55 protein-coding genes, 2 tRNA genes and 2 pseudogenes (2 of these 59 cut by a window edge) are annotated in these 57671 nt (G+C 51.0%); 31 read left to right on the top strand and 28 right to left on the bottom strand.

Going from position 1 to position 57671, the window contains the following annotated elements:
* On the top strand, nt 1-303 hold the end of the coding sequence (locus IPK30_01125) for a phosphomannomutase (GenBank protein ID MBK8101935.1). Its footprint begins 1053 nt before the window's first position; the window shows 303 of its 1356 coding nt (coding positions 1054-1356); its start codon lies beyond the left edge, outside the window; its stop codon occupies nt 301-303.
* A gap of 147 nt (nt 304-450) precedes the next feature.
* Entirely contained in the window at nt 451-666 is a 216-nt protein-coding gene (locus tag IPK30_01120) for a hypothetical protein (GenBank protein MBK8101934.1), read from the top strand.
* Here the strand turns inward: IPK30_01120 and IPK30_01115 are convergent.
* The 3 genes from IPK30_01115 to IPK30_01105 all read right to left on the bottom strand — a co-directional run bounded on the left by IPK30_01115 (nt 663) and on the right by IPK30_01105 (nt 3814).
* On the bottom strand, nt 663-1088 hold the full coding sequence (locus IPK30_01115; protein MBK8101933.1) for a hypothetical protein: 426 nt from the start codon (nt 1086-1088) through the stop codon (nt 663-665). The two genes, IPK30_01120 and IPK30_01115, sit on opposite strands and share 4 nt — an antisense overlap.
* Before the next feature lie 96 nt (nt 1089-1184).
* Nucleotides 1185-2810, bottom strand: coding sequence for a glucose-6-phosphate isomerase (gene pgi, locus IPK30_01110; protein MBK8101932.1), 1626 nt, complete (start codon nt 2808-2810; stop codon nt 1185-1187).
* Between the two features lie 41 nt (nt 2811-2851).
* Nucleotides 2852-3814 carry a polyprenyl synthetase family protein gene (locus tag IPK30_01105; GenBank protein MBK8101931.1) on the bottom strand — a complete coding sequence of 321 codons (963 nt, stop codon included), beginning with the start codon at nt 3812-3814 and terminating at the stop codon, nt 2852-2854.
* A 163-nt stretch (nt 3815-3977) separates the two neighbouring features.
* On the opposite strand from IPK30_01105, the gene ruvB reads away from it, so the two are divergent.
* From ruvB to IPK30_01045, 12 genes and pseudogenes are all read left to right on the top strand, one after another.
* Nucleotides 3978-5012 (top strand): Holliday junction branch migration DNA helicase RuvB, encoded by a 1035-nt coding sequence (gene ruvB / locus IPK30_01100; protein MBK8101930.1) that lies wholly within the window; start codon nt 3978-3980, stop codon nt 5010-5012.
* Nucleotides 5009-5413, top strand: a complete 405-nt coding sequence (gene ybgC / locus IPK30_01095; protein MBK8101929.1) for a tol-pal system-associated acyl-CoA thioesterase — start codon at nt 5009-5011, stop codon at nt 5411-5413. Before ruvB ends, ybgC begins: the two co-directional genes overlap by 4 nt.
* 99 nt (nt 5414-5512) lie before the next feature.
* A pseudogene (gene tolQ / locus IPK30_01090) lies at nt 5513-6156 on the top strand (protein TolQ).
* Entirely contained in the window at nt 6153-6587 is a 435-nt protein-coding gene (gene tolR, locus IPK30_01085; protein ID MBK8101928.1) for a protein TolR, read from the top strand. Before tolQ ends, tolR begins: the two are co-directional and overlap by 4 nt.
* 9 nt (nt 6588-6596) lie before the next feature.
* Nucleotides 6597-7028, top strand: a complete 432-nt coding sequence (locus IPK30_01080; protein MBK8101927.1) for a cell envelope integrity protein TolA — start codon at nt 6597-6599, stop codon at nt 7026-7028.
* Entirely contained in the window at nt 6916-7488 is a 573-nt protein-coding gene (gene tolA, locus IPK30_01075; GenBank protein ID MBK8101926.1) for a cell envelope integrity protein TolA, read from the top strand. The genes IPK30_01080 and tolA overlap by 113 nt, the downstream gene beginning before the upstream one ends.
* 14 nt (nt 7489-7502) lie before the next feature.
* Nucleotides 7503-8783: a Tol-Pal system beta propeller repeat protein TolB gene (gene tolB / locus IPK30_01070; GenBank protein MBK8101925.1), complete on the top strand. Its 1281-nt coding sequence runs from the start codon at nt 7503-7505 to the stop codon at nt 8781-8783.
* Nucleotides 8784-8880: 97 nt separating this feature from the next.
* Nucleotides 8881-9384 carry a peptidoglycan-associated lipoprotein Pal gene (pal, locus tag IPK30_01065; protein ID MBK8101924.1) on the top strand — a complete coding sequence of 168 codons (504 nt, stop codon included), beginning with the start codon at nt 8881-8883 and terminating at the stop codon, nt 9382-9384.
* Nucleotides 9385-9487: 103 nt separating this feature from the next.
* Nucleotides 9488-10300: a tetratricopeptide repeat protein gene (locus tag IPK30_01060; GenBank protein MBK8101923.1), complete on the top strand. Its 813-nt coding sequence runs from the start codon at nt 9488-9490 to the stop codon at nt 10298-10300.
* A gap of 37 nt (nt 10301-10337) precedes the next feature.
* Complete coding sequence (gene queE, locus IPK30_01055; GenBank protein MBK8101922.1) at nt 10338-10973, top strand: 7-carboxy-7-deazaguanine synthase QueE; 636 nt, start codon at nt 10338-10340, stop codon at nt 10971-10973.
* A complete protein-coding gene (queC, locus tag IPK30_01050) occupies nt 10957-11652 on the top strand; it encodes a 7-cyano-7-deazaguanine synthase QueC (GenBank protein ID MBK8101921.1) in 696 nt (231 codons plus the stop codon). The genes queE and queC overlap by 17 nt, the downstream gene beginning before the upstream one ends.
* A 65-nt stretch (nt 11653-11717) precedes the next feature.
* A tRNA-Lys gene (locus tag IPK30_01045) sits at nt 11718-11792 on the top strand.
* A gap of 126 nt (nt 11793-11918) precedes the next feature.
* Here IPK30_01045 and IPK30_01040 read toward each other — a convergent pair.
* From IPK30_01040 to nirB, 5 genes are all read right to left on the bottom strand, one after another.
* A complete protein-coding gene (locus IPK30_01040; GenBank protein ID MBK8101920.1) occupies nt 11919-12203 on the bottom strand; it encodes a type II toxin-antitoxin system RelE/ParE family toxin in 285 nt (94 codons plus the stop codon).
* Complete coding sequence (locus IPK30_01035) at nt 12193-12435, bottom strand: CopG family ribbon-helix-helix protein (GenBank protein ID MBK8101919.1); 243 nt, start codon at nt 12433-12435, stop codon at nt 12193-12195. Before IPK30_01035 ends, IPK30_01040 begins: the two co-directional genes overlap by 11 nt.
* Nucleotides 12436-12603: 168 nt before the next feature.
* Entirely contained in the window at nt 12604-13830 is a 1227-nt protein-coding gene (hmpA, locus tag IPK30_01030; GenBank protein MBK8101918.1) for an NO-inducible flavohemoprotein, read from the bottom strand.
* A gap of 85 nt (nt 13831-13915) precedes the next feature.
* Entirely contained in the window at nt 13916-14269 is a 354-nt protein-coding gene (nirD, locus tag IPK30_01025; GenBank protein ID MBK8101917.1) for a nitrite reductase small subunit NirD, read from the bottom strand.
* Nucleotides 14266-16803 carry a nitrite reductase large subunit gene (gene nirB, locus IPK30_01020; protein MBK8101916.1) on the bottom strand — a complete coding sequence of 846 codons (2538 nt, stop codon included), beginning with the start codon at nt 16801-16803 and terminating at the stop codon, nt 14266-14268. Before nirB ends, nirD begins: the two co-directional genes overlap by 4 nt.
* Before the next feature lie 346 nt (nt 16804-17149).
* Between nirB and IPK30_01015 the strand changes: the two genes are divergently transcribed.
* From IPK30_01015 to IPK30_01000, 4 genes are read left to right on the top strand one after another with little or no spacing between them, the layout of a single operon-like run.
* Nucleotides 17150-18355: a NarK/NasA family nitrate transporter gene (locus IPK30_01015; GenBank protein MBK8101915.1), complete on the top strand. Its 1206-nt coding sequence runs from the start codon at nt 17150-17152 to the stop codon at nt 18353-18355.
* Nucleotides 18356-18357: 2 nt separating this feature from the next.
* Nucleotides 18358-20046: a bifunctional protein-serine/threonine kinase/phosphatase gene (locus IPK30_01010; protein ID MBK8101914.1), complete on the top strand. Its 1689-nt coding sequence runs from the start codon at nt 18358-18360 to the stop codon at nt 20044-20046.
* A 22-nt stretch (nt 20047-20068) separates the two neighbouring features.
* On the top strand, nt 20069-22270 hold the full coding sequence (locus tag IPK30_01005; protein MBK8101913.1) for a nitrate reductase: 2202 nt from the start codon (nt 20069-20071) through the stop codon (nt 22268-22270).
* Between the two features lie 8 nt (nt 22271-22278).
* Complete coding sequence (locus IPK30_01000) at nt 22279-24297, top strand: dimethyl sulfoxide reductase anchor subunit (protein ID MBK8101912.1); 2019 nt, start codon at nt 22279-22281, stop codon at nt 24295-24297.
* 19 nt (nt 24298-24316) lie between these two features.
* Here IPK30_01000 and IPK30_00995 read toward each other — a convergent pair whose 3' ends face one another.
* The 3 genes from IPK30_00995 to IPK30_00985 all read right to left on the bottom strand — a co-directional run bounded on the left by IPK30_00995 (nt 24317) and on the right by IPK30_00985 (nt 28993).
* Entirely contained in the window at nt 24317-25720 is a 1404-nt protein-coding gene (locus IPK30_00995) for a methyl-accepting chemotaxis protein (protein ID MBK8101911.1), read from the bottom strand.
* Nucleotides 25721-25724: 4 nt separating this feature from the next.
* Complete coding sequence (locus IPK30_00990; GenBank protein ID MBK8101910.1) at nt 25725-26576, bottom strand: transporter substrate-binding domain-containing protein; 852 nt, start codon at nt 26574-26576, stop codon at nt 25725-25727.
* Nucleotides 26577-26641: 65 nt separating this feature from the next.
* On the bottom strand, nt 26642-28993 hold the full coding sequence (locus IPK30_00985; protein ID MBK8101909.1) for an arylsulfatase: 2352 nt from the start codon (nt 28991-28993) through the stop codon (nt 26642-26644).
* Between the two features lie 117 nt (nt 28994-29110).
* On the opposite strand from IPK30_00985, the gene IPK30_00980 reads away from it, so the two are divergent.
* Entirely contained in the window at nt 29111-30100 is a 990-nt protein-coding gene (locus IPK30_00980; protein MBK8101908.1) for a S49 family peptidase, read from the top strand.
* 21 nt (nt 30101-30121) lie between these two features.
* On the opposite strand, the gene lexA is transcribed toward IPK30_00980, so the two are convergent.
* Entirely contained in the window at nt 30122-30724 is a 603-nt protein-coding gene (gene lexA, locus IPK30_00975) for a repressor LexA (protein MBK8101907.1), read from the bottom strand.
* Nucleotides 30725-30846: 122 nt separating this feature from the next.
* Between lexA and IPK30_00970 the strand changes: the two genes are divergently transcribed.
* Genes IPK30_00970 through IPK30_00960 form a run of 3 tightly spaced genes read left to right on the top strand, consistent with a single transcriptional unit; the run spans nt 30847 to nt 33153 of the window.
* The gene (locus IPK30_00970; protein MBK8101906.1) at nt 30847-32013 is read left to right on the top strand and encodes a carboxylesterase family protein; all 1167 of its coding nucleotides are present in this window, start codon (nt 30847-30849) and stop codon (nt 32011-32013) included.
* Nucleotides 32014-32025: 12 nt separating this feature from the next.
* On the top strand, nt 32026-32460 hold the full coding sequence (locus IPK30_00965) for a carboxylesterase family protein (protein ID MBK8101905.1): 435 nt from the start codon (nt 32026-32028) through the stop codon (nt 32458-32460).
* A 33-nt stretch (nt 32461-32493) separates the two neighbouring features.
* Nucleotides 32494-33153, top strand: coding sequence for a TIGR00730 family Rossman fold protein (locus tag IPK30_00960; protein MBK8101904.1), 660 nt, complete (start codon nt 32494-32496; stop codon nt 33151-33153).
* Here the strand turns inward: IPK30_00960 and maf are convergent.
* On the bottom strand, nt 33150-33749 hold the full coding sequence (maf, locus tag IPK30_00955; GenBank protein ID MBK8101903.1) for a septum formation protein Maf: 600 nt from the start codon (nt 33747-33749) through the stop codon (nt 33150-33152). The genes IPK30_00960 and maf overlap by 4 nt on opposite strands.
* 16 nt (nt 33750-33765) lie before the next feature.
* Nucleotides 33766-35522, bottom strand: a pseudogene (aceK, locus tag IPK30_00950) (bifunctional isocitrate dehydrogenase kinase/phosphatase).
* Between the two features lie 127 nt (nt 35523-35649).
* Here aceK and IPK30_00945 point away from each other — a divergent pair.
* Nucleotides 35650-36309 carry a lytic transglycosylase domain-containing protein gene (locus tag IPK30_00945; GenBank protein MBK8101902.1) on the top strand — a complete coding sequence of 220 codons (660 nt, stop codon included), beginning with the start codon at nt 35650-35652 and terminating at the stop codon, nt 36307-36309.
* Nucleotides 36310-36323: 14 nt separating this feature from the next.
* On the opposite strand, the gene IPK30_00940 is transcribed toward IPK30_00945, so the two are convergent.
* From IPK30_00940 to rnr, 4 genes are all read right to left on the bottom strand, one after another.
* A complete protein-coding gene (locus IPK30_00940; protein ID MBK8101901.1) occupies nt 36324-37061 on the bottom strand; it encodes a hypothetical protein in 738 nt (245 codons plus the stop codon).
* 62 nt (nt 37062-37123) lie between these two features.
* Nucleotides 37124-37264 (bottom strand): hypothetical protein, encoded by a 141-nt coding sequence (locus tag IPK30_00935; protein MBK8101900.1) that lies wholly within the window; start codon nt 37262-37264, stop codon nt 37124-37126.
* A gap of 121 nt (nt 37265-37385) precedes the next feature.
* Nucleotides 37386-38126, bottom strand: coding sequence for a 23S rRNA (guanosine(2251)-2'-O)-methyltransferase RlmB (gene rlmB, locus IPK30_00930; protein MBK8101899.1), 741 nt, complete (start codon nt 38124-38126; stop codon nt 37386-37388).
* A complete protein-coding gene (gene rnr / locus IPK30_00925) occupies nt 38123-40450 on the bottom strand; it encodes a ribonuclease R (protein MBK8101898.1) in 2328 nt (775 codons plus the stop codon). The genes rlmB and rnr overlap by 4 nt, the downstream gene beginning before the upstream one ends.
* A 130-nt stretch (nt 40451-40580) precedes the next feature.
* On the opposite strand from rnr, the gene IPK30_00920 reads away from it, so the two are divergent.
* The 6 genes from IPK30_00920 (at nt 40581) to IPK30_00895 (ending at nt 49350) form a co-directional block, all read left to right on the top strand.
* Nucleotides 40581-40665 (top strand) — tRNA-Leu (locus IPK30_00920).
* 149 nt (nt 40666-40814) lie between these two features.
* Complete coding sequence (locus IPK30_00915; GenBank protein MBK8101897.1) at nt 40815-41285, top strand: CreA family protein; 471 nt, start codon at nt 40815-40817, stop codon at nt 41283-41285.
* A gap of 266 nt (nt 41286-41551) precedes the next feature.
* A complete protein-coding gene (locus IPK30_00910; protein MBK8101896.1) occupies nt 41552-42727 on the top strand; it encodes a phosphoglycerate dehydrogenase in 1176 nt (391 codons plus the stop codon).
* 162 nt (nt 42728-42889) lie between these two features.
* The gene (gene smc, locus IPK30_00905) at nt 42890-46393 is read left to right on the top strand and encodes a chromosome segregation protein SMC (GenBank protein MBK8101895.1); all 3504 of its coding nucleotides are present in this window, start codon (nt 42890-42892) and stop codon (nt 46391-46393) included.
* Nucleotides 46394-46405: 12 nt separating this feature from the next.
* A complete protein-coding gene (locus IPK30_00900; GenBank protein ID MBK8101894.1) occupies nt 46406-47827 on the top strand; it encodes a trypsin-like peptidase domain-containing protein in 1422 nt (473 codons plus the stop codon).
* Nucleotides 47828-47904: 77 nt separating this feature from the next.
* Entirely contained in the window at nt 47905-49350 is a 1446-nt protein-coding gene (locus tag IPK30_00895; protein MBK8101893.1) for a hypothetical protein, read from the top strand.
* Here IPK30_00895 and IPK30_00890 read toward each other — a convergent pair.
* Together IPK30_00890 and IPK30_00885 are read right to left on the bottom strand one after the other, a co-directional pair.
* A complete protein-coding gene (locus tag IPK30_00890; GenBank protein ID MBK8101892.1) occupies nt 49326-50513 on the bottom strand; it encodes an FAD-dependent oxidoreductase in 1188 nt (395 codons plus the stop codon). The genes IPK30_00895 and IPK30_00890 overlap by 25 nt on opposite strands.
* Complete coding sequence (locus IPK30_00885; GenBank protein MBK8101891.1) at nt 50506-51258, bottom strand: hypothetical protein; 753 nt, start codon at nt 51256-51258, stop codon at nt 50506-50508. The genes IPK30_00890 and IPK30_00885 overlap by 8 nt, the downstream gene beginning before the upstream one ends.
* 112 nt (nt 51259-51370) lie before the next feature.
* On the opposite strand from IPK30_00885, the gene IPK30_00880 reads away from it, so the two are divergent.
* Nucleotides 51371-52012, top strand: a complete 642-nt coding sequence (locus IPK30_00880) for an MBL fold metallo-hydrolase (GenBank protein ID MBK8101890.1) — start codon at nt 51371-51373, stop codon at nt 52010-52012.
* Between the two features lie 3 nt (nt 52013-52015).
* Here the strand turns inward: IPK30_00880 and IPK30_00875 are convergent, their stop codons facing one another.
* From IPK30_00875 to IPK30_00855, 5 genes are read right to left on the bottom strand one after another with little or no spacing between them, the layout of a single operon-like run.
* Nucleotides 52016-52501, bottom strand: a complete 486-nt coding sequence (locus tag IPK30_00875) for a peptidylprolyl isomerase (GenBank protein ID MBK8101889.1) — start codon at nt 52499-52501, stop codon at nt 52016-52018.
* A 36-nt stretch (nt 52502-52537) separates the two neighbouring features.
* Complete coding sequence (locus IPK30_00870; GenBank protein MBK8101888.1) at nt 52538-53305, bottom strand: pyridoxine 5'-phosphate synthase; 768 nt, start codon at nt 53303-53305, stop codon at nt 52538-52540.
* Between the two features lie 8 nt (nt 53306-53313).
* Nucleotides 53314-53883: a peptidyl-prolyl cis-trans isomerase gene (locus IPK30_00865; GenBank protein ID MBK8101887.1), complete on the bottom strand. Its 570-nt coding sequence runs from the start codon at nt 53881-53883 to the stop codon at nt 53314-53316.
* Nucleotides 53874-54458 (bottom strand): TIGR04211 family SH3 domain-containing protein, encoded by a 585-nt coding sequence (locus IPK30_00860; protein MBK8101886.1) that lies wholly within the window; start codon nt 54456-54458, stop codon nt 53874-53876. The genes IPK30_00865 and IPK30_00860 overlap by 10 nt, the downstream gene beginning before the upstream one ends.
* Entirely contained in the window at nt 54455-55063 is a 609-nt protein-coding gene (locus IPK30_00855; protein MBK8101885.1) for a septation protein IspZ, read from the bottom strand. The genes IPK30_00860 and IPK30_00855 overlap by 4 nt, the downstream gene beginning before the upstream one ends.
* Nucleotides 55064-55143: 80 nt before the next feature.
* On the opposite strand from IPK30_00855, the gene IPK30_00850 reads away from it, so the two are divergent.
* Nucleotides 55144-55767, top strand: a complete 624-nt coding sequence (locus IPK30_00850; protein ID MBK8101884.1) for a threonylcarbamoyl-AMP synthase — start codon at nt 55144-55146, stop codon at nt 55765-55767.
* A gap of 2 nt (nt 55768-55769) precedes the next feature.
* Here the strand turns inward: IPK30_00850 and IPK30_00845 are convergent, their stop codons facing one another.
* The 3 genes from IPK30_00845 to IPK30_00835 all read right to left on the bottom strand — a co-directional run.
* On the bottom strand, nt 55770-56486 hold the full coding sequence (locus IPK30_00845) for a radical SAM protein (protein MBK8101883.1): 717 nt from the start codon (nt 56484-56486) through the stop codon (nt 55770-55772).
* A 5-nt stretch (nt 56487-56491) separates the two neighbouring features.
* Nucleotides 56492-57190 (bottom strand): cobalamin-dependent protein, encoded by a 699-nt coding sequence (locus IPK30_00840; GenBank protein ID MBK8101882.1) that lies wholly within the window; start codon nt 57188-57190, stop codon nt 56492-56494.
* A 77-nt stretch (nt 57191-57267) separates the two neighbouring features.
* Nucleotides 57268-57671, bottom strand: partial view of a B12-binding domain-containing radical SAM protein gene (locus IPK30_00835; protein ID MBK8101881.1) — the 3' end only. 1084 nt of this gene lie beyond the right edge of the window; 404 of the gene's 1488 nt are visible here — the last part of the coding sequence; the start codon falls outside the window, past its right edge; its stop codon occupies nt 57268-57270.

Below are 57671 nucleotides of genomic sequence, written 5' to 3'. Positions count from 1 at the left end.
AGTAGCGGTAAATCGCTGTCGCAATTGGTGGAGGAGCGCATGCGCGCCTATCCCGTCAGCGGCGAAATCAACCGTGAAATTGCGGATCCCAAAGCGGCCATTGCGCGCGCGCGCGATCGCTACCTTGCGGAAGCTCTGCACGAAGACAATACCGATGGCCTGAGCTTGGAGTTTGCCGATTGGCGCTTCAATTTGCGTATGTCTAACACCGAGCCGGTGGTGCGTTTGAATGTGGAGACGCGCGGCAATCAGGCTTTGATGGAACAGCGCCGCGACGAACTGGTGGCGCTGCTAGACGGCTGACACATTTGGTGGACAATTTTTGTCAGTGAAGGCTGTTTTTCCTACTTTTCATGGCTGTTGCACCTCTATCGTGCTGATTTCAATCGGATATTGAGGTTGGCACGAATCTCGCTTGTTGATAAACAAGGCAAGTGAGGAGTAGTGGTCATGAACGAGAGCAGCAGAGTATCGCGTCTTCGTGCGAAATACGAACAAGAAGAATTAGAGCGCATCAATCGCCTGACAGGTTTGAAGTTCGACACCGTTCCCGTGTCATTGTTGAGTCAACAAGATGAAAACAACGGCTTAGCCGAGTCGCTGCTCGGCAATGCACTCAGCCTCTGGAAAGAAGATATGCCGCAAGAAGCGAGCAGTCGCGCTTAGAGTGAGGCGACTGTAACGAGTTTGGGAACTTTTGCGGCGGCTTTGTCGGTACTTTGCACAAACAATTCATCGACCACATACGGTGGACAGTGATCCGGCACTTCTAGGTGCACACTCATGTCCGCAATTCTGCCTACAGCATGGATAGTTACTAGGCCAGATAGCAGGATGCTCCCACCAAACTCGCCAGAGCCACTGTCCACTTTTACTTCTTTAGTGATGTTGTCTTGATCAATAAATTTGATAGTCAGGCTGATTTTGCTGTGGCGCCCTTGCAGGAGTCGCACCCAGCAAGCGGCATTGAAGCTGCACTCCCACTGCGTGCGCGCAGACAGCTGTGGATGAGGGATATAGGAGTCAGGCACCTTGGCGATGAATTTATCTTTCATAACAGCATGCTCCGGCGTGGTTTCTGTAGTCATAAATTATGTCTTTGGTGCAGTAATTTCAGTGTGATGGTTAGTGTTTGAAGTGTGAGCCTTGTCACCAAACGCGCAAAAAGTGCCTGTTTTGCGCAATTATTGTCGGCGATAGCGCGCGATGCTGGCTTGGGTAGAGGCATCCAAGCTGCCGCTCTCGCCACCAGATAGCGCAGTAAAAATTGGCCCAGACAACTGCTTGCCCAGCTCCACACCCCATTGATCAAACGAATTGATATCCCACAACACGCCTTGCACATACACCTTGTGTTCGTACAGCGCGATCAATGCACCCAGTGTTGCCGGCGTGAGTTGTTCAATGCTGATGATATTGCTGGGGCGATTGCCAGTAATCACTTTGTGCGGTGCTAATTGTGCAATGACATCAGCGTTGAATCCTTGTTGTTGCAGTTCTGCTTCAACAGCCGCCAATGATTTTCCACACATGAGCGCTTGGCTCTGCGCCAAACCGTTAGCGAGTAAGTGGCGATGTTGTTCACTGCATTCTGGATGATGCGGTTGCAGCGACAAAATAAAATCGGCAGGAATGCAGTGCGTGCCTTGATGCAATAACTGATGGAACGAATGTTGCCCGTTGGTGCCAACCGATCCCCAAATTACTGGGCCTGTTTCGTAAGGCACATCAGCGCCCGCGTGATTGACATGTTTGCCGTTACTTTCCATGTCAAGCTGCTGTAGATAGTCAGGAAAGAAACGCAAATAGTGATCGTAAGGCAATACCACATGCGTGCTGGCTTGCCAAAAATGTCGATACCAAAAACCGAGCAAACCCAGCATCACCGGCATATTGTGTGCGAGATGTGCCTGTTGAAAATGTTCATCCATGGCGTGCGCGCCGCTGAGCAGCGCACGAAAGTGTGGCATGCCGACAGCGAGTGCAATTGGCAAGCCGATGGCAGACCACAGTGAGTAGCGACCGCCCACCCAGTCCCACATTGGCAGAATATTGTTGGCATCAATACCAAAATCCGCTGCTTTTTTTACTGCGCTGGAAACTGCAACAAAATGGCGTGCGGTTGCTTGATTATTGGATGCTGTGGCGAGCAACCAGCGGCGTGCGGCTTCCGCATTTTGCAGCGTTTCTAAAGTAGTGAAAGATTTTGACGCGACGATAAACAGCGTGCGCGCCGGCGCCAAATGTTGCAGTAAATCTTGCAGGCAAGACGGATCAACATTGGAAACGAAATGCACACGCACATGCCCAGTGTGAAACGGCTTTAGTGCATGGGTAGCCATTTGCGGGCCGAGGTCGGAGCCGCCGATGCCGATGTTGACGATGTCGGTGATGGTTTCATCGCTGTAGCCACGCCACTTACCGCTGTGAATATCGCTCACCAGCGTTTCCATTTGTGCGAAAGCCTGTTGAATAGCCTTTGCTTCAATGGCAGGTGTGGGCGAGCGCAGCGCCGTGTGCATGGCGGGGCGCTGTTCGGTGTTATTAACTGCACCACCAGTGAGTAATTGCGTGATGGCATTGGGCAAATTGGCTTGTCGCGCCAATTGCATCAATGAGTGAATGAGTGCGCCGTCGATAAAGTTTTTGGAGTAATCCAAGCGCAAGCCAGCGGCTTCGATAGTGTGTTGCGTGACGCGATCGGGATTGTTATCAAACAATTGCAGTAATGTTTGTGATTGCAAGCGCTGCTGGTGTGCTTGCAAGTCGGGCCAGCAGGCAAAGCGTTGTGCAAAAGTTGGTGCGGTCACAGAAGGCTCCTTGATGCCTCGTTTACACCGCGTATGTTAAATCATGTGCGGCGCTTGATGGCGAAATGTGCCAGTGCGGTCAGTTCGTCGCGGTAGCGAGATGCTGGCAGCGTGTTCAAACAGCCGAGTGCGGATTCCACTTCGCGCAGCGCGGCTTGTTCGGCGTACTGTAGCGCGCCGTTGTTTTGCACGATTTGAATAATGCGCGGCAGCTGTTCCGTGTTTTTGTGCGTGATGGCATCGCGGATACATTGTGCATCAGCGGTTTCGCCAAATTGCAGCGTGTAAATGAGTGGTAGGGTGAGTTTGCCTTCCGACAAATCATCGCCAATATTTTTGCCCATTTCTGCGCTGTCGCCGGTGTAATCCAGCACATCGTCAATGAGTTGAAAAGCCATGCCTAGGTGATGACCGTACTGCGCAAATTCTTTTTGTGTGTCGGTGTCGGCGCCAGCAATGATCGCGCCACATTGCGCCGCCGCTTCAAATAATTGCGCGGTTTTGCAGGCAATGACACGGCGATAGCGTTCTTCATTGGTGGTGATGTCGCCGGCGTTGACCAGTTGCAATACTTCGCCTTCGGCGATGGTGTTGGTGGTGTCGGCCATGATTTGCATGATCTGCATATCGCCGAGCGCCACCAGCATTTGAAACGCGCGCGAGTAGAGAAAATCGCCCACCAGCACGCTGGGTGCGTTGCCCCATTCTGCATTGGCGGTGGCGCGTCCGCGGCGCAGCGCAGAGACATCCACCACATCGTCATGCAATAGCGTGGCGGTGTGAATAAATTCGATAACAGCCGCCATATCCACATGCTGTTTGCCGTTGTAGCCGAGGCTGCGCGCAGCAAGGAGAACGAGCAGCGGTCGCAAGCGTTTGCCGCCTGCATCCACAATGTAGTGGCCGATGTTTTCCACCAAGGCAACACGCGAATGCAGCTGTTCAATAATCAGCGCATTTACGGCGGCAAAATCTTCTGCGACGGCTTGATGAAAGGAGAGCACGAAAAGCCTGCTGAGGTAGGGTGGAAAAGCAGGCGCATGCTAGGCGCGGCTATGGGGAGTGTCAAGGAATTGGGCTGGTTTTCAAAGGGCTTGTGATAGCATGACTGGTGTTTGTCAGCCGTATTTTTCGTGCTGTTTTTCTGTGTGTGGAGCCCTGCGTTAGATGATCGAAATAGACCAGTTTCCCGAGGCGCGCCAACTGGTGTCGCCCGTCGAGCAGGAGCGCGAGGATCATCAGGATCGCGCCATCCGTCCGCGCCGTTTGGCGGATTATGTCGGCCAGCCGCAAGTGCGCGAGCAGATGGAAATTTTTATTCAGGCCGCCCGCCAGCGCAGTGCGCCTTTGGATCACACACTGATTTTTGGCCCTCCGGGGCTGGGCAAAACCACGCTGGCCAACATCATCGCCGCTGAAATGGGCGTGGCGCTGAAAACGACTTCAGGGCCCGTGTTGGAAAAAGCGGGCGATTTAGCCGCTTTGATGACCAGCTTGGAGCCGGGCGATGTGCTGTTCATCGACGAAATTCATCGCTTGAGCCCTGTGGTGGAAGAAATTCTGTATCCCGCCATGGAAGACTACCAACTCGACATCATGATCGGTGAAGGCCCCGCCGCGCGCTCCATCAAGCTGGATTTGCCGCCGTTTACCCTCGTGGGCGCCACTACGCGCGCGGGTTTGCTGACTTCGCCGCTGCGCGACCGCTTTGGCATTGTGCAGCGCTTGGAGTTTTACAACACCGATGATTTGACTTCCATTGTCGCGCGTTCAGCCCACTTGCTCAGTATGCAAATGGAAGCCGGTGGCGCAGCAGAAATCGCTCGTCGTGCGCGCGGTACGCCGCGTATCGCCAACCGTTTGTTGCGTCGTGTGCGCGATGTGGCGGATGTAAAAAACAACGGCAATGTCAGCGCGGACATTGCTGATATCGCGTTGAAAATGTTGGGTGTGGATCACCTCGGTTGTGATGCCATGGATCGCCGCTTGCTGTTGGCTATTATCGAAAAATTTGATGGCGGCCCTGTGGGCGTAGAGAGCTTGGCTTCCGCAATTGGCGAGGAGCGCGACACGATTGAAGAAGTGTTGGAACCGTATTTAATCCAGCAGGGCTATTTGCATCGCACGCCGCGTGGACGCTTGGCGACCAAGCTGGCGTACACGCATTTGGGGATTGCACCACCGCAGCGGGGTGAGCCGTGAACTTTGCGGTGACCGTGCGTGTCTACATCGAAGACACCGATGCCGGCGGCATTGTCTACTATGTCAATTATTTGAAATTTATGGAGCGTGCGCGCACCGAGTTCATGCGCTCGCTCGGCTATGGCAAAACCGCTATTTTTTCCGACGATAAAATGTTTGTGGTGCATTCCGCCAATGTGCAGTATCTTGGCGCGGCGCGGCTGGATGATGAATTGAGCGTAACGGCGGTGCCGCTGAAAGTGGCGCGCAGCAATATTATTTTTGAGCAGTCAGTTTTCCGTGGGGGAGAACTGCTGTGTCGCGGAGAAGTTCGTATCGCCTGTGTGGATCGCGCAACGCAAAAACCGTGCGCGATGCCGGATGTGATGTTCGAAAAAGTAAAGCACGGTTTTGATCAGTAAAACTGAGTGCGTTTGTTTTGAGGGGGAAAGACCGTGGAAGCAGCCAATCAATCGCTGTCCTTGTTTGGATTATTTTTGCACGCAGCACTACCGATCAAAATGGTGATCTTGGTGTTGATCGGTGCGTCGTTGGTGTCGTGGGCGATGATTATTCGTCGCTGGCGCGATTACCGCGATGCCGAAGTGAGCTTTCATCAATTTGAGCAGGCGTTTTGGTCCGGCATTGATTTGGGGCGTTTGTATCGCGAAGGCAATGATCGCGCACAGCACGGCGAAGTGAACGGTTTAGAAAGTATTTTTCGTGCAGGGTTTAAAGAGTTCACTCGGTTGCGCAAACAACACGGCATTGAGGCTGATGCGGTGATGGAAGGCACGCAGCGTGCTATGCGTGTGGCACTGGCGCGTGAAGAAGAATATTTAGAAAACATTTGCCGTTTTTAGCGAATGTGGCATCGGCCAGCCCGTACATCGGTTTGTTTGGCACGGTGTTGGGCATTATGGATTCGTTTCACGGTTTGGCGGCGATGAAGCAGGCGACGCTGGCCGTGGTCGCGCCGGGAATCTCGGAAGCTTTGTTTGCCACGGGTATCGGGCTGTTTGCCGCCATTCCAGCGGTGATTGCCTACAACCGCTACACGGCGAGATTGAATCGTCAGTTGGCGCGCTACGAAACTTTTGCCGAGGAGTTTTCTAGCATCTTGCACCGTCAAGCGCATTCCGTGACACGCGGAGGCGGCGAGTGAGACGGCGCAAAAAGCACGAACAAAAAGCCGAGATCAATGTCGTTCCGTGGATTGATGTCTGCTTAGTTTTGTTGATTGTATTCATGGTGACAGCGCCGCTGCTGATGCAAGGTGTAGAAGTGCAGTTGCCGCAAGCCAGCACCGAGCTAATGGATACACAGGAAGAACCACTGATTGTGTCCGTGAAGCAGGACAAAACTTTTTATATCAATCTCGGTGCGGATCAAAACGCGGCACAGCCTTTGACGGCGATTGCCGAACAAGTGCAAAAAGTGCGCGTCAACAAACCTAAAACACCGGTGTTGGTGTGGGGCGATGCACGCGTGGATTACGGCACCGTGGTGGAAGTGATGGGCGCCTTGCAAGCCGTGGGTGTTGAAAATGTGGGCTTGGTGACCGAGCCGCCATCTTCTGCGCCGGCAAAAAAATGAGGGCAGTTTGTGTCTGAGGTGCGCGACGACAGCCTGATACGCCCGCTGTGGGCAAGTGTAGGTTTGCACGCGTTGATCGTGGCTCTAATGACGGTGAGTTGGTTGTGGCACACCGAACAAAAAGTGATGGCACCGCCGGCGATGATGAAAGCGGCCTTGGTGTACGCGCCTAAATCCACCATGCCGCAACAGCGTACACAAACAGAAAAAACCGAAAAAACCAAACCGAAACCTGAGCCACCGAAGCCCGAGCCGCCGAAACCGGAAGTGGTAAAGCCAAAAGAAAAGCCGCCGGAAATTAAACCGGTAGATAAACCTTCGCCCGTGGTTGTCAAACCAGAGCCGCCTAAACCGGAGCCTAAAAAGCCAGAGCCAAAGAAAACGGAGCCGAAAAAAAACAGAACCACCAAAACCCAAAGTAGAACCGAAAAAACAGCCTGAAAAGAAAACAGAGCCGCCGAAGCCTGATGCAAAGCAAGCCGCGCAAAAGAAAGCCGCACAGTCTGCGATTCAGAAAGAAAAAGTCAGTAAAGATGCTGATATGGCCATTCAAGCCATGTTGAATGACGAAGACATCACCCGTACAGGGGTGCTGAGTGATGAGCAGATCGCCAAATGGGCGGGTTTGTTTGCAGACCTGATTGAAAATAACTGGAATCGTCCGCCCAATGCACGGCAGGGCATGGTGGTGGTGTTACGCATTCAGTTATTGCCTAACGGGCAAGTGAAGGATGTGCAGGTGGTGCAGAGCAGTGGTGACCGCGCTTTTGACTTGGCGGCTGAAGCGGCTGTGCGTAAAGTGGAAACTTTTAAAGATATTACCGACAAGATGAAGCCGGAAGAACTTAAAATGTTCAGCGACTTCGATCTCAAGTTTGACCCGCAAGATCTTCTTATGTAAGAGGCAAAATTGTTATGAAGAAAATCATCCTGTCTTTTGTGTTTTTCTTTGCGTGTACTTCGGTCTACGCACAAAGATTGACCATCAATATCGACAAAGGCGGTCGCAATCCTACGCCGATCGCTGTGATTCCCTTTGCTTGGAGCGGCGGTGGTTTTAATGGCGATCAAGTCGCTGAAATTGTGTCCAGTGACTTGTACCGCAGCGGCCAATTCAAGCCTATCGAAAAGCAAAGCATGTTGTCTTTTCCGCATGCGGAATCGGAAGTGGTGTACCGCGATTGGCGTATGTCCGGTGCGGAGTATCTGGTAACAGGGCAATTGTCACCATTGGGTAACGGCGGTTTTGCCGCGACTTTTATTTTGTGCGACATCAACGGCCAGAAGTTGATGTTTAGCAAAACGATTCAAGGTGGGCCGAATAATTTGCGCGATATCGCGCACTACATTTCAGATCAAGTGTACGAAACACTGACCGGTTATCGCGGTGTGTTTCAAACGCGCATCGTGTATGTCGGTGGTGGTGTGGGCAATGTGAAGCTGTATATGGCGGATCAAGACGGTGCGCGTGAGCAAGTGTTGATGAATAGCACGGAGCCGGTTTTGTCACCCGATTGGTCGCCCGATGGCAAGCAGATTGTGTATGTGTCGTTTGAAGGCGGTCGCCCCGGCATCTATTTGCAAACACTGGCAACCGGTCGCCGCGAGCGCCTGACCAGTTTCCCCGGCTTGAACGGCGCGCCTTCGTTTTCACCGGATGGCCGCAGCCTGGCCATCTGCCTCTCGAAAGGCGGCAACCCTGATGTTTATGTGTTGGATATCGCCAGTCGCCAGTTGCGCCAAATCACCAACCACCCTGGCATCGATACCGAGCCAAGTTGGACGGCCGATGGCAGTGGCATCATTTTCACCTCTAGCCGTGGTGGCAAGCCGCAGCTCTACAGAGCCTCGGTCAGCTCTGGGCAGGCGGAGCGTATTACTTACGAGGGGGATTACAACGCCCACGGCCGCATGAGCAAGGACGGCAAGTTGCTCTCGTTTATCCATCGCCGTGATGGGGTGTTTCATACAGCCGTGCAGGACATGAAATCCAATCGTGTAACCGTGTTGACGCAGACCAGTCTCGACGAATCGCCAGCTATGGCGCCGAACGGTCGCATGATCATGTACGCCACCAAGCGCGGTGGGCGTTCGGTGTTGTCTACGGTGTCAGTGGATGGCGGTGTGCAAGTGACCGTGCCCGTGCAAAACGCCGATGTGCGTGAACCCGCATGGGGGCCGTTTCGCACGCAGTGATTTTTAGGGGTGCGATACTAATTGAGAGTGTTATAATCGCGCCCGCTGTTATTTTTCTTATCTTTCACTCGTTTACGAAGGAATACTTATGTCCATCATGATGCAAAAAATTCTCGGTGTTGCATTCGCTGTCGTGTTGATGGCAGGTTGCTCTAGCCAACAGAGCAGCGAAGATGAAAATGCTTCTGCCAACGGCGGTAGTGGCGCAGATGGTCTGAATGGCGCAGACACGCGTGGCATTGGTTCTGGCAGTGGCGATTGGGGTTCTGTTTCTGATCAATACGGCAATGTGGTGTATTTTGAATTCGACAGCGCCAACATCCAGCCTGCTTCAGAAGAAATGTTGAACGCGTACAGCGAATTGCTGAAAAGCTCTGGTCAACACGCCGTGCTGCAAGGTAATACCGACGAGCGTGGCACGCGTGAATACAACATGGCACTCGGTGAACGACGCGGTAAATCGGTAGCCGATTATCTGTCTATGCGTGGCGTGAGCTCTAGCCAGTTGGAAGTGGTGAGCTTCGGTGAAGAGCGCCCTGCGGAGCAAGGCAGCGATGAATCGGCGTATAGCAAAAATCGCCGTGTAGAAATCGTTAAATAAAAACACCGGCTTTGGGTGAAAAAAAGGGTCAGCATTAGGCTGGCCTTTTTTATTTTTGAACATGTTTTTTTAACATGAGTTAAAAACGATTGGAGATATGTTGATGAACAGTGCAAAAAAAATAGCATTTTTTGTGAGTCTGCTGTCTTTCGGTGCTGCAGTAAATGCAGCGCCCGCGCAAGTGATTGATCTCAGCACAAAGCAGCCGCGTGCAGAGGTGAATCAAGGCTATGAAGGTGGTGCGACAAGCGCCGCACAAACTTACGGCACCGATCAAAGCGCGGCGGGTGTTGGTGCAAATAATAGTGCGACAAGTGCTGGTGGCGAAGCGGGCAGTGGCAGCTTGTTTATCCAAGTGCAGCAGTTGCGCGATGAAGTGGCGACTATGCGCGGTCAGTTGGAGGAGCAGCAACACGCCATTGATAATTTGAGCAAACAGCAAATGACTATGGGGCAAAGTGCAGCTGGTGCCGCTGTTGCTTCTGCCAGTGGTGATGGCAGTGCAGCAACAAATACAGCAGCAACAAACAGCAATTCGCCAGCGGTGAATAACGATGGACAGATCGAATACGAAGCGGCCTACAGCTTGTTGAAAGAAAAAGAGTACGACAAAGCTGGCACGGCTTTCCAAGGTGTTACCCAACAATATCCCAATAGTAATTACGCGGGTAGCTCGTTGTTTTGGTTAGGATTCATTTATCAAACCAAAGGTGACATGGATAGCTCCGCAAAATCTTTTTCTTCGCTCATTGAGCGGTTTCCCAGCCACAGCAAAGCGGATGATGCGAAATACAATTTGGGAAAAATTTATAACCAGCAGGGTAAAACTGAGCAGGCGCGAAGCCTGTTAAAAGAGGTTGCTGCTGGAAGTTCAAAGTCTGCGCCGCTGGCAAAAAGCTATCTCGAATCCATGTGATTGCTTAGATTGTTGTTGTGATTGCATCTGAAAAACATTGCGCATCAGCGAGATTTTTTATTCGCTGCAAGGCGAGGCACGCACGGTGGGTTTGCCTACGGTGTTTGTGCGTTTGACTGGCTGCCCGCTGCGCTGTGTGTATTGCGATACCGCTTACGCATTTGAAGGCGGGCAGTCGATGACAGTCGATGCCATTGTGCAAGCTGTGGCGGCGCACAAGCCGCGCTATGTCACCGTAACGGGCGGCGAGCCACTTGCGCAGCCCAATGTGCACGCACTATTAAAACAATTGTGTGATGCAGGTTACGAAGTCTCGTTGGAAACCGGCGGCGCAATGGCGATTGATGAAGTCGATGTGCGCGTATCGCGCGTGGTGGATTTGAAAACGCCCGCATCGGGTGAACTGGCGCGCAATCGCTACGAAAATATTGCGCAGTTAAATCGCCACGATCAAATTAAATTTGTGTTGTGTGATCGTGCTGATTATGAATGGGCTCGCCTGCAAATCGACCAGTACCAGTTGCATGAAAAAGTGGGCGAGGTGTTGTTCTCGCCATCGTTTGATCAGTTAAATTATCGTGATTTAGCGGATTGGATCGTGGCAGATAATTTACCCGTGCGCATGCAATTGCAATTACACAAAATTATTTGGGGAGATGAGCGTGGGCGCTGAGGCGACTGCAGAAAAAAAAGCCGTGGTGTTGGTGTCGGGCGGTTTGGATTCAGCCACCGTGTTGGCAATGGCGGCAGCGCAGGGTTACAGCTGTTACACGCTGGCGTTTGATTACGGGCAGCGACACCGTTCTGAGCTGGCTGCAGCAGAAAAAGTATCAATGGTTGGCAGTGCGGTGGCGCACAAAGTTGTAACGCTGGATCTCTCCACCATCGGCGGCTCGGCGCTAACCGATAGCAGTATTGCGGTACCCACCGATGTCAGCGAAGGCATACCGGTGACCTATGTGCCGGCGCGCAACACAGTGTTTTTGTCGATTGCTCTCGGTTGGGCAGAAGTGCTGGATGCGCGCGATATTTTTATCGGTGTGAATGCGGTGGATTACTCTGGCTACCCTGATTGCCGCCCTGCCTATATTGAAGCGTTTCAGACGCTGGCGAATCTCGCCACCAAGGCCGGCGTAGAGGGGCGCACGATCACCATCCACGCGCCGCTGCTGCAACTGACCAAGGCGGCAATCATTCAGCAAGGCGTGCAGTTGAATGTGAATTACGCGCAGACCGTGTCGTGTTATCAAGCGGATAGTACAGGCGCAGCGTGCGGTGCTTGTGATAGTTGTCGTTTGCGCCGTGAAGGGTTTCAGCAGGCGGGTGTTGCCGATCCCACGCGCTATCAATGACAGAAATTGCAGTAAAAAATACTTGTTTTTTTGCGGTCAGACATTAAGATGAGCGCCTCTTTTGAGGGTCGTTAGCTCAGTGGTAGAGCAGTTGGCTTTTAACCAATTGGTCGATGGTTCGAATCCATCACGACCCACCATTTTCTCTAAGGCTTGCAGCGATGCAGGCCTTTTTTATGTCTGAGGTTTTACTTGGGGTCTCGCTGGGGGCCACGCCAGAAAAAGTAATTACTTTGAAGTGGCGGGATTTCTCTTAACCAACGCACCTACCATTGTTCAGGTGGTTTTCTGGATGTGTGGAATACGCGAAGAATTTCAACCTGCCCGTTTTTGACGCGGTACGGAATTAAATAGCGCGTATCGGGAACAACCAACTCTCGCGTACCAGTAATTCGACCGGGTGCTCCCATCGCGGGTTGGTCCGCCAGTAACGCTACGGTGTCCATGATTGTTTGCGCCACTTTCTGTGCGGCGACGGGGTTGTCTTGCGCAATGTAGGTGGCTTCACCATCAAGATTGCCCAGCGCTTTCTTGAGCCACCTAACTTGCATGCATACTCCACTTCTGGGCAACTGCATCAACCTCTGCCTGTGACGCAAAATTGCCCGCATCAGCCTCCTTGATAGCTGTATGGATTTCCTTGATCTGCCATTCATTGAGGCTGATGTACTCGGCAATCGCTTCTGCCGCCAAGTAGGATTTGCTGCGATGGGTGGCTGCAGCCAGTTGATCTAGTCGATCTTTGACGGCGGGCTCCAAGCGGATGGTCATTGTAGTGGACATAAAATCACCGTTTGTATTTGCTTGTGTACATATTAACACATGGCCACACGGGTAATCCCCTCAATTTGGATTGCAGCCCATGGCAAAACTTGGATGGGTGGAAGCTAATAAACAAAAAAAGGCTTGCATCGCTGCAAGCCTTTTTTACGGTCGACATTTAAGAGCAGATTACGCCGGTTGTTTTTCCAGTTCTTGTCGCGGGCCGAAGAACTCGAAATGCACTTGCGAAGCGGGAATGCCCCACTGCATCAAGCCGTGATACAGCGCGACCATGAAGGGCTGCGGGCCGCAGAAAAAGTAATCGGCATCGCGTCCGGAGAGCAGTGATTCCAAATATTCGGCAGTCACAAAACCGTTACTGGCATTGGCTGCGCTGACGGGCGCTGCATCGCTGTAGCGGTAATAAACTTTCAGATTTTTGTGTTTTTGCGCCAGTGCATCAAAAGAAGCGCGGAATGCTTGCACTTCAGGATTCAACACGGCGTGTACCAACACAATTTCGCGCTCAGGGAATGCATCCAACGCAGTGAGCAGAATGCTGTTGATGGGCGTGATGCCAACACCCGCAGCCAGTAGCACCAAAGGACGCGCGTGTTTTTCGCTGACATCAAGGAAAAACTCGCCGCAAGGTGGCGCGATTTCTAGCGTGCTGCCGACATCAATGTTGTCGTGCAGTTGATTGGAAACATAGCCAGCCGGTGTGTTGGCCGCTGGTGGCACTTCGCGTTTTACGCTGATGCGGAAGTAATCCTGACCGGGTTTGTCGGAGAGGCTGTAGTTGCGCATAGTAGTGGAGCCGTTCGGTGTGGCCATGCGCACGGTGACGTACTGTCCTGGCTTGAACGCGGGCAGTGGCGCGCCATCGGTATTGGCCAAATAGAAGGAAGTGATGTTGCTGCTTTCTTTTTCTTTGCGAACCACACGCAGCGATTTGAAACCTTCCCAACCGCCAGTTTTCTGTGCATTTTCTGCGTAAATTTGCTTTTCGCGACCGATCAAAATATCAGCCAAAAAGCCGTAGGCTTCAGCCCACGCATTGATGATGTCATCGGTTGCGCCTGCGCCCAACACTTCGCGAATAGAGGCCAACAGGTTTTCGCCGACAATGGGATATTGTTCAGCTTTGATCATGAGTGAAGCGTGTTTTTGTGCGATCAGCTCGACCGCGCCGCCCAGCACTTCCAAGTTATCAATGTTGGCAGCATAAGCGGCGATAGCACCAGCCAAGGCGCGCTGTTGGTTGCCCGCGCCTTGGTGAGCTTGGTTAAAGAACGGTGCCACTTCGGGATTGTGGCTGAACATGCGTTTGTAGAAATGGCGAGTCAGCGTTTCGCCGTGTTCTTGCAGGATGGGGGCGGTAGATTTAACGATCTGGATGGTTTTTTCACTGAGCATGGCTGTCTCCATAACATGTATATGATTTACATCTTATGGATTGAGCCACGATAGTCAATGATTTAGATCAATATTTATTGGTCGCTTACACCGCGACAGATACCGTGCCGTTGTGTATCGCCACCGGCCATACGCGCACTTGCAGCGCTTTCTCCAAACATTGCCCCGTAGTCAGTGAGAAATGTTCTTTGTAGAGCGGGGAGGCAACCACCAGCTCGCCGTTGATATCACCGACGATACCGCGCGCCAGCACATTGGCATTGGCGGCGGGGCACCAATTGTCGAGCGCGTAGACGCTAGGCTCCGCATCCGGCACATAGAACAGCGCGATCTGCACGCCGTTGACGCGGGCGCTGATACCGGAATAGGCAACGAGGTCGTCGAGGCTGCAGATTTCCTGCCATTCGGCTTTGGGTTGCATGGCGATGACATTACTCATACGGCTAGCTCCTTGGCAGCGATACGGTTGGCGGATTTTTCAGCGGCAGTAGCGGGGCGCGGTTGGCCGCGTTCGCTGACAAACACAATGTTTTCATCCAGCGCGCTTGGCTCGTTGATGAAGGAGCGGAAGCGTTTCAGTTTTTCCGGATCTTCGACCGTGGTTTTCCATTCGCACTGATAAGTGGCGGCGATGTGCGCCATGCGCGCTTCCAGTTGGTTGGCAATACCAAGTGAATCTTTGATGACAACGGCTTGCAGATATTCGAGGCCGCCTTCGAGATTTTCACGCCACACCGAGGTGCGTTGCAGGCGGTCGGCCGTTTCGACATAGAACATCAACAAGCGATCAATGTATTGGATCAGTGTTTCATCATCGAGATCGGTGGCAAATAATTCAGCGTGACGCGGGCGCATGCCGCCGTTGCCGCACACATACAAATTCCAACCTTTTTCGGTGGCGATGACGCCGATGTCTTTGCTCTGCGCTTCAGCGCATTCGCGCGTGCAACCAGAAACCGCAAATTTTAATTTATGCGGCGAGCGCAAACCTTTGTAACGATTTTCCAATTGAATCGCCATGCCGACAGAATCTTGCACGCCGTAGCGGCACCATGTGGAACCGACGCAAGATTTTACTGTGCGTACCGATTTTCCATAGGCATGACCGGTTTCAAAACCGGCATCAATCAATTCTTTCCAAATCAGTGGCAGTTCGTGCACGCGCGCGCCGAATAAATCCACGCGCTGACCGCCGGTGATTTTGGTGTAGAGATTGTATTTTTTTGCGACTTGACCGACAGCGATCAAACCATCGGGCGTGACTTCGCCTCCGGCCATGCGTGGCACCACAGAAAAGGTGCCGTCTTTTTGCATATTGGCGAGAAAAGTGTCGTTGGTGTCTTGCAGCGGCACTAATTTATTTGACAACACATACGCGTTGTTCAGTGAAGCAAGTATGGAGCCAATGGTTGGTTTGCAAATATCGCAGCCGTGGCCTTTGCCGTGAAAACGCACCACTTCTTCGAAAGTGGTATAGCCGTTTACTTTAACAATGTGGAACAGTTCTTGGCGTGTGTGCGCGAAGTGTTCGCAAATGGATTTATTCACTTCCACGCCGCGCGCAGCGAGTTCAGTTTCCACCACATTTTTCAGCAGTGCCGCGCAGCCGCCGCAACCGCTGCTGGCTTTGGTTTCGGCTTTAACATCAGCAAGCGAACAGCAGCCGGCAGCAATGCTGTCGCAGATATTTTGTTTGCTGACATTGAGACAAGAACAAATCGTAGCGGTCATTGGCAGTGCAGATGCGCCGAGTACCGGTTTGTTTTCACCGGCGGGAGCAATCAAGGCGAGTGGGCTGCCGGGAATCGCAATTTCATTCAGCATGTATTGCAGCAGTGTGTCGTAATCGCTGTTGTCGCCAATTAACACGCCGCCCAATACTTTGGTGGCGTCTTCGTTGACGACGACTTTTTTATAGATGCCTTTGTGTTCATCCACAATGCGATAACTTTTACTGCCCGGTGTGCGCGCATGTGCATCACCGATAGAGCCAACATCCACTCCAAGCAATTTTAATTTGGTGCTCATGTCCGCACCGTTGAAACACAATTCGCCACCTTGCAGTGCGTCAGCGGCAACTTTGGCCATTTGATAGCCTGGCGCGACCAAGCCGAATAATTTTCCGCCCCACAGTGCACATTCACCAATGGCAAAAATATCGGAGTCGCTGGTTTTGCAGTGGTAATCAATCATGATGCCGCCGCGCTCGCCCATTTTTAGATCGGCAGCTTTGGCGAGTGCATCGTCTGGGCGCACGCCCGCTGAAAAAACGATGAGGTCAGTGTCTAGCGTTTCGCCATCGGCAAATTGCATTTGCAATATGCCAGTTTTTTTCTGCTCGGAAATTTTTACGGTGTTTTTGTTGACATGTACACGGATGCCGAGTTCTTCAATCTTGCTGCGCAAAATAGCGCCGCCATCAGCATCAACTTGTGCGTCCATCAGTTGTGCCGAAAATTGCACAACATGGGTTTCGAGGCCGAGGTTGCGCAGTGCATTCGCGGCTTCTAAACCCAGTAGACCACCACCGACCACAACGCCTGTTTTGGCGTTTTTGGCAGCGGCGCGAATATTGCCGAGATCGTCTATCGTGCGGTAGACGAAGCAGTGTTTGTGGTCATGCCCCGGCACGGGTGGCACAAAGGGATAAGAACCGGTGGCGAGCACCAATTTGTCATAAGAAAACTTTCTACCTAATGCGGTGATAACTGTTTTGCTTTCGCGATCAATTGCCGTAACCGCTTCGCCAAAAATGCCCTCAATGCCGGCGGCCTCATACGCTTCGCGTGTAGCCAGTGCTAAATCGGCGGGCGTGCTGCCATCAAATACAGCCGATAAATGAACGCGGTCGTAAGCGGGACGCGGTTCAGCACCGATGACGGTAATCGCGTAGCGCCCGTCGTTCATTATTTGCTCAACAAAGTGGTGACCCACCATGCCGTTGCCCACTACCACGATTTTCTCTTGTTGCATGGCTTCTACCTCGCGCCGAAATGCTTTACGCGATATGCATATCAAGAACCGTGCCAGCGGTGTTGTTAAGACGAGAAACCCTAATTTTTGGCGTCAATTAGCGAGTTTTGCGTTATGGCGGTGCGAGTTTTTTCTTTCTGCTGCAAAAGTGTGCAAAAAAAATAGTTTGAAGAAATTTCTGTGCTGCATATGTGGCGCGTTGTGGTGCGTGAGCTGTGTGTGTTGACTTTTTATGGTGCATAGCGCGGTTTTTGCGTGGAAATCGGCAATCTATTTAGCGTTTTGTGGCGCATGGCACGGCGCTTGCTCTGTCACTGCTGTCATTGCTTATTGATGGAGTTGTGCCATGCAGAAATCGTTCTGGCAGTCGGGCCATACGCCGACTTTGTTGTCAGCCTTTCTCTATTTCGATCTCAGTTTTATGGTTTGGTATGTGTTGGGGCCGCTCTCGGTGCAGATCGCGGCAGACCTATCACTGACGGCTTCACAGCGCGGCATGTTAGTTGCCACGCCGATTCTTTCCGGTGCGCTGCTGCGCATGGTGTTCGGTGTGTTGGTGGATCACCTAAAGCCGCGCATGGCGGGCATTATTGCCCAGCTCATTATGTTGGCAGCGCTCACGGTGGCGTGGCTGGCTGGTATCCATAGCTATACGCAGGCGCTGACACTCGGTTTATTCCTCGGTGTGGCCGGTGCAGCTTTTGCAGTGGCGCTGCCGCTGGCTTCGCGCTGGTATCCCCCTGAGCACCAAGGCAAAGCTTTGGGCATCGCCGGTGCGGGCAACTCAGGCACGGTATTCGCTGCGCTATTTGCGCCGGCATTGGCAGCAGCTTTCGGTTGGACCAATGTGCTCGGCTGGGCGCTGTTGCCGCTATCGGTTGCCTTCATCGTGTATCTGCTGTGCGCGAAAGACGCGCCGGAATGCCCGCCGCAGAAAAAATTTGAGGAATACCTAAAAGTACTGCAAGACAAAGACTCTTGGCTGTTCATGGGTTTTTACTGCGTGAGTTTTGGCGGTTTTGTCGGTTTGGCCGGCGCACTGCCCGGCTACTTCTATGACCAGTACGGTCTCTCGCCGATGATGGCGGGTTACTTCACTGCGGCCTGCGTGTTTGGCGGCAGCCTGATGCGCCCCATTGGCGGCTTGCTCGCTGATCGCTTTGGCGGCATTCGTGCGCTGACGCTGGTGTACACCTTGGTCGGCATCTTGATCATTTTGGTGGGCACAGCACCGTCGCAGGCCTATGTCGCACTGGCGCTATTTGTACTGGCGATGTTGGTGTTGGGCGCGGGCAATGGCTCGGTGTTTCAGTTGGTGCCGCAGCGTTTCAATAAAGAAATTGGCGTGATGACGGGTTTGATCGGCATGGCTGGCGGTATCGGTGGTTTCTTGCTGGCGGCTGGCCTCGGCTACAGCAAGTCGCTGACGGGTTCATATCAGTGGGGCCTGTGGTTGTACGCGGTGTTGGCGCTGAGCTCTTGGGCGGGCTTGTTGTCGGTGAAAACACGCTGGCGTACCACTTGGGGTGCGTTATCCACGGCTCGGATTTGATGATGGATCGGTATCTGCGCGCAGGCGCTGATTCCTACGCCGGACAAAAACCGCGCAACGAAGATGCGGTGGGCATTGCTACACCCTCTGCAGAGAGCTTTGCCGCGCGCGGGGCGGTGTTTGCGATAGCCGATGGCATCAGCGCTTGCGACCACGGCGATCGCGCCGCGCAGTACGCCGTGCGCGGTGTGATCAACGATTACTACGCCACGCCAGATACTTGGGCGCCACCCATCGCCTTGGATCGTGTGATTACGGCACAAAACCGTTGGCTGCGTTCGCAGCGCGGAAACAGCGATGACGCAGCACTGGCGACCACGCTGTCTTTGCTGGTGCTGAACGGTTCGCGCTACTGCATCGCGCATGTGGGCGATACCCGCGTGTACCGCCTGCGCGATAAACAATTGGAGCTGCTCACCAACGACCATGTGTGGAATCACCAGCAGATGTCGCATGTGTTGACTCGCGCTTTGGGTTTGGATCAATCCATCGCTGTGGATTACATCGAAGGCGATTGGCAGGCGGGCGACAGCTTCCTACTGGCCTGCGACGGTGTATGGGCCAGTTTGCCTGAAATGGAGATCCTCAAAACTTTACTGCTGTACGACGATCCAGAAAGCTGCACGCGCCAATTGTGTGAGCAAGCATTAGAAGCGGGCAGTGAAGACAATGTTTCTGCGGTGGTGGTGCGCTGTTTACAAACCCCGCCAGACAGCGTGCAGCAACGCGTAGCAGCGGGGCGTATGTTGTCGCCGCCGACGAAGTTAAAAGTAGGTAGCGTGCTGGATGGTTTTACCATTGAAGAGTTGCTGCACGAATCGCGGGAATCGTTTGTTTATCGCGTGCGTCACCCACAACACGATGGCGATTGGGTGTTGAAAACATTGGCTCCCACAGTAGCTGATGATGAATTGCATCGCCTCGCACTGATCAGCGAAGAATGGCTGATGGCGCGCATGCCGTCGAAACATTTTGTGGATGTACTCGTGTTGCCACAGGAGCAACGCAGTGCCTTGTATCTGGTGCAGCGCTTTCACATGGGCGCAACATTGGCGCGGCGTTTGGCGAACGGGCAACGATTTTCTGTCAATGAAATCGTGCAGCTCGCACAGCAGTTGTTGCGTGCGTTAGGTGCTTTGCATCGTCTGCATGTGGTGCATCGCGACATCAAGCCAGAGAACTTGCATTTGGGCAGTGACGGCGTGTTGCGCATTCTTGATTTTGGTGTGGCATTACACGCCAACAGCAATGAGCGCCAACTGACTGCCGCCGGTACGCCTTCGTACATGGCGCCGGAATTATTGCGCGGAGAGAGTGCCACCGCGACCACTGATATTTATGCCGCTGGCGTGACTTTGTATCGATTGTTGTCGCAGCAATATCCATACGGTGAGATTGAGCCTTTTCAAAAGCCTGTATTTGGTGACCCCACACCGGTGACGCGCCATCGTCACGATGTGCCGCTGTGGTTGGACGATATTTTGTTGAAAGCCTGCGCGCGCGATGTGCAAAACCGTTTTGAAACAGCGGAAGAAATGCTGCTGGCTGTGGAGCGCGGAGAAACGCATGGCTTGGTCGTGCGTCGTCACAGCCCACTGTTGGCGCGCAATCCTATCGGGCTGTGGCGCACGGTGGCGCTGCTGTCACTGCTGGCGAATTTTTTTCTGCTGTACCTGCTGTTGGTGCAATGATCTTTATTGGGGGAGTAAGGCCATGTTGTTCGGTCGCGGTAAAAAAAATCCCATTCACCTGCACGATAAAGGTGTGCAAGAGTGGAAGTACGCCACATGCGGTTACTGCTCGGTTGGTTGTTCGATCGAAGTGGGTGTCGATAAAAACGGTGTGCCAGTTACCACGCGCGGCGTGGGCGATGCCGATGTCAATCGTGGCAAGTTGTGCATCAAGGGTTTGACGGAAGCGCAGATTTTTAAAGCGAGCGGTCGTGGCACGGATCCGTTAATTCGCAATAAAATTTTTGAACCGTGGCAGACCACGGATTGGGATACAGCCTTCGATAAAACCGCCGCCGAATTTAAACGCATACAAGAGCAATACGGTCGCGATGCGGTGGCGATAGTTTCTACCGGACAGTTGCTCACCGAAGAGTTTTACACGCTCGGCAAACTCGCGCGCGGTGTCATCGGCACCAATAATTACGATGGCAACACCACGCTGTGCATGGCTTCTGCGGTGTCGGGTTACAAACGCTCGTTTGGTTCGGATGGCCCGCCCGGTTGCTACGGCGATTTTGAACACACCGGCTGTTTGCTGGCTTTTGGTTCCAACTTGCCGGAACAACATCCGATTATTTATTGGCGTTTGAAAGAAGCGTTGGAAAAACGCAAATTTCCCGTGATTGTGGTGGATCCGCGCGTGACGATGTTTGCGCAGTTTGCCGACATCCATTTGCCGATTACGCCCGGCACGGACTTGGTGCTGTTGAACAGTTTGGCGCATGTCATCATCAATGAAGGTTTGCACGACCAAGCCTATATCGATCGCTGCGCCGTGGGTTTTGAAGAATTAAAAACACTGGTGCAAGCTTACGATCCTACTTCTGCGGCAAAAATTTGCGGCATCGACGAAGACACCATTCGTTTAGTTGCTCGTACTTATGCACAAGCCGATGCGGCGATGAGCATCTGGACCATGGGCATCAATCAAAGTACACACGGTTCGGATGGCGTGAGCGCTATCAACAATCTCAATCTCATCACCGGAAATATTGGAAAACCGGGCGGTACTTCGCTTTCGATTACTGGTCAGTGCAATGCGATGGGAACGCGCGAGTGGTCTTCCTGTTCCGGTTTGCCCGGTTATCGCATGTTGGAAAAGCAACAGCATCGCGAAGAAATGGCGCAGTTTTGGAAAATTGATGAAAGTTTTTTCCCGCCTAAACGCGGCTTGAGTGAAACGGATATTTTTCCCGCGATTGAAGCAGGGCAAATCAAAGCACTGTGGATCGTCGCCACTAACCCGATGACCTCTATGCCCAACTCGCCGCGCATTCGCAAAACGCTAGAAAAATTAGAGCTGTGTGTGGTGCAAGATTCTTATGTCGATGTGGAATGCACGCAGTACGCGCATGTGTATTTACCCGGCGCGGTGTGGGCAGAAAAAGAAGGTTGTTTTACCAACACGGAAAGACGCGTCAACATCACACGCCCGATTGCACCACCGTTCGCCAACAGCAAGCCCGATGCGTGGATTTTCTCGCAACTTGCCAAACGCTGGGAGCAAGGCAAGCGCATGCAATTTCCAGAAACATCGGAAGGCATTTTTGAAGAAATGAAAGCGCTATCTAAACTGGGTAAAGGTTTGAATGGACATCAACGCATGCTGGATATTTCTGGCATGAGCTATGACTTGATCGAACAATCACGCGGCATTCAGTGGCCGATGCGCGAAGGCGATGAAGGCGGCAGCCCGCGTTTGTATACCGATGGTATTTTTCAATTTCCCGACGGCAAAGCGCGTTTACTGGCAATGCCTTATATCGAAAACAATGAAAAACCTTGCAGCGAGTTTCCGCTATGGCTCAATTCCGGTCGCGTGGTTGAACATTTTCATACGCGCACCAAAACCGGAAAAGTGGGCAACTGCAACAAGTTTAGCCCAACGCCGTATATGGAGATCAACCCTGATGCTGCGCACGAATTGGGTGTGCAACACATGGAGTATGTCCGCTTGGTGTCGCGCCGTGGCGATGCGGTGGTAATGGCGCAATTAACTCAGCGTGTGCCACACAATATGGTGTTCATCCCCTTCCATTTTCACGATTGCGTCAATCGGTTGACGCTGGGTTTGCTGGATCCGCATTCGCGCCAGCCGGCGTTCAAACAGTGTTCGGTGCGGATAGAAAAAACCGATCAAGAAGAAGCTGCGCGACTCAATGTGCAAATGCGCAAGTTTTGAGGTGAGCTATGAGTGTGAATGAATTTGTACCGACTGCCGCTGGATCTGTAAACAACGCTGCGCCAGCGGCCAAGCAGGGCGGTTGCGGCAGCGGCAGTTGCGGCTGCAAAAGCCAGAACGTAAAAGACAACACGGTGGGTTATGCCGATTTCATCGCCAAAAAACCGACGGCCTCGCTGTTTCCGGTGCGCGATAACGAGCCAGCTTATGCGCTGCTGAATGATCCAGTGACGCAGGACACCAACCGCTACGGCAACCCGATTATTCTCGCATCGGATCGCGGTGTGAGTTTGAATATCAACGGTGTGGATGAAATCAGCACTAACCCCAATCGCACCAAACAACACGCGTTTCACTTTACTGCCGACAACTGTATCGGCTGTCACGCCTGCGAAGCAGCCTGCAGTGAAAAAAATGATATGCCGCCACATTTGAGTTTTCGCTCCGTGGGTTATGTGGAAGGTGGCACCTACCCAAATTACACGCGCATGAATATTTCTATGGCGTGCAATCACTGCGATGACCCCGTGTGTTTGAAAGGCTGCCCAACGCGCGCTTACACCAAGCACGCGGAATACGGCGCGGTGATTCAGGATCCGGAAATTTGTTTTGGTTGCGGTTACTGCACTTGGGTGTGTCCGTACAACGCGCCGCAGTTGGATCCAGTGAAAGGCCGCGTTGAAAAATGCAATATGTGTGTCGACCGTTTGGAAGTCGGCTTAAAACCCGCTTGCGTTTCTGCTTGTGTTGGCAATGCACTCAATTTTGGCGTGGTGGAAAACATGCCAGATAACCGCGAGCAGATTGATACGCGCATTCCTGGTTTTCCTGATCCGTCTATCACCAAGCCGAATATTCGTTTTCAGCAAATTAAATCCATGCCGCGCGAAGTCACGCGCACCGATTCCATGCCGATTAAATACCGCAAGGATGACGCGGCGGGTCACTACCGCCCGATGGTGGACCACAAGACGGGTATGCAGCGCTCGTGGAACTTCGGCAAGTTGTCATCGCGTGAAAATCCGTTGGTGATTTTTACGCTGGCGGCGCAGGCAGCGGCGGGTGCATTCGCCATGCTGACGCTGGGCAAATGGTTCGCGGTGCCTGGCCTGCTGGAAGTGGCACAAGCGCCGGTGGCCGATGTCATCACGCTGGTGGCGCTGGGTCTGATTGCGCTGGGTCTGTTGATGTCCACCATCCACCTCGGCAAACCGATGCGTTTTTATCGCGGATTCAACAACTTGCGCCACTCGCCTGTGTCGCGTGAAGGCTTGGGCATCGTGTTGTTTATGGCATTCGCCGGCTTCAGTTGGCTGGCGGCCTTGCCGGCAAACTCGTGGGTGCAAATGCTGACGGGCGCACTGCCAGCCGCGTGGTTGTCCCCGCTGGCGCTGGCGCGCGAGGTGTTCGCCGGTTTGGGTGTGCTGGCCTCGGCGGTGGCGCTGTATTACATGTACCGCTGCTACCGTATCAAGGCGCGGCCGTTTTGGGACCACAAGCACACGGGTTTTACCTTTGTAGGCACGATTTTGAATCTCGGCAGTGCGGTGGTGGGCGTGTTCGCTGTGCCGTATTTGCTATGGACGGGTGCGAGTGTGCTGCCGCTGCTGTCGCTGTTGGGTGTGTTAATGGCGCTGGGTATGGTGGTGGAAGGCGTGGGTCTGTACTTGCATCGCCATGATTTACACGCCGCCGAGCACGAGGGTGCCGCTTCGTTCTACATTCAGTGCACCACCTTTGGCAAAACTTATCTGGCGCGCAACGGCTTGCTCGCTGTGAACGCGCTGATCGCGCTGTCGTTGGCGCTGTTTGCCGGTGAGGGTGTGCTGTCGCTGCTGAGTTGGACGGCTCTGCTGTGCTCGGTGCTGCTCACCGCGTTAATAGGGCGCGCCCTGTTCTATGTGTTAGTGGTGCCTACCACAATGCCGGGCGCATTCTTCTGGAAGAACAAAGCGTTTGAACAGCACGCCCGTGATATCGGTTTGGCGGACATGCCGCAAGTGGGTGTGGTGCCGCTGCACCATTGATGGAGAGCCGTAGTGGTGTTTAGAAATGCAAATGTATCGCAGACCAAGTGCGGAATTTTTTCGCCATCTCCGCCAACTGCTGCGCATGTGCATCAATGGCGCGATGCCCTTCAATCACATTGCGCGTCAGCTGCAAATTGGCTTCTAGCGTATCGACGCTATCATTGACGAGATGAATTTGCTCATCCGCCGTTTGTGAAATACGCGCGATGCTGTCAGCAATATCGCCGTAATTGGCAATGACATGCGCAATACTGGTGCTGGCAGATTCTGAAATAGCTACGCCGCCGGCAATTTTTTCGTTAGTTTGCTGCAACATGCGCGAAGTTTCTTTCGCAAAATCACCGCTTTGCTCAGCCAGTTTTCGCACTTCGGTTGCAACTACCGCGAAACCACGACCGTGTTCGCCGGCGTGCGCTGACTCTATCGTCGCATTCAAAGCCAACAAATTCGTTTGTTTGGCGATGCCAGTAATTTTTTCCACTATGTCGGCAATTTGTTGTGCGGTTTGATTAATTTCACCCATCGCGCCCAGTGTATCTTGCATACCTTGCCGCGATTTTTCTGTGTCGCCGAGCGTGTTTTGTGCCAGTGCGTTTGCGTTGTTGGCCATGCTGGCGGAAAGATCAAACATTTCACGCATGCGCAGAAACGCCTGCTCTTGGTGCTGTGAGCTTTCGGTGATATGTGCTAACGAAGCAGAGGATGCATTGAGCTCTTTGGTTAATGCTTCGGCGCTGGCTTGTATCTGTTCTACCAGTTCGCTGAGAGAATCCACCATGCGGTTGAACGAGCGCGCCAGTTGTCCCAGTTCATCTTCGGAGTCGACCATGATTTTTTGGGTTAAATCGCCGTGGGCAATTAGTGCCGATGTAGTGATGATGTCGTTGATAGGTTTGCTGACAAAACGGCGCACGATGTAGGCCACGGTTACTATCAACACAATAAACAACAAAACCGAGAGCAGAATTTCGTAAGTGAGGAAACCGATATATACCTGTTTGACTTTACTGGTGCTGTAAAACAATTCCAATTTGCCGATGACCTTGCCATCAGCGATGACATCAAAGTTTTCTTGGCTGTATTCGCTTTCTGCTTCTACTGCACTGCGTTGACACTGATACAGCACATTGCCTTTCTCGCCCAACAGCTTGCAATCGGTTAAGCCGTATACCGATTGCGCACTATCCAGCAATTTTTTGATCGCCGCATCATCAAAATTCCAAATAGCCTGCGACAGCGACGGCGCAATGAAATCGCCCAAATTGCGCACGGAAGCAACATGCTGATCGGTAAATCTGTCGCGTATATAAATACCTTTGATCACCGCATTGAGAAACATGGCAGCGAAAACCGCCAGCACCGCATATTGTAAAATACGGGCGACAACGCTGTGTTTCATAAATTGTAGAGACAGTTTCAAATCATCACTTCCAATCTTTGATGTTGTAACGCTGAAGTATTTTTGCCAATTCGCCATTGGCGCGTAATTCAGCTATCCCTTTGTTTAACAGCTCGACATACTCTGGGTCCGCGGTGCTGAAGCCGATGGTACAGGCGAGTGGTTCTTCGGTATTGCCCGCAAGGCGGATTTTATTGCCTAGCCCGATTTGTGCGGCTTCGTAGCGAATGACGGCATCATCGTCCATGATCGCCGCTAACCGGCCGCTGTCGAGCATTTTCAGCAGCTGTTGTAATGGAGCGTCGCCAGAGATTTCTACCAACAAGCCCATCTTTTGCAAAGTGGGTGAGAGATCAAAGGAATAGCCCTGCGGAATGCCCACCTTGCCACCCAGAGCCTTGAGACTCGCTTCAGGGTTGGCGGGGTCAAAACTCCAAGTGCTGTTGCTGGCAGTAAAAATTGAAACACTGGGCATGCCCATTGCTGCGGTTTGGATAAAGCGAGCCGGTTTGCCATTGGTTTTCTGATACAGCGTTTCTGCCTCGGCCAAGGTAGGGGTGTCAACGCAAACAGCGCCGCTCAATGTGCCGTTCAATACTTCCTGCATGGCGCGCTGAAAGGCCATGGTTTTGTATTCAACGGTGTAGCCGGCTTTGCCCAAAATGGCTTGGGCAATTTCTATCATGTAGCCGGGTTTGGCTTTGTCTTCTTCAGCGCAGTTATAGGGACACCATTCATCGGCAGCGAGCGTGATGGTTTTGGCGGTTGGGGCAGCTGTTTGTGCCAGCAGGCTGCTGCAGAAAAAACAGGCGGCAATACCGACCAGTTTCGCTGGCGAGAGCAGTGTTTGCAGGGGGCGTGTGTTATGCGCTGCCATGACTTACCTCATCAACTGTGATCTGTGTGGGTGAAGAATACTCCGAACATTACGGTCTTGCGTCATTACCAAGTGTCATAAGAAACATGCGTCAGCTGGCCGCCGAATGCATTGGGCGCTTCGTATTGTGGTGACACAGAAGAGCCGGTATCGCGCCCAATGTCCAAGCCTTCCCAACCCACCATAAAGGGCTGGTTGATGACCACACTGCCATTTTCTTTGCCGTTGATTAGTAGGGTGCCGGAGCCTTTCAACACGCTCAACAAGTTGAAGCTGAGACCCTCTGAAAATAAACCTTTTGCTACAGCGAAACCCGTGGAGACTTTGTCATAGCGCAGTTGCACGGTGCTGTTGCCTACGGGAACGGGATCGTTAGAAACCAGACGGATCACATCAATACCGGTGTTGCGCTCATACACCAGATGATTGTCTTTCAAGTACAAGGAGTAGCCGGAAAATCTGTCGCCCTGTGCGGCAATCACGCCGTTTTGTTGCGCGTTGTCGCGATGGATATTGGCTGTAATGGTATAAGACTTGCCGGGCAAAATCGGCGCAAGATTGTGCGGCACAGTGCTGCCGCCCACAGGAAATTCCATGTGATTGGGTTGTGGCAAGAGTACAAATTTTGAATACAGCGCGCGTTCGAGTAAGCCGACATCGACCAACGGTAGTGCGTTGTAACGCTCGGCTGCTGCCCACCATTTTTTCTCCAGCTCTTTCACTTTTTTAGGATAGTCAGCCGCAAGATTTTTGGATTCCGAAAAGTCATTGTTGAGATCAAACAGTTCCCACTGCGGTTCATCAAAGGTTTGGCTGCCTTCACGGTAGGCCGCAATTTTCCAGCCGTCGGCGACATAACTGCGATTGGCTTCTAGTTCGTAATACTGTTCTTTTTTGTGTGAAGGTTCTTGCGCTTGCGTGAAGGTATAGGCAAAGCTCGTGCCTTCCATTGGTTTGACAGCGTGTCCTTGATATTGCGTAGGCTGAGGAATGTTCAGCAGTTCTAGGAGTGTGGGCGCAAGATCGTTGACATGGTGAAATTGCGGACGAATTTCACCGCGTGCTGCAATGCCTTTCGGCCAGCTAATAATAAATGGCACATTTACGCCGCCGCCGTGCGTGGTGCGCTTGGTGTGTTTGAACGGTGTGTTACTCGCTTGCGCCCATCCCAGTGGATAGTGCGGATGCGTATTGGGGCCACCCAGTTCGTTGAGGTGCGGTAAATTTTCTGCCGTGGTGGTTTTGTTGTAGTGGTAGTACGCCAAGCTATTCCACTGGCCTTCTGCGTCACCTTCTGGGCTAGCGCCATTGTCTGAGAGAAAAACAAAAATGGTGTTATCCAGTTGATTGGTTTGTTGCAAGTAAGCGCGCAACTTGCCAACTTGTTGATCCAGATTGTCGACAAAACCTGCGTAATTTTCTTGGAAACCGGCGTACATTTTTTTCTGATCAGCGGTGAGCGCATTCCAGTCGCCAACTTTCGGGTTGTGTGGTGTCAGTTGCGTATTGGGCGGAGCAATACCGAGTTGTTTTTGTTGCGCTAAACGCTGCTCGCGAATTTTGTCCCAACCTTCGGCATATTTTCCGCGATAGCGTTCGCGATCCTCCGGTTTGGTGTGATGCGGAGCATGCACAGCGCCCGGTGTGTAATACAGGAAGAAAGGTTTTTCGCGATTCACAGCGCGCAAATCTTTAATCATTTGTATCGCGTGATTGCTCAAATCATCGGGAAAGTAATAGTTGGGCGTTTTCGGCATGGCTTGGACTTCGTTGCCGCTGACAATTTCAGCGGGTTCAAATTGATCCGTTTCACCTTCTAAGAAACCCCAGTAGCGATCAAAGCCTTTTTGTGTCGGCCACGAATTAAAAGGGCCGATGCGCGAGCGGTGTTCGCCATTGGTGAGGTGCCATTTGCCAGCGGCGTAAGTGGCATAGCCGTGTTGTTGCAAAATTTGCGGCAGGGTGACGGCGTTGGGTGCCAATTCACCGCGATAGCCGGGGTAGCCGAAGTCCCACTCGGCCACCCAGCCCACACCAGCTGACTGATCGTGGAGACCGATGAGCAGCGCGGCGCGCGTGGGCGAGCACATCGCGCTGGCGATAAATCGGATGGAGCGCAAACCGCTGTCGCCCAGCTGCTGAATATTGGGGGTGCGAATTTCACTGCCATAGGGAGAGGTGTCGGCATAACCGAGGTCGTCGACCAACACGATCACGATGTTGGGTGCGTTAGCCGGCGCCTGTGGATCTAGGCGGAAGTCGGGGGTGGAGTGGCGAATGCTGTCCTCAATATCACCCGTAAAAACGGTTTCTTTGCCATCGGCGGTGGTGGTGTGGGTGAGAGGTTTTTTATTGCAGCCGGTGAGAGAAAGTAGCGTGAGCGCGGTAATCACCAAGCCGACTTTAATGTTAATCATCCTGCTGTTTCCTGTGTCGAGTTGGGGGAGTATATGGCAGCTGACAGAGCTGTAAAGCCGGATGCCTCCTGTCTGGTCATCGGTTATGCTGAACGGATTCACACAGTAGGAACTTATATGTTTGGTTTTGGTAAAAAAACAACACTGCCGCAAAATGAACAGGATCGCTCTTGGTACATGTTGGAAAAACTGGTCAACGAGTCGCAAACCGAACAGCGGCGTGCGCGGCGCTGGGGAGTTTTTTTCAAATTATTGACATTCGTGTATTTGATTGGTGCGCTGTTTTTATTTTCACCAGTCGCTCAGCAGGGCGGCACGGGTAATTTACTTTCGGCGAACAAAGATCATACAGCGGTTGTGCGTGTGCGCGGCGTTATTGCTGAGGATAGCGAAGCCAGTGCTAATGCAGTGGTGACGGGTTTGCGCGCGGCATTTGAAAGCAAAAAAACGAAAGCGGTGTTGTTGGTGATTAACAGCCCCGGCGGCAGCCCAGTGCAATCCAATTATGTGTATGACGAAATCAAGCGCTTGCGCACAAAATACCCAGCCATTCCTTTGTATGCAGTGATTGGTGATATCGGTGCATCCGGCGCGTATTACATCGCGGCGGCGGCTGACAAAATTTACGCCAGTGAAAGCTCCTTGGTGGGTTCCATCGGTGTCACAGCGGCTGGCTTTGGTTTTGTCGAAACCATGAACAAATTAGGTGTGGAACGGCGTAATTACACTTCCGGTGCGCACAAAAGTTTTCTCGATCCTTTTTCTCCAGCCAAGCCGGATGAAACGGCGTTTTGGCAGCAAGTGCTGGATCAAACGCATGCACAGTTCATCAAGCGCGTGCGCGATGGCAGAGGCAATCGTTTGAAGGAAACACCAGACATGTTCAGTGGTTTGATATGGAACGGCGAGCAAGCCTTGGCGCTGGGTTTGATCGACGGCTACGGCAGTCCAGGACAGATAGCGCGTGATGTGGTGAAGGCGGAAGATATTGTCGATTACACCGCAAAGAAAAACCCATTCGATGCCTTGGCTGGCAAATTAGGCGCCAGTGCGGGTGCGGCGATTGCAGAAAAAATGGGATTGTCAGCTTCGTATCAACTGCAATAGTTGCGGTGGTCGTGTTGCGAATCAGCGTCGAATCACACCGACGCTGATGCCTTCAATGCTGCAAGCCTGCTCACGCAAATCCACTTCGATCGGTGTGTAGTCGCTGTTTTCTGGCAGCAGCGTCAGTTGGTGCGCGCTGCGCCCTTTTTGATAGCGTTTTACCGTCACTTCATCATCAATGCGCGCCACCACAATTTGGCCGTTGCGTACTTGTGTGGTGCTGTGTACGGCGAGCAAATCGCCGTCCATGATGCCGACATCTTTCATGCTGTCGCCGCGCACTTGCAGAAAATAATCCACGGCGGGATGAAAAAAATTGGCGGGAATTTGGCAGTAATCCTCAATGTGTTGCTCTGCGAGGATGGGGTTGCCTGCGGCCACGCGCCCCACCACGGGAATGCCCTGATGCTGCTGTTCCGGCAGGCGAATGCCGCGCGATGCACCTGCCACCATCTCAATAGCGCCTTTGCGTGCCAGCGCTTTCAAATGCTCTTCAGCGGCGTTGGCGGATTTGAAGCCAAGGCGCTCGGCAATTTCGGCACGCGTGGGTGGATAGCCGGTTTCGTCGATGTGACTGCGGATGAGATCGAGGATTTCCTGCTGGCGAGCGGTTAATTCCTGCATGACGGCATCTCTGTTTATGTATACAGCTTGTGATTATATACAGTAATGCGGCGGCGGCAAGGGCTGCGTTAAGGTGCTGCTCATTATTGATGAGGAAGAGAAATGTCTCGGCGCTTTTTACTGTGTTTGTTGTTGTGTGTAGTTATTTGGCAGGCTGCTCAGAAAAACAGGAAGATCCTGTCGTTAAAACCGCACAAGGTGATGTGCAAGGTTTCATCAAAGAAAATGTGAATATGTTTTATGGCATTCCTTACGCAGCACCACCGGTGGGTGACTTGCGCTGGAAAACGCCGCAACCGCATGCCAACTGGGAAGGCGTACGCAAAACTACTAGCGCGCCGCCACTGTGTTTTCAATCCATGTTGTATATGCAACGCGGTCAGGAAGATTGTTTGTACTTAAATGTTGCGACACCAGATATCAAACCCGCAAAACCTAAACCGGTGATGGTGTGGTTTCACGGTGGTGGATTTATCGGTGGCGATGGTTTGCAGGGTACGCCTTTGCAGCGTTTGGCCGCACGCGGTGATGTGGTAGTCGTCAGCTTGCAATACCGCGTTGGCGCATTGGGGTTTATGGCGCATCCAGCGCTGTCAGCGGAATCAGAAAAAACGAACAATCAATCTGTATCCGGTAATTACGGTTTGATGGATCAGCAGGCTGCATTGCGTTGGGTGCGCGACAACATCGGCGCTTTCGGCGGTGATTCCAAGAATGTCACGATTTTTGGTGAATCAGCCGGAGGCATGAGTGTTTGCGCGCATTTGGCTTCGCCCGTGAGTGCTGGGTTGTTTAAGCAGGCAATTATCCAGAGTGGTCCTTGCACAAAAAATAATGCGGATTTATCCGCCGCAGAAAAACAGGGCGAATGGTTGGCGATCCGCGCGGGCTGCGAAGGTCGCGGAAACTTATTGCAGTGTTTGCGCGACAAAAAACCGGAAGAAATTTTGCAGGCGCTGCCGAATGATCCTGCGTTTGTATTTGGCGAAGGTGATTTCGGTGTGTGGGGGCCGGTGACTGATGGGCACATACTCCCAGAGAGTATTCAGCAAAGTTTTCAATCGGGGCGCTTCAATCGTGTGCCGGTTATCAATGGCAATAATGATGATGAAGGCAGTTTGATGGTTATGTTTTCACATGAATATCGCTTCAAACCTTTGCAGGCAGAGGATTACGAAAAACGCATTCGTTATTTGGTGGGTGATAACCAAACGATTATTGATAAAGTAAAAGCGCGTTATCCCTTAGAAAAATATGAGGATCCCGGTGCGGCGCTGGCCGCTGTTTAGGGTGACGAGTTTATGTCCTGCAATATCCATGAAGTTTCGGATTGGTTGTCTCCGTGGGCACCTGTTTACGCTTACACCTTCACCTACCCAGATGCCGCGTTTGTGTTGCCAGAGATGAGAAAGCTAGGCGCATTTCACAGTGCGGAGTTGCAGTTTGTTTTTCACGCTCCCATGAATTGGTTTCGCAGTTATTTTTCTGGCGACGAACTAAAACTATCCAATGCTATGATGGATTACTGGTCACAGTTTGCGCATACTGGCAACCCGAATCGCGCGGAGCAGTTGGTTTGGCCTTTGTACGCAGAACAAAAAAATCAAATGATGTTTGATCGGAAATTGTCAATTGCCAATAACAGCAAACAAGAGGCTTGTGCTTTTTGGCGGTCGTTAGGGCTGGACAATCGACGCGCACTGCAGCAATTTGAAGTGCAGCCCATAAAAAAATAAAACCTACAAATAATTTTGCAAACGGGGTAAGTGATGGATAGCGCAAAGATGGTGGAAGCTTGGCGCGTGATGCGCATTCAAGCGGAATTGGTGGATGGCATAGAACATTTAACAGGCTTGGGACCTGCGGTGACGGTGTTTGGCAGCGCTCGGCTACAAGAATCTGACGAATATTATGCAGATGCGTGTCGACTCGGGCAGTTGTTAGCTGAGGCGGGTTTAGCTGTGATTACCGGTGGCGGCCCCGGCATTATGGAAGCGGCTAATCGCGGCGCTTTTCAGCAAGGTGGGCGCTCTATCGGGTTAAATATTGAGTTGCCATTTGAGCAAGGGGCGAATCGCTATCAAACAACCACCATGACTTTTCGTTACTTTTTTGTGCGAAAAATGATGTTTGTAAAACATACGGTCGGTTTTGCAATTTATCCGGGTGGTTTTGGCACGATGGATGAATTATTTGAAGCCTTGACTTTGGTGCAGACAAAAAAAGTTTCCAAATATCCTATCGTGCTGGTGGGGCGCGATTATTGGGGTGGTTTGATGGATTGGCTGCGTAAAACGATGCTAGCTTCTGGCTGTATAGGTGAGGGTGATTTAGATTTGATTCAGTTGGTGGATACGGCTGATGAAGCGGCGCGCATCATCATTGATCGCCATCACGCTTATCCTGATGTGATAGGCGGCGGGTTTTAGTTTTTAGTCGTCTGTGCCTGCAGTGGCGACAAATTCACATTGTTTAGCATAGTGGTGAGTGCAATCAGCGGAAGCCCCACTAATGCACTGTGATCGCTGCTGGTCACAGATTCTAATAGTGCAATGCCTAACGATTCACTTTTGCAACTGCCCGCGCAATCAAAGGGTTTGTCTTGTTGTAAATAAAATGCAATTTGTTCGTCAGTGAGCGTGCGGTAGCGCACCGTGGTTGGAATCACTGCTTGTTGCAGCTTGTTGTTGATGACATCTAATAATGCAAGTGCACTGTGCAGCACCACTGTTTTGCCGCTGAGTATTTTCAGTTGCTGTACAGCAGCATCATAGCTGCCCGGTTTTCCCAATATCTGATCTTCAAAGGCGAGTGTTTGGTCGGCGCCGATAATAAAAGCGTTAGGAAATTTTTCTGCAATCGCTTGCGCTTTTTCGGCGGCCAAGCGCGCAGCGAGTATCGATGCGGATTCTCCTGTCAGTGCGAATTCGTCGATGTCGGGGCTGGCGCACACAAAGGGCAATCTCAGTGTTTCCAGCTGGGCTTTGCGGTACGGTGAGGAGGAGGCCAGTACGAGTGTTTTCATGGTGAGTTGCTGCGTGCTATGGTAATGCGGCGATATTGTCAAAACGCGGCGATGATAATTCTCGCGTAAAACGCTTTTTACGGCGATAAGGAAAAATATCTTCTACGCTGCCGTGGCTGATGCGATCTTGCATCTGACGCCAAAAATCAACATGGTATAAATCGCTGTGGTATTTCTCAAACGCGCGTTTAGCCTTGGGGTTTCCTGTAAAAAACAAGCGGAATTCTTCGGGAAAAACATCAAAAGGTCCCACGGTGTACCAAGGTGTAGATGCCATTTCTTGCTCTTCGGTCTGCGGTTCTGGGATTTCACGAAATACGCATTCTGTTAAGAAACAAATTTCATCGTAGTCATAAAAAACAACGCGGCCATGACGAGTAACCCCAAAGTTTTTTAACAGCATGTCGCCGGGGAAAATATTGGCGGCGGCAATTTGTTTGATGGCATTGCCGTATTCATCCATCGCTTCTTCAATTTGCTCGTCTGTTGCACTATTCAAATAGAGGTTTAGCGGCGTCATTTTCCTTTCGGTGTACAGGTGGCGTATCACCAGTTCGTCGCCCTCAAAAGTCAGTTGCGAGGCAGCGACGGTTTTTAGTTCGTCGAGTAGTTCTTTTGAAAAGCGCTGAAGTGGAAAGCGAAAGTGGCTGAACTCTTGTGTGTCTGCCATGCGGCCTACGCGGTCATGTCGCGATACGAGACGGTATTTTTCGCGCACGGTTTCATGGCTCATCTCTTTGGGAGGATCAAAACGATCTTTAATGATTTTGAACACAATGCCATAAGAGGGTAGCGTAAATACCGACATCACCATGCCTTTAATGCCAGGGGCAATGATGAATTGATCATCAGAGTGTTGTAGGTGCTCCAGAAAGCTGCGATAGAACTCGGTTTTGCCGTGTTTATTTTGTCCGATAGCGTTGTAAAGCTCAGAAATTTCTTTGTTGGGCATCAGTTGCTTCAAGAACGCGACAATCTGCCCTGGAATGGGTGTGTCCACCATGAAATACGAGCGCGTAAAAGAAAAAATGATACTGACATCATCAGCATCAAAAATAGAGGTGTCGACATAGATCGCGCCGCGTTCATTGTTGATCAGTGGAATGACAAACGGCATTTGGCGGTCGCTGCTGTAAATGCGTCCGACTAAGTAAGCACCTTTGTTGCGATAAAAATTGACTTCAGTAATTCAACCGTGATGCCGTCGCGTGCTGCGGGCATGTTGGGCAGTACGCGCTCTTTGATAGCTAGCACGATATTGCGCACATCGCGCTCAATATCTTCCATTGCGATATTGAGTTGGTAATCGGCGAGGATGCGATAAATCAGTGCGCGCACACTGTTGCCAATGGAGTAGTGATTAACCAAGCTGTCGTCAGTTTGGTTGGGAAGTGTGCCGGCATCTCCTGTGACAAACATCATTTTGTCGTCGATGCGCACATGACCAAACAGGTAACAGCACACGGAGTTATAGAAGGTTTCTAGTAGCTCGCGGTTATCGAGTGTCTCGATATGGTTGCGAAACACGGGTTTGAGCGTGCGCCAGAACTGGCTGTCGGCACAGGCTGTGCCTAGCTGTTGTTGCAGCTCCTCGGTGATTTCAACGACAATTTCTTTATATAAATCAATGCGTTGCCTGGAAACTTCCTGTGCCTCTACCCATTGGGCTTTTTCAAAGAGCCCACGAGCGCCCTGCGTCATCAGCTGAAAGCATTGAAAATAGCGTCCAAAGCCGGTAAGAATAAGGCCGGTGGCCTGCTCAAGGTTTGACATCTGGTTGATTGCCCCCTGTTTTATGGGCAAACATCCTACCATGCAGACAAATAACGCCATGAAGAAAAGGCATGCGATGCAGATAACAAATAGACAGCAGAAAGCAGTTGTTTCTCACCATAACACCATGTGGGTGCGTTCGTTATTTTTGACGACGGCGTTGCTGTGTACCTCATGGGCGGATGCGGCGTTTTATGTGTATCGCGGCCCACACGGCGAAAAAATGGTGACCAATATTCCGCGCAACGAATACGGCTACAAATTGCTCGGGCAAGATGAAAATGTAGAAGGCGTCAGTAAGTTTATGGGGCGCAAGGGTTGGACAGCTGCAGACTTACCAACTTGGGCCAAAGCTGGTAAACCCTACAAAAGGAAATGGGTAAATTCTTCCGAGTTTGATTCGCATATTCGCATTGCAGCATTAAAATATGGCGTTGAGCCGGCCTTGGTGAAAGCGGTTATTCAAGTGGAGTCAAATTTTGATCCTGAGGCCGTGTCGCGCGCCGGTGCTCGTGGTTTGATGCAGTTGATGCCAGGCACGGCAGCGCAATATTCTCTCGGCATGCAGCAAATTTATAACCCACAAAGAAATATTGAAGCGGGTGTGCGGCACTTGGCTTACCTCAAAACACTATTTCCCAATAACACGCCGTTTGTGCTCGCTGCTTACAACGCGGGCGAAAATAATGTGATTAAGCACAACGGTATTCCGCCGTTTCCTGAAACGGTAAATTATGTGCAGAAAGTGGCTTATTCGCACAATATTTTTAAGCGTACTTTCTTCTAAAGCAAGATGACGAACTATTGAAGCAGAGGAGATAGCTTGCTGTTTAATATGGGAGCTATTTTTTCGGAGACTTTTTCTGCATAAAAATGTGCTCCGGTTTTATTCCAGTGTGAATCGACGCGGAAATTTAGCGGGAACCGATCCGTTGATCTGAATTCGTCCAGTAGCGTAAAAGTGGGGAACGGCGTTTCTGCCTGTTTGCTGGAGAAATAGCGATAGTTTTCCAGTGCGTAAGGCCCCAGTGTGTCAAAACTGCCATTCTCCCAAGACTCAGGGGCTTCCTTATCAGTGTATTGCCAATGGCGCGGCGGGATAAACACAATAAATGGCACATCAAACTGGTCGTTAATATAGCTATTCATCTGTAACAGCGTGGCGTAAATATCATCAAACAGGTTGAGAGATTCTTCCATTGGCTGACGCGCCACAAAATAGCCGCCCGCACCGGAGTAACCAAACAGCTTTGTGTGCCAGTCAACTATTGGCTCAATCGCCCCTAGCAGCTCCTTGAGTACAAAACAAAACCGCGGATAGCGCACGACATAGCGGTAAAACCCTCGTTGTTGCAAAGTGGATTTATAAAACCATTCATCGCGATAGTCGGACATGTCCAGCGTTAGTAGTATCAGATCTGGTTTGTATTTTTTTCCAATATCCTGCAATAGCCTTAGATCTAGAATGGGAGAACTGGATGTCCAGCCAAAGTTGATGACATTGATGTCATTGCGGCGATATTTTTCTCGCAGAATCATTTCTAGTTGTGTTGGTGGCGCTTGCGTTGGATTGAGAAGAAATCCGTAGGTAAAGGAGTCGCCTAAAAAATGATATTGAAATCACTGTCTTTGATGTTGCTAGCTTCGTGGTGCGAGCGAATATTGTCGCTGTTGATGCCGCTGAAGTGTTTGTCGTCTTGCGACATTCTGTGGTCTGGGTCTGCCACGATTTTTGCAAACATCTCCATCTTGAATAAAAATCCAGGTAGTTTGATAGCCAAAAAAGCAACAAGGCACAGAAGAATAGTTGCATGCAAAAGTCGGATGGGTTTTGCATAGAAATATTTGATTAATCGTTGCATGTTATTTTGGATTCTGTCGTAGCGTCTCAAATAGACACACACCTGTTGCTACCGAGACATTCAAGCTGCTGGTTTCGCCTTGCATGGGAATGGACACCAATTCATCGCAGTGTTCTTTGGTCAGGCGACGCATGCCGCCGCCTTCTGCTCCCATGACCAAGGCCATCGGCAGAGACAATTTTGTTTCGTAGAGTGAGGCCGTGGCTTCGCCTGCGGTGCCAATGATCCAAACGCCCGCTTGCTGTAGCTGTTTGAGTGTGCGCGCCAAATTGGTGACTACCACCAGCGGTAAGTAATCGGCTGCACCTGCTGCGACTTTGCGCACGGTGCTGTTCATGCCGGCAGAGTTGTCGCGCGGCACCACCACCGCATGTGCGCCAGCGGCTTCTGCGGTGCGGATGCAAGCGCCGAGGTTGTGGGGGTCGGTTACGCCGTCTAAAACCAATAGCAGCAATTTTTTGCCGTGTTGCTCAACTAAGGTGAGTAAAAAATCTTCGTCGTACTGCTCACCTTGTTGACACTCAGCAATGATGCCTTGGTGATTGCCTGCGCACAGTTTGTCCAGCTGTTTGCGCGGTGTGTGGATGATTTCGATGTTGTTGCGCTGTGCGGCATCAATGATTTTTTGCACACGCTCGTCTTGGCGGCCTTGCTGCACATGAATGCGCAGTAAGCGCTGCGGTTGTGATTTTAGGATAGAGGTAACGCTGTGGATGCCGTGTACCCATTCGTGTTGGCTCATGATTTCTTGCTGCCTTTCTTGAGTTCTTTTTTGCTTCGTTTAGTCGCGCCAGCCGTTTTCTCTAGCATTTCCAAATCAATTTTCCTGTCGTCAAGATCGACGCGGATAACGCGCACCTTCACGCTGTCGCCCAAGCGATAAATGTCGCCACCGCGCTCGCCGATCAATCGCTGATTAGCGGCATCAAAGCGGTAGTAGTCGCGTTTGAGCATGGTGACATGCACCAATCCTTCTATATAAATGTCTTTGAGTTCGACAAATAAACCAAAATTGGTGACGGCGTTGATGACGCCCTCAAAACTGTCGCCCACATGCTCCAGTAGGTATTCGCATTTGAGCCAAGCGACCACATCGCGCGAGGCTTCGTCAGCGCGGCGTTCGCAGGAGGAACATTGCGCGCCGAATGCATCCATGGCGGCATCGTCATACGGGTAGATTTTTTTCTGCGGCAGTGCGGGAGCGGTTTCAACGCAGCGCACGGTTTTTAATTCGCGCTGATTGCGAATGAGATAGCGAATAGCGCGATGAACCAACAAATCAGGATAGCGTCGTATCGGCGAAGTGAAGTGTGTGTAGCTGGGGTAGCCGAGGCCAAAATGCCCGATGTTATCCGGCTGGTACACGGCTTGGCTCATGGAGCGCAGCAGCATGGTTTGAATCAAATGTGCATCGTTGCGCTCGGCAACGGCACCGAGTAGGGCTTGATAATCCTTTGGTGTAGGTTTTTCGCCGCCGCTGAGTGAGAGGCCTAAGCCGCCGAGAAACGCGCGCAGATTTTTGAGTTTCTCTTCGCTGGGGCCTTCGTGCACGCGAAACAAAGCAGGTATTTTTTGTTTTTCCAACAGCGCCGCCGCACAGGTGTTGGCAGCCAACATACATTCTTCTATCAGTTTGTGCGCTTCATTGCGTACCACGGGAATAATACGCTCAATTTTTTTATCGGCACTGAACAGGATGCGCGTTTCTTGGGTGTCAAAATCCATCGCGCCGCGTACATCGCGCGCAGCATGCAATGCTTTATATAGAAGATAGAGTTGATCGATGTGCGGCACCAAATCAGCGTGCTGTTGCCGTGTGGCGCTGTTGCTATCGGCTTGCTCGGCAATAATGTTGGCGACGGTGGTGTAAGTGAAGCGCGCCTGCGAATGCATCAAGCCTTCATAAAATTGAAAGCTGGATACGCGACCTGCCGCGCTAATTTTCATCTCACACACCATGCACAGACGATCGACATGCGGATTTAACGAACATAGACCATTCGATAATTTCTCCGGCAACATGGGTACAACACTGCCAGGAAAATACACCGAGGTGGCGCGATGAGTGGCTTCGCGATCGAGCGGGCTGTTCGGTGTCACATAATGCGAAACATCGGCGATGGCAACATACAGCGTCCAACCGCCACCTTTGCGTGCTTCGCAATACACGGCATCGTCAAAATCGCGCGCGTCTTCGCCATCAATGGTGACTAAAGGCAAGTGGCGCAAATCCACGCGATGTTTTTTGTCTTTTGCTAAAACGGTATCGGCCAGTGCATTGGCTTCTTTTTCCACATCGTCAGGCCACTGCCAAGGAATGCCGTGATTGTGCACAGCGATGCGGATTTCCATGCCAGGATCGAGATGGTCGCCGAGCACTTCGGTAATGCGTCCTGTCGCCATGTGGTGATTGTCGGGATAGCGTTCGATATCCACGATCACCATTTGCCCATTTTTAGCGCCGTTGCGATGTTGCGACGGAATGAGAATTTGCATGGCAATGCGCGTGCTGTCTGGTTTTACAAACAGCACGCCGTTTTCTTCGATCAATTTTCCTGCCAGTTGTTGATGCGCGTGTTGTAGCACTTCAACGATATGTGCTTCCACGCGACCGCGTTTGTCGATGCTGCACGGGCTGGCCAATACAGTGTCGCCATCAAAAACTTTGTGCATTTCGCGCGCGCTGAGAAACAGATCTTTACCGCCATCTTCAGGGCGCAGAAAACCAAAACCATCGCGATGCGCGAGCACTTGGCCTTTTACCAAATTCGCTTTGTGTGCAGGGACAAAACCGTCGCGGCGGTTTTGCAGTAATTGTCCATCGCGACACATGGCGCCGAGGCGGCGGCGCAGTGCTTCTATTTGTTCTTCGTCGCGAATTTTTAGCGCGGTGCACAGTGCAGGGTGATCCATCGGCCCTTTGCTGTTTTCCAAAATAGAGAGGATGAACTCGCGGCTGGGAATGGGGTTGCTGTATTTTTCTGCTTCGCGACGATGGTGTGGGTCGCGCACGGTTTTGGCTTTGCCTGCGGCTGGTGGTGCTGAAGATTTTTTTGTCTTTTTCATTGGTGCGCCGTGAAGTGGGCAGAGCGATGGGATTGGTTGAATTGCTGTGCCGGATTATTGCAGAGCGCGCCGCGCATAGCTACGCGAGCGTTGACAGTGTGCAGCCCTGCCAGTACAGTTCGCGCCCTGAGCCCAGATGGCGGAATGGTAGACGCGCTAGCTTCAGGTGTTAGTGACTTATGGTCGTGGAGGTTCAAGTCCTCTTCTGGGCACCAATTAAATAGAGACAGATAAAAAGCCTCGCTAGTCGAGGCTTTTTTGTGTGCGCAAGATTTGCTGGTATTCCTGCTGTGCTTGTTGAATCGGCTATGATGAGCACGCTGCTTCTATTCATTTATCTCTGCATAACATTCAGGTGAAAGAAATGCGTCTGCGATTGCTCTCGGTGCTTGTGCTCTTGTCAGGTTTGTTGCAAACGGCGTTTGCAGAAGAAATTGGCCATGTGGATACCGTGTTCAAATGGGTAGGCCCCGATCACAAAATTGTGGTGGAAGCGTTTGATGATCCGCAGGTGCAAGGCATTTCTTGTTATGTGTCGCGCGCTAAAACAGGCGGCATTAAAGGCGCGTTTGGTTTGGCAGAAGATCCGTCTAATTTTTCTGTCACCTGTCAGCAGGTGGGGGCGATCAGTTTTCTGGAGCCGCTGCCGCGCAAGCAATCGGTTTTCAAAGAAGGTGCATCGTTGGTGTTCAAGCATGTGCAAGTGGTGCGTATGGTGGATGAGAAGCGCAACACACTGGTGTACCTAACTTATTCCGATCGCGTGATTGAAGGCAGCCCTGAAAATTCAGTCACCGCGTTTGCGATTCGCGATCAAAAAATTCCGCTGAAGTGATTTCGTTGAGATAAAAAAAAGCCCGACTCTCTGGGGGGAGGAAATCGGGCAAAGACCATTAAGGAGTGAAACATTTAAGGAACTGAACCCTATGGACGGCTTGCGCTGCCCAACCCTTCTGACTTGTGGGGGGGGGGGGGTCAAAAGGGCGAGTTCAGTATCGGCCAACCGAGCCAGAAAGCCAAGCGCTATTTTCTTGGAAAGCGAAAAAAGAAATTTATCTAGGTCTATTTCTTTATTTATCAATTAGTTATGGGTTGTTTCTGATGTTTAAGGTGCAGACTTTCAACAAGATTGCCGTAAAAGGCCTCAATCAATTCGGCAGAGACAAGTACGAGGTGGCCAGTGAGATCAGCCACCCGGATGCCATCATGCTACGCAGCCATAAACTGGCTGCGGCAGATGTGGGCGAGAGCGTGCTAGCCATTGGTCGAGCTGGCGCAGGGGTCAATAATGTCCCCGTGGCAGAGATGACGGAGCGTGGCATCGTGGTCTTTAACGCCCCTGGTGCCAATGCCAATGCAGTGAAGGAATTGGTGCTGGCGGCGATGCTGCTGGCCTCCAGAGACATTCTGGGCGGTGTGCGCTTTGTGCGAGATGAGCAGCAGGAAACCGACGACGCGGCGCTGTCGCGCCTGCTGGAGGCGGAAAAGAAACGCTTTGCGGGGTATGAGCTGGCCGGCAAGACGCTGGGGGTGGTCGGACTGGGTTCTATAGGCTCGCTGGTAGCCAATATGGCGCTGGAGCTGGATATGCAGGTGCTGGGCTTTGACCCCGCTATCTCGGTCGATGCCGCTTGGCGTTTGTCGCACCGCGTACAGCGCGCCGAGAACTTGCAGAGCTTGGTGTCGCGCTCCGATTTCATCACCCTGCATTTGCCGGTGCTGGATGCCACGCGCGGTATGGTCAATGCCGAACTGCTCAAGGCTTTTCGCCCTGGGGCTTGTTTGCTCAACTTTGCCCGCGAAGAGATCGTGGATAACGCGGCGGTGCTGCAGGCACTGGAGCAAGGGCAGTTGGGGCGATATATCACCGATTTCCCCACACTGGCGCTGCTGAAACACCCGCGCGTGATTCCAATGCCGCATATTGGTGCCAGTACGGAAGAGGCGGAAGAAAACTGCGCGGTGATGGTGGCGAACCAGCTGCAGGACTTTCTGGAGAACGGCAATATCCGCAATGCTGTCAATTTTCCTTCCGTGTCGTTGGAGCGCACGGCGGGCTTCCGGCTCGCTGTCACCAATCGCAATGTTCCCAAAATGTTGGGACAGGTGCTGTCGGTGATCGCGGAGTCCGATATCAATGTCGCGGACATGATCAACAAAAGCCGCAATGACATCGCCTACAACTTGATCGATATTGCCGCGCAGCCAGACGCCGTCACGCTGGATAGAATTCGCGCTATCGATGGTGTTATCAATGTGCGTTTGATTGATTTTTGAGCAGCGGCCCTCGGGTTTATCTGCTCGGCGGCTAGCGTGTAGAATGCCCCAATCTTCAACAATTACTTTAAGAATTCGCTCTGACTGATCTTTCGCTAAAGTTGTTTATTTTCAATGAGTTGCGTTTGATTTCTAAGGAATAGAATTAAGGGTTTTCTCTCTATGCGGCTCAAACATGTCAAGCTGGCTGGCTTCAAATCTTTTGTGGATCCCACCACGGCCACCTTTCCCAGCAACCTCACCGCCATCGTAGGACCTAACGGCTGCGGTAAATCCAACATCATCGATGCCGTGCGCTGGGTAATGGGTGAGTCTTCCGCCAGAAACCTGCGCGGCGAGGCGATGACCGATGTAATTTTCAATGGCTCCAACAGTCGCAAGCCGGCAGGTCAGGCGAGTGTCGAACTAATTTTTGATAACTCGGATCACACCCTGTTGGGCGAGTACGCCGCTTACAGCGAAATTTCGATTCGTCGTTTGGTGACGCGCGATGGGCAGTCGCAGTATTTCCTAAATGGCACCAAATGCCGCCGCCGTGACATCACTGATATTTTCCTTGGCACCGGTTTGGGGCCGCGCAGTTATTCCATCATTGAGCAGGGCATGATTTCGCGCTTGATCGAAGCGAAGCCAGAAGATCTGCGCGTGTTCATCGAAGAAGCTGCCGGCATTTCCAAATACAAAGAGCGCCGCAAAGATACCGAAAGCCGTATGAAGCGCACACGCGAAAACTTGGAGCGTTTGACCGATATTCGTGAAGAGTTGGAACGCCAGTTGATGCACTTGCAGCGCCAAGCGGCCGCGGCAGAGAAATATGGCATCTATAAAGAGGAAGAACGCTTGCTGAAAGCGCAGTTGGCGGCGTTCCGTTGGCAGAAACTGGATGGCGAAGTAAGCCAGCGCGATCATTTGATTCGCGAGCTGGAAGTGCAGGTGGAGGCCTTGGTCACAGCGCAGGTTTCTATCGACACGCGCATTGAAAAATTGCGCACGGATTTCACTGAGCAGACCGACCGTCTGAATACTGTGCAAGCGAGCTATTACGCCAGCGGTTCAGAAGTGGAACGCATTGAGCAAACGATTCGTTTCAACCAAGAGCGTGTGCGCAATTTGCGCGAAGATTTGACGCAAACCGATAACAGCATCGGCGAATCGCAGCGTTTGCTGCAACAAGACGAAGAGAAAATTGCCATTTGGCGCGGCGAGCTGGACGAGTTGCTGCCTGAGCTGGAAATGGGGCGCGAAAGCGAGTTGGAGTTGTCTGAATTGCTGGTGCAAGCCGAACAGGCCATGCAGCGCTGGCAGCAGGAATGGGATGATTTCAACCAAGCCGCCAATGCGCCGCGACAAGAAGTAGAAGTGCAGCAGTCGCGTTTGCTGCATTTTGAAAAATCACTGGCTCGCATGGGTGAGCGCATCGAACGATTGGAGCAAGAAAAGAAAGATTTAATTCAAGATTCTGAAGAACAAGAAATTTTGTTGCTGCGCGAGCAGTTGGCAGAATTGGATGCACAGGCAGAAGGGCAGCAAACGGAATTGGATGCCTTGATGCAAACCATCGGCACTTTGCGCGATGAAAATGTGCAGCGCGTGAAGTCATTAGATGCCGCGCGCTTGCAGTTGCAAACCCTGAGCGGACGACAGGCTTCGTTGCAGGCTTTACAGCAAGCGGCGTTGGGTAGTGGCGATGAAAGCGTCAATACTTGGTTGGCCTCACAGCAGTTAGAAAAAAATCAGCGTTTGGCTGAAAAACTGCGCGTAAACAGCGGTTGGGAAGTGGCTGTAGAAACTGTGCTCGGTAATTATCTGCAAGCCGTGTGCGTAGAGAGTCTCGACACATTCGCACAACAAGCAGCCGCGATGGAGAAGGGCAGCTTGGTGTTGTTGGATGCGGCAAATGCCATTTCAAATACCGGCAGCGGCGATTGGCTGGCGCAAAAAATTGAAGGCAGCACGCAAGCCAATGCCTTGTTGGCGGGTGTGCGTTGCGCGGAATCACTAGAGGCTGCGTTGGCCTTGCGCGCTCAATTGGCTGCGGGCGAATCCGTGGTTACACGCGAAGGGATTTGGCTGGGCAGCAATTGGCTGCGCGTGTCGCGTGACACCGATGTACACGGCGGTGTGTTGGCGCGCAAAGCCGAATTAGAAACGATTTCTGCTGAATTGGAGCAAGTGCAAGCTGCTGTTGATCAGTTGGATCAGGATTTACAAGCTTCGCGCACCGCACTGACTGACAAGGAGACGCAGTTGGAGGCGACGCGCCAAGCCCTCGCTGCGTTGACGCGCAAACACGGCGAAACACGCGCGCAATTGTCTGCGCGTGAAGCGCGCGTGGAGCAAATTTTGACGCGCCGCGATGCGCTGGTGCATGAAATTGGCGAAATTCAAGAGCACTTGGCTGTTGAAAAAGAAGCGCAAGCAGAAGCGCGTGCTATTTTGGAAGCGGCGATTGAAAGCATGGAGCGCGACACGCAGCGCCGTGAAGCGCTGCTGGATGTGCGCGATAAAAATCGTCAAACACTGGACGATGTGCGCCAAAAAACACAGCATCAACGCAATCGTACACATGAGCTGGCGATGCGCGAGCAATCTCTGCGCGCCCAGTTGGATGCGATGGTGCAATCTATTGAACGCTTGCGACAACAAGTGGCGAGTTTGAATGAGCGGCGCGTGCAGCTGAGCGAGAGCCTCGAGCACAACGATGATCCAAATGAAGAATTGAAATTGCAATTGGAAGAAAAACTGCAGCAGCGTTTGTTGATTGAAGATCAATTAAAACAGGCGCGCATTATTCTCGATGAAGTGTCGCATGATTTGCGCGAAGCTGAGCAAAACCGCTCCGTGGCAGATCGCAATACACAAGGCGCGCGTTCTCGTTTAGAGCAAGAGCGTATGGCGGCGCAAGAGGCGCAAATTCGTCGCAAAACGCTGGATGAGCAGTTGAGCGAAACCGAGTTTGATCGCGGTGTGTTGTTGAATGAGTTGCCAGAAGATATCAGTGAAGAGCGTTGGGTGGCTGATTTAGAGCAGGTGTCGGTGCGCATTTCGCGCCTTGGCCCACTTAACTTGGCAGCTATCGATGAATATAAAGCGCAATCGGAGAGAAAAACTTATCTCGATGCGCAAAACGATGATTTGCAAGAAGCCCTGCAAACCTTGGAAAACGCTATTCGAAAAATTGATCGTGAAACGCGCACGCGCTTCAAAGAAACCTTCGATAGCATCAACAGCGGCTTCCAAGAATTGTTCCCGAAAGTATTCGGAGGCGGTCATGCGTATTTGGAAATGACGGGCGAAGATTTGCTGGATACCGGCGTATCCATCATGGCGCGGCCACCGGGCAAACGAAACAGCACGATACATTTGTTGTCGGGTGGTGAAAAAGCCATGACAGCGATCGCGCTGGTGTTTTCTATCTTCCGTTTGAATCCTGCACCGTTCTGTATTTTGGACGAGGTAGATGCACTTTTGGATGACGCGAATGTCGGGCGTTATTCCAAAATGGTGGTGGAGATGAGTGAAAAAGTGCAGTTTATTTTCATCACGCACAATAAAGTGACGATGGAGGCTGCCAATCAGTTGATGGGTGTCACCATGCACGAGCCGGGCGCGTCGCGTTTGGTATCGGTGGATGTAAACGAAGCCGTGGAGTTAGCAGCTGTATAGCGAGGAGTGAGTATGCGCCGTTGGTTGGTATTGCTGTCGGGATTGTTGGTTGCCAATATTTCTTTGGCGCAAGATGTGCGCAACGCTGTAGTGCAAATTTTTAATCAAGGTCATGATGTTAATTTCCAATACCCGTGGCAAAACGGCGACATGGTGTCGGGTTCCGGTACCGGTGTCATTATTGCTGGCAATCGCATCTTAACGAACGCGCATGTGGTGGATAACAGCTTGCTGTTGCAAGTGCGCAAAGTGGGTTCGGATAAAAAATTCACCGCTGAAGTGGCTTTTATGTCGGATGAACGCGATTTGGCGTTAGTGACAGTGAAAGATCCTGAGTTTTTCCGTGGCACTGAAGCCATGAGCTTAGGTGCGCTGCCTTTGTTGGGCGATGAGGTGACAACTTACGGTTTCCCAGTGGGCGGCACGCAGCTGGCAATTACACGCGGTGTGGTCTCGCGTATTGATTACGATGTTTACGCACACTCTGGTTACCCCAATTTAATTTGCCAAGTGGATGCGGCCATCAATCCCGGTGCCAGTGGTGGTCCGGCAATTGTGAATGGACATCTTGCAGGCTTAAATTTTCAAGGCTTGCCCAGCGCTAAAGCTGCCAATGTGGGCTATATCATTCCGCCACCTGTCATTGAATCTTTCTTAAAAGATATTGCCGATGGAAAGGTAGATGGCGTGCCAGAAATAGCTGTTGTGACACAAAGCACAGAAAACCCGCAGCTGCGTCAACGCTATGCTTTAGCAGAGCAAGATGGTGGCGTATTGATCACCAGCCTTTCTGGCTTGGAAAAAGAAAAAGGTTTGTTTAAAGAGGGAGATGTCGTGGTGTCGATAGATGGACAATCTATCGGCAATGACAGCACGGTGCGCTTTGCTACCGCAGATCGCATCGATATGAATATTTTGATCGCTCGGCGACAGTTGGGTGAGAGTCTTCCGATCTCAGTGATTCGCGAAGGCAAAAAAATAGATATCAGTTATCCACTGACTTATACCCTGAAAGATGCGCGTATTTTACCTGGGCATCAATCCAATTTTGTGCCGGACTATGAAGTAATCGGTGGCTTGGTTGTTGTGGAAGTGAATCAAGACATGATGCGCGGTTGGAAATTTATTCCGCCGGTTGTTGATATTCAGCGGTTTGAATATCGCAAGACGGGCGCGGCAGTTGAAGATCGCCTGTTGATGGTGATAAACATTCTGCCTGACGAAATGAATATAGGTTACGAGTATTTGCAGTTTAGTATCATCGACAAAGTGAACAATATTTCAGTGTCTAATTTGCAGCAATTGCGTGAGCAGATAAAAAGATTGATAGTGAATATCTCGCGCTGGGTTTCGCGCCACACAATCCACAAGTGCTGTTTTCGCGTAAGGTATTGGCGGAGCGAACGCCAATTATTACAGAACGCTACAAGGTAAAACCTTCCGTGAAATCCCCACCTGCGGCATCTGCAGAAATTCCGTCTGCTGCCGCTACTACGCAGTAATTATTTTGCATGGCGCCGCCGTATGTGTTGGTGCTGGATCAGGGTGGCCACAGCAGTCGTGCGTTAGTTTTTGATGCTGTTGGCTGTGTGATCGCAAATGCAAGTGAAAAAGTTTCAACGCAGTATCCTGCTGTTGGTTGTGTCGAACAAAACCCCTCAGAGATTCTGCAGTCTTTGCGCGATGTAATTGCAGCGGTTGCTGCACAGTTGGGTGATCGCTGCAAAGACATTATTGCAGCGGCATTGATCGTGCAGCGTTCTAGTCTTGTTGCTCTCGATGAGACTTCTGGTGAGCCGCTATCACCTATATTGAGTTGGCAAGACACACGGCATGCGTGTTGGCTGACAGAAAAAAGTAAAAACCAATTGTCTTTTTTGCGGCGGTTAACTGGTTTGCGTGCCAATGCCCATTACGGCGCCAGCAAAATGCGTTGGCTGCTGGATAACACGGCAGTGGTACATGCGGCGGAAAGACAAAACCGTTTATGTCTTGCACCTTTAGCGGGTTATTTGTGTCGCTGTTTAACAGAAGCTAAACACACGGCTATAGATGCAGTGATTGCTTCGAGAACTTTGTTGACAGAAATGTCGGCGCTGCAATGGTCGCCTACCTTGTTAGATTTTTTTGCTATTCCTCAAGCTGTTTTACCAGAAATGCGTGCCAGCCTTGCTGATTACGGCGAAATAGCTGTGGGCGATATTAAAGTGCCATTGCGTTTACTGGGTGGGGATCAAAGTTTTTTTATGCTGTCTTACGGGACGCAGTTTGATGACGGCACGGTATTTATCAATGCAGGTACAGGCGCATTTGTGCAGCAATGGATGCCGACGACAGATGTTCCGCAACAATTATTAGTCTCGCCATTGATGATTGCAGCTGACCCCAAAAATACCGTTGTGGTAGCAGAGGGAACGGTGAATGCGGCTGCAACAGCTTTGGATTGGTGGCAACAGCAAAGTGGCATCGTGTTATCGGACGAGTTTTGGCAGAAAGCGGAGCTTACCTGTTGCCGTTATCCCAATGAAGTGCCGGTATTTGTTAATCGCATCACGGCAAGCGGCTCGCCTGATTGGTTGCCGGCGGGCGAGTCTTTTTTCAATGCAGAAGCCGCCTTGCCATTAAAAACAATGGCAGTGTTGGAGGCTATTGTTTTTGCTTTGCAGAGAAATATGGATTTACTGGAACAGAGAAAACCGTGTAGCACGATTGTGATGAGTGGTGGGCTGTCAAAGTTGGATATTTTTTGTCAGCGTATTGCCAGTTTATCGGGGAAGCTCGTGCTGCGCAGTGATGATACGGAAGCCTGCGCGCGTGGCGCAGCCATGCAATTGCTGCCTAGTGCCACAGGTGATCAACAATTTGAACGGTTTGATCCGGTAGTCGATGAAAATTTGTGTAAACGCTATCAGCGGTGGACGACGCAAATGGATCAATTGTCTATGGCTGATGGGTGATGGAGCGGTAAGTCGCGCGTATCGGCTTTTTGCTGTCTTTTGCCTAAATATTTCTGCACCAGTGGTAATAGTTTTTCTGCTGTTGCGCGATACGCGGTTAGTTTGCCGCCGTACACACTAATCAATCCATCATCATCAAGAAAGCGTGTGTCGCGTTGGCGGAAAAATGCTTTTTGCTCAGAGGTTGGTAATACGCGTAGGCCGCTAAAGTGGGAGGCAATCGATAAATCCGCATCGGGGAAATATTGTTTTACGGTCTTGAGTAAGTACTGAATCTCTTTCTCTGTGGGTGCAGTATTTTCTGGTGCTGTTTGATATGGTGTTTCTGTGGTGCCGACGAGTGTTTTTTCATGCCAAGGCAGCACAAACACGGCGCGGCGATCATCGGCTTCTAAATAGAAACAGGCGTCACTGATTTTTTTGTTAAGAACAATGTGCGTTCCCTGCACGAGTTCTACATCTAGGTGCTCGCTGCGTCCGCAACGGTTAATCACATCATTTACCCAAGGGCCGCTGGCATTGATAAGCAGGGAGCCTTGCATCGTTTTTACGGTTTTTTTGTGATGAATGTCTAGCAGCCAGCCAGATTTTCCTTGGATGGCGCTTAGTAATTCGGCTTGTTCTAGCGCGACGCAGCTTAGCGATTCTGCGCTATTTTTAACGGCTATCGTCAACAGCTTGTCGTCAGTTTGTGCATCTTGGTAAGAAAATACAGCGAAGAGATTTTTTGTGTTTAATCCACCAAGTGTGTGCCACTGCTTGCGCGGGATAATGCGAAATTGGCTGTGTGTGTTAGTAAAGCCTGCGAGTAGGCGATAGAGCGACAGTCCAATGAAAATTTTCCACGCAGGAAGTTTTGAATGTTTGTAAATGGGGATATAGAACTGATTGATGCGTGCTAGCGATGGCGCATTTTTCAACAAGCGCTCTCTTTCTTGCAGGCATTCACGCACCAGTTTTAGCTGTCCTGTTTGTAGATAACGCAGACCACCGTGCAGTAATTTGCTGGATTTGCTAGAAGTAGCCGAGGCCCAAGTTTTTTTTTCCAGCAGTAAACAGCTGTAACCGGCGGCTGAACAGGCTTGTGCGATGCCTGCGCCATGGATACCGCCGCCGATGATGACGACATCGAAATTCGCAGGCCGCATTTTTGTATTAGTCATGTGTTCCCAATAGTTTTCCGATGGTGAAAGTTTCAATGAGGTCTGCACCGCGTTCTAATAGCGCGTGAGCGAGCGCAAGGTTATCCACTTCATAAAGAGCAACACGGCAGTTTTCCATGTGTAGCGTATTTTTCTCTGGAATGCGCAGGAAATTGCAAATAATCATTTCTGCTTGGAGTTCATTGGCGATGCTGTGGCGAGATGGCCAGTTGCGCAAGACGGCACCCAATCGTGTAAAGCCGTGGTTTTTCGCTGTGCGCAAAGCGTCAATATCAAAACTAATTAGGATGCAGCGCGATAAAACAGGCTGCAGAACATCGTGTATACGCTGCAAGCAGAATGTCGCGCCATAGTCGCGTGTTGCTTCTTCCTTTAATTCCACGAGTATTTCTATGTGTGGGTTTTTTTGTATGATGTCTACGAGTGACTGCAAGGCAGAAATCTTTACTTCGTTAAATTGATTCTGTAATCGTTCGGGTTCATTGGCACTAAATGCTGAAAGCTCAGAAAAAGTATATTGCTTCAGTTTTCCTGCAATGCCGGAAATGCGTTTTAAGTGATCATCGTGGTAGAGCACGGGGATTCCATCGCTAGAAAATTGCACATCAATTTCAATATAGTGCGCCCCGTATTCAATGGCTTTTTGGATGGCTAAAGGCGAGTTTTCAGGAAAATATTGTTGGTAGCCGCGATGTGCAATCAACTGCTGAGGGGATAATCTATTCTGATCAGGCGGCGTGGGCATGGTAACAATATAAGCTGTTGTGACTGGTTTCAGTATAGTCCTAATTTTTGAGAGGGTGCTGACAGTTTGTTAGACTGGCACCTGATGTTTTTCAAACGAGTCGAGTATTTCTATGAAAGTTGCCGTGGTTCCCGTTACCTCGTATCAACAAAATTGTTCGCTGATTTTGTGTGAAGAAACACAGCAAGTTGCTGCTGTTGATCCGGGTGGCGATTTAGAGCAGTTAGAAGCGCAAATTGCAGCCATGGGCGGCAAGTTAGCGGTGGTGTTATTGACCCATGGACATATGGATCACTGTTCACAAGCGCGTGTGTTTGCAGATCGTCACGGCGTGCAAGTGATTGGCCCGCAGAAAGAAGATAAGTTCTGGATAGATATGCTGCCGGAAACTTGCGCGCGCGTGGGCTTTCCGCCAGCGGAAGCGTTTGTGCCGGATCGCTGGTTGGAGGATGGCGACACGGTATCGTTTGGCAAAATAACTTTGCAGGTATTGCACACACCCGGCCATACACCGGGGCATGTGGTGTTCTATCACAAGGGGCAAAAGTTGGCGTTTGTCGGTGATGTGATTTTTCAAGGTTCAATTGGCCGCACAGATTTTCCGCGCGGTGATTTTGATACGCTGATCAATTCCATTAACAACAAATTATTTCCGTTGGGCGATGAGGTGACCTTCGTGCCAGGTCACGGGCCGCTCTCTACGATTGGCGAAGAAAAACGCAGCAATCCGTTTATGAGCGGCACTTATCGCTAAAAATTAGTGGTGATGACCACCTGGGCCGTGTACATGGCCGTGATCCAGTTCTTCTTGCGTAGCGGCGCGTACATCCACAATCGTGACATCGAAGTTGAGATGCTGACCGGCTAGTGGGTGGTTGGCATCAATTGTCACGGTGTTGTCGTTTACTGCGGTGACGGTGACGCGCTGCATATAACCGGATTGATCTTGTGCTTGGAAAGTCATGCCCGGCTCAATGGTGTCTGAACCTTGAAACATTTCTTTGGGCACTTGTTGAATCAGCTCCATCACCACTTCGCCGTAACCATCAGCCGGTGCAACACGCACGGTCAGTGTTTCGCCCGCTTTTTTGCCGGCCAAAGGATTTTCTAGACCAGGAATAATGTTGCCTGTGCCTTGCAGATACACCAGTGGTTCGGAGCCTGCGGAGCTATCGATGACATCACCGCCATCATTGGTGAGTGTGTAGTGAATAGAGACAACGCTGTTGTGTGCAATTTGCATGGTGTGTACTCGTGGGGTGAAAAAAATAAAAAAGGATTATTGTTGCAGAGCGTTTTTGTAGGCGTTAATTGTGCGTGCAAGACCGTTATGTAGTGCATCAACCGTCAGTGCGTGACCTATGGAAACTTCATCCAACATTGGCAATGCGTTAACCAGTGCGGGCAGATTTTCTGTGTTGAGATCGTGTCCGGCGTTCACGCCCAAACCCAGCTGTTGTGCATGTGCCGCCGCCGCCGCATGTTGTTGCAAAATGTTTTGCCAAGTGGTGTTGTCGTTTTTGCGATATTGATAGGCTTCGGCGTATGGTCCTGTATACAATTCAATGCGATCTGCGCCTATTTCTTTGGCAATGCTAATTTGCTCGCAATCAGGGTCCATAAATAAACTGACACGACAACCATAGTCGTGTAGCTGCTGAATAATAGGGCGCAAACGCTCGCCATCTTTTTGCAAATCAAATCCGTGATCAGAAGTGAGTTGGCTGTCGGCATCCGGCACGAGCGTGCACTGATGCGGTGGTGATTGTTTTACGAGTGCGATAAATCCTGGGTAAGAACCTTGCGCATCAGCAAACGGATTGCCCTCGATATTGAATTCTACTCTGGGAAAATTGGCTAGAAATTTTTTCAGCGCTGGAATATCGCTGGCACGAATGTGGCGCTGATCGGGACGAGGATGCACAGTGATGCCGTTTGCGCCCAACGCAATACATTGCTTGGCGTAGTCGAGCAAATCGGGAAAATTGCCTGCGCGGGAATTGCGCAGCAGGGCAATTTTGTTGATGTTGACGCTGAGCGCTACCACGATCTTTTTTATGGCAGGCGTTTGGCGCTGATAATCACTACATCTTGCAGTGGTACATCTTGATGCATACCGCGTTCACCGGTTCGCATAACGGCAATTTTTTCAACGATATCCATGCCTTGTATCACTTTGCCAAATACAGCGTAGCCCGGCTTGCCAGGATTGCCGTTGAGGTTGGCGTTATCGACGAGGTTGATAAAAAACTGTGCGGTGGCGCTGTCTGGGTCACTGGTGCGCGCCATGGCGATAGAGCCCTTCAGATTTTGCAAGCCGTTGGTCGATTCATTGATGATGGGTGCGCGCGTTGGCTTTTGCTCCATGCCCACTACAAAACCGCCGCCTTGGATCATGAAGTCAGGGATAACGCGATGAAATATTGTGTTGTTATAAAAGCCGTCGTTTACATACTGCAAAAAATTGGCAACCGTTTTCGGTGCCGCTTTCTCATTCAGTTGTAGCGTGATATCGCCTGCACTGGTTTGCAGTAAAACGCGAACATCGGTGGGCTGATTGGCAAAACTGCTCAAGCTAAAGCAGACGAGTAGGCAGGTAAGAAGAAAGTTTTTCATTAGTACCATCCATCATTACGGCGTTTGGTGAAGAGTTTAGACAGCAGCACGCTGACTATGCAGCTGAGTGCAACCAGCAGACCGCCATACAAAAACCATGTCTGATTCTGACGGTCTTTCAGGCGTTCGTTGTCTGTGGTTAGCAGTTCCTTGTCTGCAATCAGCAGGCTATTTTGTTTAACCAATTCGGCATTGCGTGCGTGAGTGTCAATTTGTGAGGTGGATATTTGTTTCAGGGCAACTAATTGCTCTTCAATTTGATTTTTTTCTGTTTGCAGCTGGGCGATGTGCGCGTTGGCTTGCTCAAGCTGCAGGTTGACCGGTGCTTCGGTGCTGAGGTATTGCACGCGCACCCAGCCTTCAAGATTGTCTGCAGAGCGAATACGGGCATAGCCTGTTTTGTTGTTTTGTTCCAGTACGGTAATAGCGGTGCCACTAGCGAGGCCGTTACTCAGGAGTTTGCTTTTGTCATTCTGCTCCGCGTATACGGGTGCGTAGACTTTGTCGGTAATGTAATGCGTGGGTTCTTCTGCTAGGCAGATCCCACTGGTGAGCAATAAAAATACGCTGAAGATTTTTTTCATGGTGACTCTTGGTTTTGATTGGTATTTTCTGTATTGGAAGATTCTTTGATGTGTGGGGCAATAATAAAAGCAGAAATAATTGCTAAAACAGGCGAAGACGCCATGCTCCATAATTTGTATTTCACCCAGAACTCTTCAGGGAATTGAAAGGCAACAAAAAGATTTAGCGTTCCTAATAATAAAAAATAACCCGCCCACAGAAAGCTGAGGCGCGCATAAATATTGGCCGGCAGTACCATTTGTTCACCGAGTGCGCGCTCAACCAATCCTTGTTTGGAAAAAAGCTGTGTGCCAGCAAATGCCAGCGCAAGCGCCCAGCTGAGCACGGTGGGTTTCCATTTTAAGAACAGCGGGTTGTGCCAAAAAAGTGTTGCGCCGCCCAATAGTAGAACCATGGCTAACATGGCAATTTGTCCATTGGAGAGTTTGCGTTTCCATAACCAAATGCAGAGAAATACCAGCGCGGTGGACAACATCAGTGCGGCAGTGGCGCTGTAGATGCCGTTGAACTGATAGTGGATACCAGCAGCGTCGATTGTTTTTCCGTTCAGAAAATAAACGACACCGAAAATAACAACAGGCAGAATTTCGAGTAGAGCCAGCATGAGGTCTTTGCACAAAATGGGGCGTTCGACATTCTAACCGAGTCTCCCGATAATCTCTGCCACGACCTTTTGGAGGCGGTATGAGCCAATTTTTCCAGATCCATCCTGAAAACCCTCAGCAGCGTTTGGCTAAACGCGCGGCAGAGATGATCCGCGACGGTGCGGTGGTGGTTTATCCCACAGATTCTGCTTACGCATTGGGCTGCCATCTGGGAGATCGCAAAGCTTTGGATCGCATCATGGCACTGCGTGCGGTGGATAAGCACCACAACTTCACCTTGATGTGTCGAGATTTATCAGAGCTGGGTACTTACGCCAAGGTGGACAACAGTATGTTTCGCCTACTGAAAGCAAACACCCCGGGTGCTTACACCTTTGTACTGCCGGGTACCGGCGAGGTGCCTAAACGCCTGTTACATGAAAAGCGCAAAAGCATTGGTTTGCGGATTCCGGATAACGCCATTGCGCTCGCAATTTTGCAAGAGCTGGGCGAGCCGTTGCTCACCAGTACATTGATATTGGCGGGCGAAACCGAGCCGCTGAATGATCCTTACGATATTCGCGACCGATTGGAGCATCAGGTGGATTTAATTATTGATGGCGGCTACTGCGGTTTACAGCCCACCACGGTGGTGGATTTGCGCGATGGTGCGCCTGTCATTTTGCGTGAGGGCGCAGGGAGTGTGGCGGCGTTGGGTTTGTAAAATCAGCTTACCAGAATACGCAGAAATACTTTCAGGCTGCGCAACAGCGCCTTTATGTTCCAGTGGCGTAATATCTTCAAGACACGGCGTGGTGAAAAATAGAAACGGATGTTGGCCATACGCAGGGTATGTGCGAGAGGATAGCCATAAGCCTGTGAGTACCAGGATTGGGAATTGCGATAAGTGCCTGACTCAATCTGGCTTAGGCGTTGTGTCACATCATGATTTTCTTTTAGGGCCAGATCATAAAGTGGTGTGCCAAATTGCGGCACCACCGAGAAAAAGAAGGCGAGTGTTAGGTCACTGTTGATGGCAAAATCAATGGTTGCTTTGATTTCTTCCGGTGTTTCTGTCGGAAAACCCAGCATGAAGAAGCCGGTAATCTGGATATTGCGTTTGCCGAACAATGCAATGGTGCGACGGGTTTTTTCAATATCGAGATGTTTTTCCACCAGATTTTGCAAGCGTGGTGTAACAGTTTCCACGGCGATACATACGGCGTAGGTGCCTGCATCACACAATGCAGTCACCACCTCTTCGTCGATGATGTCGGCTCTTATGCCATTGGGGAAAGTAAATTTCAGCTTGCCTGGCCAGCGCTTCTGCACTTCAGACATGATCGCTTTCAGTCGTGGTTTGTGCAGGTTGAAAATATCATCAACAATCTGAAACTCATCCACACCGTATTGCTCATACAGCCGCTCGATTTCTGCAATCACATAATCTACGCTGTGGTAAACGAATTTCTTTGAAAAATATCGTGGCAGTAATTGCACAGATAAGGGCATCCACGCGAAGTAAACAGCATGGCATAGCGCTTGCCCTTCAGATTGGCTGCCATGTTGGGTTCAGCAGCGTAGGCATCCAGATTCACCATGTCCCAGGCGGGTGGTGGCAAACTGTCGAGATCATTGATTTGATCCTGTCTGGTGGAAGTGTAAACAGACCCATCATCTCGGCGAAAAGATAAGCCGAGTATCTGTTCATCAATCGTTCTGTTTTGCGCAAGTCTTTTTAGTGCTTCAGGAAACGATCTATCGGCTGCACCCTCAAAAACCCAGTCAATATTCTCATCGTTGAGAATGGTTGGTGCATTTTTTAGTGCGTAGGGGCCGCCGAAAACAGTGATGATGGATGGATTGTATGCTTTGATGTGTTTTGCAATTTGATGTCCTGCGTAGGCTTCGTAATTGAGTGCTGAAAAGCCCACGACATCCGGTTCATATTCTTCGAGAATGCTCAGGATTTTTTCTGGTTTCATGCGGTGCAGTTTCATGTCGATAATGCGTATTTCCGCAAAATCGCCAAGCACTTCTCGGATGCTAGAGGCTATGTAAAGTAAGCCGAGTGGTGGTGCTTGCAGTGGTGCTGCGATTGACTGAAATGGTTTTAGTAGTAGTACGCGTAGTTTCCTAGTAAGCACATGATTTGCAGCAGCGGTGGGTGCGCTGCTGATTTCGCTAAATTGAGAAAATGCAGTTTTTGTAGATGAGATGATCATTATTTAAAAAACATCTGAACAAAACCAACGAAGCTTCGCCAAAAATTTCTATAGCCTAGATGTTTAAGTATGCGCGTTGCTCTTTTAGGCGATAGATAGAAGCGTAAGCTGGCATAGCGGGTCAGTTTGGTAAGCGGGTATTGATAAGCGTGTTCATACCATGAGTTTTGTCTATAACGAGCTGCGTCAATTTCCCCTAATTTTTTTGTGACTTCTGGGTTTTCTTGTATGGCAAGATCATACATGGGGGTTCCGGGTTGCGGGGTAACAAAGAAAAAATAAGCGAGAGTTATATCGCTGCTGACTGCGAAGTTTATGGTGTTTTTTATTTCTTCGGGTGTTTCTGTTGGAAAGCCCAACATAAAAAAGCCATTAATGTGTATGTTTCGCTTGCTGAGCATGT

Source organism: Cellvibrionales bacterium, assembly GCA_016713115.1.
GTDB lineage: Bacteria > Pseudomonadota > Gammaproteobacteria > Pseudomonadales > UBA7239 > UBA7239.
Note: the sequence above shows the minus strand (reverse complement) of the source record. Positions and strands in the feature narration are given on the sequence as shown.

Bases quoted from the DNA above. Each gene is read 5' to 3' on its own strand.
- IPK30_00980 (MBK8101908.1), top strand. From the start codon at position 29,111: ATGTTTGGTTTTGGTAAAAAAACAACACTGCCGCAAAATGAACAGGAT.
- rnr (MBK8101898.1), bottom strand. From the start codon at position 40,450: ATGAAAAAGACAAAAAAATCTTCAGCACCACCAGCCGCAGGCAAAGCC.
- IPK30_00945 (MBK8101902.1), top strand. From the start codon at position 35,650: ATGTGGGTGCGTTCGTTATTTTTGACGACGGCGTTGCTGTGTACCTCA.
- IPK30_01010 (MBK8101914.1), top strand. From the start codon at position 18,358: ATGGATCGGTATCTGCGCGCAGGCGCTGATTCCTACGCCGGACAAAAA.
- IPK30_00860 (MBK8101886.1), bottom strand. From the start codon at position 54,458: ATGAAAAAAATCTTCAGCGTATTTTTATTGCTCACCAGTGGGATCTGC.
- IPK30_00855 (MBK8101885.1), bottom strand. From the start codon at position 55,063: ATGCTGGCTCTACTCGAAATTCTGCCTGTTGTTATTTTCGGTGTCGTT.
- nirB (MBK8101916.1), bottom strand. From the start codon at position 16,803: ATGCAACAAGAGAAAATCGTGGTAGTGGGCAACGGCATGGTGGGTCAC.
- IPK30_00890 (MBK8101892.1), bottom strand. From the start codon at position 50,513: ATGACTAATACAAAAATGCGGCCTGCGAATTTCGATGTCGTCATCATC.
- IPK30_01015 (MBK8101915.1), top strand. From the start codon at position 17,150: ATGCAGAAATCGTTCTGGCAGTCGGGCCATACGCCGACTTTGTTGTCA.
- IPK30_00910 (MBK8101896.1), top strand. From the start codon at position 41,552: ATGTTTAAGGTGCAGACTTTCAACAAGATTGCCGTAAAAGGCCTCAAT.
- IPK30_01060 (MBK8101923.1), top strand. From the start codon at position 9,488: ATGAACAGTGCAAAAAAAATAGCATTTTTTGTGAGTCTGCTGTCTTTC.
- IPK30_00935 (MBK8101900.1), bottom strand. From the start codon at position 37,264: ATGTTTGCAAAAATCGTGGCAGACCCAGACCACAGAATGTCGCAAGAC.
- IPK30_01115 (MBK8101933.1), bottom strand. From the start codon at position 1,088: ATGACTACAGAAACCACGCCGGAGCATGCTGTTATGAAAGATAAATTC.
- lexA (MBK8101907.1), bottom strand. From the start codon at position 30,724: ATGCAGGAATTAACCGCTCGCCAGCAGGAAATCCTCGATCTCATCCGC.
- IPK30_00940 (MBK8101901.1), bottom strand. From the start codon at position 37,061: ATGATTCTGCGAGAAAAATATCGCCGCAATGACATCAATGTCATCAAC.
- IPK30_00865 (MBK8101887.1), bottom strand. From the start codon at position 53,883: ATGGTACTAATGAAAAACTTTCTTCTTACCTGCCTACTCGTCTGCTTT.
- IPK30_00880 (MBK8101890.1), top strand. From the start codon at position 51,371: ATGAAAGTTGCCGTGGTTCCCGTTACCTCGTATCAACAAAATTGTTCG.
- smc (MBK8101895.1), top strand. From the start codon at position 42,890: ATGCGGCTCAAACATGTCAAGCTGGCTGGCTTCAAATCTTTTGTGGAT.
- IPK30_00875 (MBK8101889.1), bottom strand. From the start codon at position 52,501: ATGCAAATTGCACACAACAGCGTTGTCTCTATTCACTACACACTCACC.
- nirD (MBK8101917.1), bottom strand. From the start codon at position 14,269: ATGAGTAATGTCATCGCCATGCAACCCAAAGCCGAATGGCAGGAAATC.
- rlmB (MBK8101899.1), bottom strand. From the start codon at position 38,126: ATGAGCCAACACGAATGGGTACACGGCATCCACAGCGTTACCTCTATC.
- queC (MBK8101921.1), top strand. From the start codon at position 10,957: ATGAGCGTGGGCGCTGAGGCGACTGCAGAAAAAAAAGCCGTGGTGTTG.
- IPK30_00990 (MBK8101910.1), bottom strand. From the start codon at position 26,576: ATGGCAGCGCATAACACACGCCCCCTGCAAACACTGCTCTCGCCAGCG.
- IPK30_01040 (MBK8101920.1), bottom strand. From the start codon at position 12,203: ATGCAAGTTAGGTGGCTCAAGAAAGCGCTGGGCAATCTTGATGGTGAA.
- IPK30_01120 (MBK8101934.1), top strand. From the start codon at position 451: ATGAACGAGAGCAGCAGAGTATCGCGTCTTCGTGCGAAATACGAACAA.
- IPK30_00895 (MBK8101893.1), top strand. From the start codon at position 47,905: ATGGCGCCGCCGTATGTGTTGGTGCTGGATCAGGGTGGCCACAGCAGT.
- IPK30_00850 (MBK8101884.1), top strand. From the start codon at position 55,144: ATGAGCCAATTTTTCCAGATCCATCCTGAAAACCCTCAGCAGCGTTTG.
- hmpA (MBK8101918.1), bottom strand. From the start codon at position 13,830: ATGCTCAGTGAAAAAACCATCCAGATCGTTAAATCTACCGCCCCCATC.
- IPK30_00885 (MBK8101891.1), bottom strand. From the start codon at position 51,258: ATGCCCACGCCGCCTGATCAGAATAGATTATCCCCTCAGCAGTTGATT.
- IPK30_00915 (MBK8101897.1), top strand. From the start codon at position 40,815: ATGCGTCTGCGATTGCTCTCGGTGCTTGTGCTCTTGTCAGGTTTGTTG.
- maf (MBK8101903.1), bottom strand. From the start codon at position 33,749: ATGAAAACACTCGTACTGGCCTCCTCCTCACCGTACCGCAAAGCCCAG.
- IPK30_01035 (MBK8101919.1), bottom strand. From the start codon at position 12,435: ATGTCCACTACAATGACCATCCGCTTGGAGCCCGCCGTCAAAGATCGA.
- IPK30_00985 (MBK8101909.1), bottom strand. From the start codon at position 28,993: ATGATTAACATTAAAGTCGGCTTGGTGATTACCGCGCTCACGCTACTT.
- IPK30_00965 (MBK8101905.1), top strand. From the start codon at position 32,026: ATGTCCTGCAATATCCATGAAGTTTCGGATTGGTTGTCTCCGTGGGCA.
- pal (MBK8101924.1), top strand. From the start codon at position 8,881: ATGATGCAAAAAATTCTCGGTGTTGCATTCGCTGTCGTGTTGATGGCA.
- IPK30_01005 (MBK8101913.1), top strand. From the start codon at position 20,069: ATGTTGTTCGGTCGCGGTAAAAAAAATCCCATTCACCTGCACGATAAA.
- tolB (MBK8101925.1), top strand. From the start codon at position 7,503: ATGAAGAAAATCATCCTGTCTTTTGTGTTTTTCTTTGCGTGTACTTCG.
- IPK30_01000 (MBK8101912.1), top strand. From the start codon at position 22,279: ATGAGTGTGAATGAATTTGTACCGACTGCCGCTGGATCTGTAAACAAC.
- ruvB (MBK8101930.1), top strand. From the start codon at position 3,978: ATGATCGAAATAGACCAGTTTCCCGAGGCGCGCCAACTGGTGTCGCCC.
- IPK30_00900 (MBK8101894.1), top strand. From the start codon at position 46,406: ATGCGCCGTTGGTTGGTATTGCTGTCGGGATTGTTGGTTGCCAATATT.
- IPK30_00960 (MBK8101904.1), top strand. From the start codon at position 32,494: ATGGATAGCGCAAAGATGGTGGAAGCTTGGCGCGTGATGCGCATTCAA.